Source organism: Chelativorans petroleitrophicus, from assembly GCF_025398195.1.
Classification (GTDB): domain Bacteria; phylum Pseudomonadota; class Alphaproteobacteria; order Rhizobiales; family Rhizobiaceae; genus Chelativorans; species Chelativorans petroleitrophicus.
Window position 1 is genome coordinate 227,946 of the sequence record NZ_JAODNV010000005.1, and the last position, 57,671, is coordinate 285,616.

At 62.2% G+C, this 57,671-nt stretch carries 45 protein-coding genes and 1 tRNA gene (2 of these 46 cut by a window edge); 24 read left to right on the forward strand and 22 right to left on the reverse strand.

The genetic code is table 11. The features are described from left to right. Window positions 1-472, reverse strand: the start of a protein-coding gene (locus tag NYR54_RS04505; RefSeq protein ID WP_261514367.1) for a beta-ketoacyl-ACP synthase. The gene continues 713 nt to the left of window position 1, outside the view; only the first 472 of its 1,185 coding nucleotides appear in the window; the start codon lies at window positions 470-472; its stop codon lies beyond the left edge, outside the window. Window positions 473-498: 26 nt separating this feature from the next. Continuing rightward, window positions 499-783: an acyl carrier protein gene (locus NYR54_RS04510; RefSeq protein ID WP_261514368.1), complete on the reverse strand. Its 285-nt coding sequence runs from the start codon at window positions 781-783 to the stop codon at window positions 499-501. 240 nt (window positions 784-1,023) lie between these two features. Between NYR54_RS04510 and NYR54_RS04515 the strand changes: the two genes are divergently transcribed. Both NYR54_RS04515 and NYR54_RS04520 read left to right on the forward strand, forming a co-directional pair. Continuing rightward, the gene (locus tag NYR54_RS04515; protein WP_261514369.1) at window positions 1,024-1,974 is read left to right on the forward strand and encodes an AEC family transporter; all 951 of its coding nucleotides are present in this window, start codon (window positions 1,024-1,026) and stop codon (window positions 1,972-1,974) included. 165 nt (window positions 1,975-2,139) lie between these two features. After that, entirely contained in the window at window positions 2,140-3,597 is a 1,458-nt protein-coding gene (locus tag NYR54_RS04520) for an NAD-dependent succinate-semialdehyde dehydrogenase (RefSeq protein ID WP_261514370.1), read from the forward strand. On the opposite strand, the gene NYR54_RS04525 is transcribed toward NYR54_RS04520, so the two are convergent. Beyond that, the gene (locus NYR54_RS04525) at window positions 3,598-4,089 is read right to left on the reverse strand and encodes a CinA family protein (RefSeq protein ID WP_261514371.1); all 492 of its coding nucleotides are present in this window, start codon (window positions 4,087-4,089) and stop codon (window positions 3,598-3,600) included. Window positions 4,090-4,092: 3 nt separating this feature from the next. Next, on the reverse strand, window positions 4,093-5,331 hold the full coding sequence (locus tag NYR54_RS04530; RefSeq protein WP_261514372.1) for a bifunctional 2-C-methyl-D-erythritol 4-phosphate cytidylyltransferase/2-C-methyl-D-erythritol 2,4-cyclodiphosphate synthase: 1,239 nt from the start codon (window positions 5,329-5,331) through the stop codon (window positions 4,093-4,095). 107 nt (window positions 5,332-5,438) lie between these two features. Between NYR54_RS04530 and dusB the strand changes: the two genes are divergently transcribed. The 9 genes from dusB (at window position 5,439) to hflX (ending at window position 17,063) form a co-directional block, all read left to right on the forward strand. Continuing rightward, window positions 5,439-6,473, forward strand: a complete 1,035-nt coding sequence (dusB, locus tag NYR54_RS04535; protein WP_261514373.1) for a tRNA dihydrouridine synthase DusB — start codon at window positions 5,439-5,441, stop codon at window positions 6,471-6,473. Continuing rightward, the gene (locus NYR54_RS04540) at window positions 6,470-7,603 is read left to right on the forward strand and encodes a two-component system sensor histidine kinase NtrB (protein ID WP_261514374.1); all 1,134 of its coding nucleotides are present in this window, start codon (window positions 6,470-6,472) and stop codon (window positions 7,601-7,603) included. The genes dusB and NYR54_RS04540 overlap by 4 nt, the downstream gene beginning before the upstream one ends. Before the next feature lie 4 nt (window positions 7,604-7,607). Next, window positions 7,608-9,095, forward strand: coding sequence for a nitrogen regulation protein NR(I) (ntrC, locus tag NYR54_RS04545; protein WP_261514375.1), 1,488 nt, complete (start codon window positions 7,608-7,610; stop codon window positions 9,093-9,095). Window positions 9,096-9,250: 155 nt separating this feature from the next. Further along, window positions 9,251-11,533 carry a sensor histidine kinase NtrY-like gene (locus NYR54_RS04550; protein ID WP_261514376.1) on the forward strand — a complete coding sequence of 761 codons (2,283 nt, stop codon included), beginning with the start codon at window positions 9,251-9,253 and terminating at the stop codon, window positions 11,531-11,533. Next, a complete protein-coding gene (ntrX, locus tag NYR54_RS04555) occupies window positions 11,523-12,884 on the forward strand; it encodes a nitrogen assimilation response regulator NtrX (RefSeq protein WP_261514377.1) in 1,362 nt (453 codons plus the stop codon). Before NYR54_RS04550 ends, ntrX begins: the two co-directional genes overlap by 11 nt. Before the next feature lie 171 nt (window positions 12,885-13,055). Then, window positions 13,056-14,432: a Trk system potassium transporter TrkA gene (trkA, locus tag NYR54_RS04560; RefSeq protein WP_261514378.1), complete on the forward strand. Its 1,377-nt coding sequence runs from the start codon at window positions 13,056-13,058 to the stop codon at window positions 14,430-14,432. Between the two features lie 27 nt (window positions 14,433-14,459). After that, the gene (locus NYR54_RS04565) at window positions 14,460-15,326 is read left to right on the forward strand and encodes a D-amino-acid transaminase (RefSeq protein ID WP_261514379.1); all 867 of its coding nucleotides are present in this window, start codon (window positions 14,460-14,462) and stop codon (window positions 15,324-15,326) included. A gap of 129 nt (window positions 15,327-15,455) precedes the next feature. Then, complete coding sequence (gene hfq / locus NYR54_RS04570; RefSeq protein WP_261514380.1) at window positions 15,456-15,704, forward strand: RNA chaperone Hfq; 249 nt, start codon at window positions 15,456-15,458, stop codon at window positions 15,702-15,704. Beyond that, window positions 15,705-17,063, forward strand: coding sequence for a GTPase HflX (hflX, locus tag NYR54_RS04575; protein WP_261514381.1), 1,359 nt, complete (start codon window positions 15,705-15,707; stop codon window positions 17,061-17,063). Between the two features lie 18 nt (window positions 17,064-17,081). Here the strand turns inward: hflX and mazG are convergent, their stop codons facing one another. From mazG to NYR54_RS04620, 9 genes are all read right to left on the reverse strand, one after another. Beyond that, window positions 17,082-17,894, reverse strand: a complete 813-nt coding sequence (mazG, locus tag NYR54_RS04580) for a nucleoside triphosphate pyrophosphohydrolase (RefSeq protein ID WP_261514383.1) — start codon at window positions 17,892-17,894, stop codon at window positions 17,082-17,084. Between the two features lie 1,624 nt (window positions 17,895-19,518). After that, window positions 19,519-19,989: a YbaK/EbsC family protein gene (locus tag NYR54_RS04585; protein ID WP_261514384.1), complete on the reverse strand. Its 471-nt coding sequence runs from the start codon at window positions 19,987-19,989 to the stop codon at window positions 19,519-19,521. Between the two features lie 24 nt (window positions 19,990-20,013). Further along, window positions 20,014-20,823, reverse strand: a complete 810-nt coding sequence (locus tag NYR54_RS04590) for an MBL fold metallo-hydrolase (RefSeq protein WP_261514385.1) — start codon at window positions 20,821-20,823, stop codon at window positions 20,014-20,016. A gap of 3 nt (window positions 20,824-20,826) precedes the next feature. Next, complete coding sequence (locus NYR54_RS04595; protein WP_261514386.1) at window positions 20,827-21,621, reverse strand: TatD family hydrolase; 795 nt, start codon at window positions 21,619-21,621, stop codon at window positions 20,827-20,829. Beyond that, complete coding sequence (gene metG, locus NYR54_RS04600; protein ID WP_261514387.1) at window positions 21,622-23,178, reverse strand: methionine--tRNA ligase; 1,557 nt, start codon at window positions 23,176-23,178, stop codon at window positions 21,622-21,624. 125 nt (window positions 23,179-23,303) lie between these two features. Beyond that, the gene (locus NYR54_RS04605; protein ID WP_261514388.1) at window positions 23,304-24,359 is read right to left on the reverse strand and encodes a DNA polymerase III subunit delta'; all 1,056 of its coding nucleotides are present in this window, start codon (window positions 24,357-24,359) and stop codon (window positions 23,304-23,306) included. Window positions 24,360-24,362: 3 nt separating this feature from the next. Then, window positions 24,363-25,025: a dTMP kinase gene (tmk, locus tag NYR54_RS04610; RefSeq protein ID WP_261514389.1), complete on the reverse strand. Its 663-nt coding sequence runs from the start codon at window positions 25,023-25,025 to the stop codon at window positions 24,363-24,365. Between the two features lie 112 nt (window positions 25,026-25,137). After that, window positions 25,138-26,295 (reverse strand): D-alanyl-D-alanine carboxypeptidase family protein, encoded by a 1,158-nt coding sequence (locus tag NYR54_RS04615; protein WP_261514390.1) that lies wholly within the window; start codon window positions 26,293-26,295, stop codon window positions 25,138-25,140. A gap of 114 nt (window positions 26,296-26,409) precedes the next feature. Beyond that, window positions 26,410-27,657, reverse strand: a complete 1,248-nt coding sequence (locus tag NYR54_RS04620) for a septal ring lytic transglycosylase RlpA family protein (RefSeq protein ID WP_261514392.1) — start codon at window positions 27,655-27,657, stop codon at window positions 26,410-26,412. Window positions 27,658-27,977: 320 nt separating this feature from the next. Here NYR54_RS04620 and NYR54_RS04625 point away from each other — a divergent pair. Further along, a tRNA-Ser gene (locus NYR54_RS04625) sits at window positions 27,978-28,067 on the forward strand. Between the two features lie 112 nt (window positions 28,068-28,179). On the opposite strand, the gene NYR54_RS04630 is transcribed toward NYR54_RS04625, so the two are convergent. The 8 genes from NYR54_RS04630 to NYR54_RS04665 all read right to left on the reverse strand — a co-directional run bounded on the left by NYR54_RS04630 (window position 28,180) and on the right by NYR54_RS04665 (window position 38,762). Then, the gene (locus NYR54_RS04630; protein ID WP_261514393.1) at window positions 28,180-29,001 is read right to left on the reverse strand and encodes a DUF1194 domain-containing protein; all 822 of its coding nucleotides are present in this window, start codon (window positions 28,999-29,001) and stop codon (window positions 28,180-28,182) included. 121 nt (window positions 29,002-29,122) lie between these two features. Beyond that, on the reverse strand, window positions 29,123-31,639 hold the full coding sequence (locus NYR54_RS04635) for a GcvT family protein (protein ID WP_261514394.1): 2,517 nt from the start codon (window positions 31,637-31,639) through the stop codon (window positions 29,123-29,125). A 117-nt stretch (window positions 31,640-31,756) separates the two neighbouring features. Further along, entirely contained in the window at window positions 31,757-32,944 is a 1,188-nt protein-coding gene (locus tag NYR54_RS04640; RefSeq protein ID WP_261514395.1) for a hypothetical protein, read from the reverse strand. Window positions 32,945-32,965: 21 nt separating this feature from the next. After that, window positions 32,966-34,345: an aspartate aminotransferase family protein gene (locus NYR54_RS04645; RefSeq protein ID WP_261514467.1), complete on the reverse strand. Its 1,380-nt coding sequence runs from the start codon at window positions 34,343-34,345 to the stop codon at window positions 32,966-32,968. Between the two features lie 87 nt (window positions 34,346-34,432). Beyond that, window positions 34,433-35,440, reverse strand: coding sequence for an NAD-dependent epimerase/dehydratase family protein (locus NYR54_RS04650; RefSeq protein ID WP_261514396.1), 1,008 nt, complete (start codon window positions 35,438-35,440; stop codon window positions 34,433-34,435). Further along, window positions 35,437-35,868: a DMT family transporter gene (locus tag NYR54_RS04655; RefSeq protein ID WP_261514397.1), complete on the reverse strand. Its 432-nt coding sequence runs from the start codon at window positions 35,866-35,868 to the stop codon at window positions 35,437-35,439. Before NYR54_RS04655 ends, NYR54_RS04650 begins: the two co-directional genes overlap by 4 nt. 111 nt (window positions 35,869-35,979) lie before the next feature. Continuing rightward, window positions 35,980-37,329 (reverse strand): FAD-binding oxidoreductase, encoded by a 1,350-nt coding sequence (locus NYR54_RS04660; protein WP_261514398.1) that lies wholly within the window; start codon window positions 37,327-37,329, stop codon window positions 35,980-35,982. After that, entirely contained in the window at window positions 37,329-38,762 is a 1,434-nt protein-coding gene (locus NYR54_RS04665) for a UbiA family prenyltransferase (RefSeq protein ID WP_261514468.1), read from the reverse strand. Before NYR54_RS04665 ends, NYR54_RS04660 begins: the two co-directional genes overlap by 1 nt. A gap of 287 nt (window positions 38,763-39,049) precedes the next feature. On the opposite strand from NYR54_RS04665, the gene NYR54_RS04670 reads away from it, so the two are divergent. The 4 genes from NYR54_RS04670 to NYR54_RS04685 are packed head-to-tail and all read left to right on the forward strand — an operon-like array spanning window position 39,050 to window position 44,168. Next, a complete protein-coding gene (locus tag NYR54_RS04670; RefSeq protein WP_261514399.1) occupies window positions 39,050-40,309 on the forward strand; it encodes a sarcosine oxidase subunit beta family protein in 1,260 nt (419 codons plus the stop codon). A 10-nt stretch (window positions 40,310-40,319) separates the two neighbouring features. Next, window positions 40,320-40,601, forward strand: coding sequence for a sarcosine oxidase subunit delta (locus NYR54_RS04675; protein WP_261514400.1), 282 nt, complete (start codon window positions 40,320-40,322; stop codon window positions 40,599-40,601). Then, on the forward strand, window positions 40,598-43,588 hold the full coding sequence (locus NYR54_RS04680; RefSeq protein ID WP_261514401.1) for a sarcosine oxidase subunit alpha family protein: 2,991 nt from the start codon (window positions 40,598-40,600) through the stop codon (window positions 43,586-43,588). The genes NYR54_RS04675 and NYR54_RS04680 overlap by 4 nt, the downstream gene beginning before the upstream one ends. Next, on the forward strand, window positions 43,581-44,168 hold the full coding sequence (locus tag NYR54_RS04685) for a sarcosine oxidase subunit gamma family protein (protein WP_261514402.1): 588 nt from the start codon (window positions 43,581-43,583) through the stop codon (window positions 44,166-44,168). The genes NYR54_RS04680 and NYR54_RS04685 overlap by 8 nt, the downstream gene beginning before the upstream one ends. Before the next feature lie 151 nt (window positions 44,169-44,319). Here the strand turns inward: NYR54_RS04685 and NYR54_RS04690 are convergent, their stop codons facing one another. Then, window positions 44,320-44,877: an EF-hand domain-containing protein gene (locus tag NYR54_RS04690; RefSeq protein ID WP_261514403.1), complete on the reverse strand. Its 558-nt coding sequence runs from the start codon at window positions 44,875-44,877 to the stop codon at window positions 44,320-44,322. Window positions 44,878-45,071: 194 nt separating this feature from the next. Here NYR54_RS04690 and NYR54_RS04695 point away from each other — a divergent pair, with 194 nt between their 5' ends. The 8 genes from NYR54_RS04695 to NYR54_RS04730 all read left to right on the forward strand — a co-directional run. Next, window positions 45,072-46,259 (forward strand): pyridoxal phosphate-dependent aminotransferase, encoded by a 1,188-nt coding sequence (locus NYR54_RS04695; RefSeq protein ID WP_261514404.1) that lies wholly within the window; start codon window positions 45,072-45,074, stop codon window positions 46,257-46,259. 661 nt (window positions 46,260-46,920) lie between these two features. After that, the gene (locus NYR54_RS04700) at window positions 46,921-50,712 is read left to right on the forward strand and encodes a vitamin B12-dependent ribonucleotide reductase (RefSeq protein WP_261514408.1); all 3,792 of its coding nucleotides are present in this window, start codon (window positions 46,921-46,923) and stop codon (window positions 50,710-50,712) included. Between the two features lie 173 nt (window positions 50,713-50,885). Further along, on the forward strand, window positions 50,886-52,109 hold the full coding sequence (locus tag NYR54_RS04705) for a nucleotidyltransferase domain-containing protein (protein ID WP_261514413.1): 1,224 nt from the start codon (window positions 50,886-50,888) through the stop codon (window positions 52,107-52,109). Continuing rightward, a complete protein-coding gene (locus NYR54_RS04710; RefSeq protein ID WP_261514414.1) occupies window positions 52,106-53,869 on the forward strand; it encodes a ThiF family adenylyltransferase in 1,764 nt (587 codons plus the stop codon). The genes NYR54_RS04705 and NYR54_RS04710 overlap by 4 nt, the downstream gene beginning before the upstream one ends. Further along, window positions 53,847-54,302 (forward strand): M67 family metallopeptidase, encoded by a 456-nt coding sequence (locus NYR54_RS04715; protein ID WP_261514416.1) that lies wholly within the window; start codon window positions 53,847-53,849, stop codon window positions 54,300-54,302. The genes NYR54_RS04710 and NYR54_RS04715 overlap by 23 nt, the downstream gene beginning before the upstream one ends. Window positions 54,303-54,323: 21 nt before the next feature. Beyond that, on the forward strand, window positions 54,324-55,433 hold the full coding sequence (locus NYR54_RS04720) for an SAVED domain-containing protein (protein WP_261514418.1): 1,110 nt from the start codon (window positions 54,324-54,326) through the stop codon (window positions 55,431-55,433). Between the two features lie 155 nt (window positions 55,434-55,588). After that, a complete protein-coding gene (locus NYR54_RS04725; protein WP_261514420.1) occupies window positions 55,589-56,368 on the forward strand; it encodes a metallophosphoesterase family protein in 780 nt (259 codons plus the stop codon). Window positions 56,369-56,711: 343 nt separating this feature from the next. Then, window positions 56,712-57,671, forward strand: partial view of a DNA cytosine methyltransferase gene (locus tag NYR54_RS04730; protein WP_261514422.1) — the start only. It continues 1,110 nt past the right edge of the window; only the first 960 of its 2,070 coding nucleotides appear in the window; its start codon is at window positions 56,712-56,714; the stop codon falls past the right edge of the window.

The window sequence follows — 57,671 nt, forward strand, 5'->3', positions numbered from 1 at the left end:
CGATAGAAATGTTGCCGGCCAGCAGGTTGGAAAGCTGCGCTAGGAAGAGCGTAGGCCTCAATTCGGTCGTAAGCTTTTCATTGAGCAGCACGCCGTGGTCGTTGCGCGCAAGCGAGGCGTCGAGAATGGCCTGGTCCACCGCCGTGTCGCGCTCGCCGCCGCCGGCCGCCACGATCATGTCCATGGTGGCGCACAATTCCTCGTCGCCCTTGAGGCCCGCATCGTCCAGCGCAAGGCCTGCGGTATAGGTGCCAAGCCGCTGCCAGGTCTCCATCTGGCGCTGGTCGCCGCGCCTTGGAATCTGCACGCTCCAGTCGATTTCCGGCAGCGGATGGATGACGTAGGGCGCGAAGCGCTCCCGATCGAGTTTCGGGGCAGGGGAGCCCTGCAGCGCCTGCCAGTGCGCGTCCGTTCCAAGCCCCAGCGACGAGACGATGCCGATACCGGTAATGACGACGTCGGTGGAGCTCATATGCACCTCGCGCGCAGTAATGCAGGCTAACCCGCCGACTTGGCGGCAACCAGATCGTCAATCTTGGCGCACAGGTTCTTCATCACGAAATATTCTTCCGTGCTCACCTTGCCTTCGTTGACCTCCTGGGTCCATTTCTCGAGCGGCACCTTGATGCCGAACTCCTTATCGATGGCAAAGACAATGTCGAGGAAATCCAGGCTGTCGATACCCAGATCGTCAATGGTATGGCTGTCGGGAGTGATCTTGTCGCGCTCGATCTCGCTCGTCTCGGCGATGATGTCGGCAACCTTGTCGAAGGTCGTTGTCACTTGGGTCCCCTCAAAGTACGGGCTTTGGTCCGAATGATGCTGTGCGGCTGTCTAATCGCTTTTTAGCGGCAGGAAAAGGGCAGGCCAACCGCTCCGGCATGTAGTCGAAAGCGGCAAACACGGCAATGCCCCCTGGCGCGGGAACGCGCGCCCAAAAATCAAAGCAGTGGAAACGCTGCCTGAAAGGTTTCTCGGGGAGGCGCTTGCCGCAGCGCATCCGGTGCCATACACAGGCCCGCAATGGAATCCCTCGCAGGCACGCTCGCCTTTGTTTTCGCGCTCGTCGCGCTCGGTTACCTCAGCGGCTGGTCCGGTCTTCTGAAAAAGGACACGGGCGCGGCGCTGACGGACTTTGCGGTTTCCGTGGCATTGCCGCTCCTGCTTTTCCGCACCATGGCCCGTGCTGACTTCGCCGGCAGCCTGCCCGCCGCCCTCTGGCTCTGCTATTTCACCGCCGTCGCGTTCACCTGGATCACGGCACATTTCGTCATCGTCCGCTTCTTCGGGCGCGACACCCGCGCTGGCATCGTGGGTGGGCTGTCGGCCGGTTTCTCCAATCTCGTGCTGCTCGGCTTTCCCTTCATGCTGGGTTTATACGGGCAGGAGGGATTCGAAGTCCTCTCGCTCATAGTCTCCGTCCATCTGCCGATCATGATCGGCACTACCGTCCTGCTGTTCGGGCTGTTCGGCCGGTCCGAAAACGGCGGCATGGGCCTTGCGGCGATCGTTCGCGACTTCCTGGTCAAGCTGCTTACGAATTCGCTGATCATCGGGATCCTGGCGGGGCTCATCTGGCGGTTTTCCGGGCTCGGCATGCCGCCGCTCATGGAGCGTCTTGTGGACGCGCTGGCGAATGTCGCAGGAACCATAGCGCTGTTCGCGATGGGGTTGGAGCTCAGGCGTTACGGCATTTCCGGCAATGTGCGGCCTGCGGCGGCCATGACGGGGCTGAAGCTCGTGCTGATGCCGGCGGTGGCGCTCGCCATGGCGAAGCTGGTGGGCCTACCGCCCTTGAGCGGCAAGGTTGTCGTGACAGCCGCTGCACTGCCCTGCGGCGTAAACCCCTATCTTATCGCCGTGCGCTTCGGTACGGGCCAAGCGCTCGCCTCCAATGCCACCACTATCGGCACGCCTCTTGCTGCCCTGAGCACGGCCTTCTGGGTTGCGATGGCCGAGTGGGTGTTCGGCTGACTGACAACTTTCTTGCATTTGCCTCCACCGGCTCTAGCTTTGGAGCCAGAGGCGCTATAACGAGATGCTGCGGGCGCGTGCAGCCGTCCGGAACGTGTCGCATCGAATGCGACCTGATTCTCATCCATAAAGCGGGCGCAGCCTCCCGGCGCCCCAGGAGGAAACATGCTGAAGAAGACCAGCCATTTTATGCGTGAGGCCAATCTCATCGGAGGCTCTTGGGTCCAGGCGGATTCGGGCGAGACGATCGAGGTGGTCAATCCCGCCAACGGGCAGACGATCGGCACGGTGCCGAAATGCGGCCGGGCCGAAACGCGGCGCGCCATCGAGGCGGCCGAGGCGGCATTCCACTCTTGGAAGAAGACCTCGGCCAATGACCGGGCGAAGCTTCTGCGCAGGCTGCACGACGTGATCATGGACAATCAGGATGCGCTCGCGGAGCTTCTCGTCCTCGAGCAGGGCAAGCCGCTTGCCGAGGCGAAGGGCGAGGTGGGTATGTCGGCTGCCTACATCCTGTGGTTCGCGGAAGAGGCCCGGCGCGTCTACGGCGATGTCGTGCCTTCGCCCTGGGCGGACCGGCGCATTCTCGTCACCAAAGAGCCGGTCGGCGTGATCGGCGCGATCACGCCGTGGAATTTCCCTTCCTCAATGCTTGCGCGCAAGCTGGGCCCGGCGCTGGCGGCCGGATGCACGGCCGTGGCGAAGCCGGCTTCGCAAACGCCTTACTCTGGCCTTGCCTGGGGCGTGCTTGCCGAGGAGGCGGGTTTCCCTGCCGGCGTGGTGAACATCGTCACCGGCTCGGCTTCCGCGATTGGCGACGAACTCACTGAAAACCCGCTGGTACGCAAGATCACCTTCACCGGCTCGACCGAGATCGGCAAGCTTCTCATGCAGAAGGCCGCCGGCACCGTGAAGAAAGTGTCGATGGAACTCGGCGGCAACGCGCCCTTCCTGGTTTTCAACGACGCCGACGTGGACCGGGCCGTGCAAGGCGCGATCGTGGCCAAGTATCGCAATTCCGGCCAGACCTGCGTGTGCACCAACCGCTTCTTCGTGCAGGAGGAAATCCACGACCGCTTTGTCGAGAAGCTGGTGGAGGCCACGAGCAAGCTCAAGGTGGGCCCCGGCCTGGAGGAAGGTTCGCAGCAGGGTCCGCTGATCGACGAGAAGGCCGTGGAGAAGGTGGAGGAGCTGCTGGCCGACGCGACCTCCAAGGGCGCCAAGGTGGCCATCGGCGGCAAGCGCCACGCACTCGGCGGCACCTTTTTCGAGCCGACCGTCATCACCGGCGCTTCGCCGGAAATGCGGATCATGGAAGAGGAAATCTTCGGGCCTGTGTCGCCTATCTTCCGCTTCAAGCACGAAGAGGAAGCGGTCGCCATGGCCAACGCCACGTCCTTCGGCCTTGCCTGCTACTTCTACACCAGCGATTTGGGCCGCGCCTTCCGCGTCATGGAAGGGCTGAAATACGGTCTCGTCGGCGTCAATGAAGGCCTGATCACGACCGTGGAGGCTCCGTTTGGCGGCTTCAAGGAATCGGGGCTCGGCAAGGAAGGTGGATATCAGGGCATCGAGGATTATCTCGATACCAAATATGTCTGCATCGGCGGGCTGGGGCTTTAGCTAAGCCTTGCTCGCTGCCTCCAGCACCAGGGACAGCGCGGTCGCCACGCTGTCCCTGCGCACGATGGCGCGCTCCCCGGCAAGGAAGATGCGCTTTTCCGCGCGTGGCTCCTTGCCCTTCACGGCCAGACCGAACCAGACAAGACCCACAGGCTTTTCCGCGCTGCCGCCGCCGGGTCCGGCGATACCGGTGATCGAGACGGCCATATCCGCGCGGGAATGGCGGAGGGCGCCTTCTGCCATCTCGCGCGCGGTTTCTGCAGACACTGCGCCGTGCTGGCTCAGGGTTTCCTCCGAGACGTCGAGGAGCTCCATCTTCGCCTCGTTGGAATAGGTGACGAAGCCGCGCTCGAATACGTTGGAGGCGCCCGCAAGGTCCGTCAGGGCGGCGCTCACCATTCCGCCGGTGCAGGATTCGGCCGTGGCGAGTTTCAGGCCCTTTTTCTCAAGCGTACGCAATACCTTAGCGGCCAACATTGAGGTGTCGCTCATTCCTCACCCTCCGTCAGCCAGGCGGCCGGGATAGACGACTGTTGCGGTCGCGATCGCGGCAATTCCCTCGGCACGTCCGATGAACCCCAGTCCCTCGTTCGTCGTCGCCTTCACAGAAAGGCGCTCGGCGGAAATTCCGAGCATGCGGGAAAGTTCCGCGCGCATCGCGTCGCGATGAGGGCCGATCTTGGGCGCTTCGCAGATCAGCGTGATGTCGGCGTTGGCAATGCGCCCGCCGCGCTCGCGCACCAGCCGCACGGCATGCTCGACGAAGAGATGGGACGGGGCACCCTTCCACTTGGGATCCGAGGGCGGGAAGTGGGTGCCGATGTCGCCTGCCCCGCAGGTGGCAAGCAGCGCGTCTGTCAGCGCATGCAGGCCCACATCGGCGTCGGAATGACCCGACAGCCGTCGCGAATGAGGAATCTTTACCCCACAAAGGGTTACGTTGTCGCCTTCAACAAAAGCATGTACGTCGTAGCCGTTACCCGTGCGCACATCCGGCAAACCGTTCATCATTCCTCCCAGTCTCTGGTCGGCCAGCGCGAGGTCACGCGCCCACGTGATCTTCACATTGTCCGGAGAGCCTTCGACCAGACGGTTTTCCAGCCCTGCCCATTCGGCGATGGACGCATCGTCCGTGAAGCCGTCGAGCCCTGCTTGGGCAGCTTTCTCGTGCGCGGCTAGGATCGCACGGAATGGAAAGCCCTGCGGGGTCTGCGCGGCAAAAAGCCCGTCGCGCGGAACCGTACCCGCCACGCGCATGTCCTTTTCCGCGTGTTTCAGCGTATCGGAAACCGCAACGGCGGGAAGGGCGCCGTTGTGCTCCCCTACGGCGTCGATCACCCGGTCGATCAGAACGGCATCGACAAAGGGCCGTACGGCATCGTGGATGAGCACGATCTCGGGCTCGAGGTCTTCGATGGCCCGAAGGGCAAGCCGTGTCGATTCCTGCCGCGTAGCCCCGCCTGGCACCGCCCGCACATCGGCGTCGAGCCCGGCACTGGCCTGCGCGAAAAGATCGTCGTCGTTGGGATGGATGGCGACCGCTATGGCGTCGATGCGCGGGTGCACTGCGAATGCTTCAAGCGTGTGACGGATCACCGGCTTGCCGCCGATGATGCGGTATTGCTTGGGTCCTTGGTCGGTGTGGCCCGCCCGCGAGCCGCGGCCTGCCGCCACGAGCACGACAGCAACACTGCACTTCAGCGCCTTCTGATCCCTTTCAGATTGCGTAGTCATGGCGAGACGCTTAATTGCGAGCGCAGGCAAATGCCAGCGGATTTCTCCGGTGCAGAAATCATCCGTTGCGCGCGAAAGGATTTCTGTCTAGAAAATAGGCAGCGGACATGGGTGCCCGAATTTTGAGCAGCAATTCTCTACACAAGCTGGCGTTACCTCTTCGCGTGGGGGCAGTGGAACTTCGCAACCGGGTGTTCCTGGCGCCCATGTCAGGCGTTACGGACCTTCCTTTCCGCTTGCTTGCGCATGCGCACGGAGCAGGGCTCGTCGTCTCCGAGATGGTGGCGAGTGGCGAGCTTGCGAAAGGCCGAATGGATACCGAACGGCGCATCCGCCGCCCGAATATCGACGTGCATATGGTGCAGATCGCCGGGCGTGAAGCCCGCTGGATGGCGGAGGCTGCCCGCATCGCGGTGGACGAGGGCGCGGACATCATCGATATCAATATGGGCTGTCCAGCCAAGAAGGTGACCGGCGGCTATTCGGGTTCGGCTCTGATGCGCGAGCCCGACCATGCACTGTCGCTGATCGAGGCGGTCGTGAAGGCGTCATCTGCTCCGGTGACGGTCAAGATGCGGCTCGGCTGGGACGAGAACAGCCTCAACGCGCCCGAAATTGCCCGCCGTGCCGAGGAGGCGGGCGTGGCGATGGTGACGGTGCACGGGCGCACACGCTGCCAGTTCTACAAGGGCAGGGCGGATTGGCGCGCAATCGCGGCGGTCAAACAGGCGGTTTCCATTCCTGTCGTTGCGAATGGAGATGCCGAAGGGCCTGCGGAGGCGATGGAGATGCTTGCGCAGTCCGGCGCCGATGCGGTGATGATCGGCCGCGCCCACTACGGGGCGCCGTGGAAGGCCGGCGCGCTCGCGCATTTCGCCGCCGGAAGCGTAGCGCCCGGCATCCCGGACGAAGAGCAGATGGCCGACTACGTGGCCACCCATTACGAGGCGATGCTGTCGCATTACGGCACAGGGCAGGGGGTGCGTCATGCACGCAAGCACCTGGGCTGGTATCTGGATCGCATGGGCGCCGCCAGCTCCACCCTGCGCCAGTCCATCATGACGGAGACCGATCCTCGGACGGTCTTGCGGCTTCTGCGGGTCGCCTTTGGCGAACCGACTCCATGCAGGGAGGCAGCATGAGCAGTAACACGCCCTATGCTGCCCACGGCGCGGCCCATGTAGCGCAGCTTGCCGTCAACTCCATCGGCCATCCGGTCATCATGGTGGACAAGGACGGCTTCATCACCTTCGCAAATGCCGAGGCGGAGAATTTCTTCCGGTCGAGCGCCGCGATGCTGGCGCGCCATCGCTTGGCCGATTTCGTCCCCTTCGGCAGCCCGATGCTTTCGCTCGTGGAGCAGGTTCGCGAGCGCCGCGCGCCCTTCAACGAGTATCGCGTCGATATCTCCTCGCCCCGGCTCGGGCCGGACAAGGCAGTGGATATCTATGTCGCGCCGGTCTCGGAGCTTCCCGGTTCCGTCGTCGTCATGCTCCAGGAACGCTCGATGGCCGAGAAGATCGACCGCCAGATGACCCATCGCGGGGCGGCGCGCTCGGTAACGGGGCTGGCTGCGATGCTGGCGCACGAAATCAAGAACCCGCTTTCGGGCATCAGGGGCGCCGCCCAACTGCTCGAACAGGTCGTCTCCGACGACGACCGCGCGCTCGCCCGGCTGATCACCGAGGAGACCGACCGGATCGTGGCGCTTGTGGATCGCATGGAGGTCTTTTCGGATGACCGGCCGGTCGACCGCGAACCGGTCAACATCCACATCGTTCTCGACCATGTGAAGGCCATCGCCAAGAGCGGATTTGCGAGCCACATCAAGATCGTCGAGGAATACGACCCATCTTTGCCCCTTATCCTCGCCAATCGCGACCAGCTCGTGCAGGTCTTCCTGAACCTTGTGAAGAACGCCGCCGAAGCCATTGGGGATTCAAGCGGAGGCGAGATCAGGCTGACCACGGCTTTCCGTCCCGGCATCCGCTTTTCCGTGCCCGGTACGCGCGAGCGCGTCTCATTGCCTATGGAGTTCTGCGTGCATGACAACGGGCCGGGCGTGCCGGAAGATATTCAGTCGATTATCTTCGACCCTTTCATCACGACGAAGCAGAATGGCTCCGGGCTGGGCCTGGCCCTGGTAGCGAAGATCGTGGGCGCCCACGGAGGCATTGTCGAATGCGATTCCTCCTCCCGCGGCACTACGTTCCGCATCCTGATGCCGGCCTGGCGCGGGGAGGGGGAGGATACGGAAAGTCAGCGGACGTGAAGGCATGAGCGCACACGGCAACATCCTCGTGGCTGATGACGATGCGGCCATCCGTACGGTCCTCAATCAGGCGCTGTCCCGCGTCGGCCATCAAGTGCGGGTGACCTCGAACGCGGCGACGCTCTGGCGCTGGGTCACGGCGGGCGAGGGGGACCTTGTCATCACCGATGTTGTGATGCCCGACGAAAACGCCTTCGACCTTTTGCCGCGCATCAGGAAGGCCAGGCCCGATCTGCCGGTCATCGTCATGAGCGCCCAGAACACGTTCATGACCGCCATTCGCGCCTCGGAGGCGGGGGCCTACGAATATCTCCCCAAGCCCTTCGATCTGACGGAACTTCTCTCCATCGTGGGGCGCGCGCTGGCGGAGCCCCGTTCGAGGCCCGTGGAGAAAAAGGCGCCCGAGACGCCCGAATCGATGCCGCTCGTCGGCCGCTCGCCGGCCATGCAGGACATCTACCGGATGCTCGCCCGCATGATGCAGACGGATCTCACGGTTATGATCGGCGGCGAATCGGGTACCGGTAAGGAGTTGGTGGCCCGCGCGCTGCACGAGTTCGGCAAGCGCCGCAACGGCCCCTTCGTTGCCATCAACATGGCGGCCATTCCGCGCGATCTGATCGAATCGGAGCTCTTCGGTCACGAAAAGGGCGCCTTCACCGGCGCGCAGCAGCGTTCGTCGGGGCGCTTCGAGCAAGCCGAGGGCGGCACGCTGTTTCTGGACGAGATCGGGGACATGCCGATGGAGGCGCAGACGCGGCTTCTGCGCGTGCTCCAACAGGGCGAATACACCACCGTGGGCGGCCGCACGCCGATTAAGACCGATGTGCGCATCGTGGCCGCTACAAACAAGGACCTGCGCGCGCTCATCAATCAGGGACTTTTCCGCGAAGACCTGTTCTACCGCCTCAATGTGGTGCCGCTGCGCCTGCCGCCGCTGCGCGAGCGCACGGAGGATATTCCTGATCTCGTGCGCCATTTCTTCGCCCAGGCCGAACGTGAGGGGCTGCCCGCCAAGCGCATCTCCAAGGGCGGTTTTGACGCGATGATGCGCTATCCTTGGCCAGGCAATGTGCGGGAGCTGGAAAATCTCGTACGCCGGCTGGCAGCACTCTACCCACAGGAGGAAATCTCCGAGGAGATCATCCTCAATGAGCTATACGGCAGCGCGCCGGCCGCAAAATCGCAAGCCGAGGAGGGCACGGGCTCGGATCTGCCCCTCGGCCAGGCCGTCGAGCGCTACCTGCAGCGCTATTTCCGCGGCTTCGGCGCTGGATTGCCGCCGCCGGGGCTCTATCACCGGGTTCTGGCGGAGGTGGAGTATCCCCTGATCCTCGCCGCGCTCGCGGCCACGCAGGGAAATCAGATACGCGCGGCCGAACTTCTGGGTCTCAACCGCAATACGCTGCGCAAGAAGATTCGCGAGCTTGGCGTGGATATCTACCGCGCAACCCGGCCTTCCGGCAGCATTGGCAGCCTTCAGACGGAATAGCCCTTCTTTCGCTATCCTGTGTCCACACCGCTGGGATTCTCTCCCGAAAGTCCACTGGCCCGTTGCAAAATCGCCACAATGCGTTGCATATCTGCAACGCGATTGCCGGTTGCGTGACGAACCGGCGAGGTTAATGGGGTGAGGGTGAGTTCTTTATGAGCACGCAGGCGCCGGCCATGTCCGCAGAGCCGTACCGGCCCAATCCGACGGAGGGGCGGCGTCTCATGGCATGGCCAGGCATTCTGGCTGCGGCCGGCGCGCTGCTGACGGCTGCCGTCTCGTTCGCCGTTCTCCTGGGGCTCACGCCCCTTGCGCCCGACGCTTCCACCACTCTCGCGCTGATCGGTATCAACGCGGCCTTTGTCCTGATTCTGATCGGGCTGATCGCGCGCGAGGCGCACCGCATCTATACGGCGCGCAAGGGTGGCAAGGCTGCCTCGCGGCTGCATGTGCGCATCGTCGCCATGTTCTCGCTGGTGGCGGCGATTCCGGCCATATTGGTCGCCATTGTCGCTTCCATCACGCTCGATCTGGGTCTCGACCGCTGGTTCGAGATCAGAACCCGCGTCATCGTGCAGTCGTCGCTGTCCATCGCGGATGCCTATGTGCAGCAGAACGCTCAGACGCTGCAGGGCACGACGCTCTCAATGGCGATCGACCTCGATCGCCTTCGCACCCTCTACAATCTCGACCGCACCGGGTTCCGCCAGGTGCTGACGCAGCAGGCGAGGGGGCGGGGGCTTACCTATGCGGTGCTCATTCGTGAAGATGAGTCGGTCATCATGGGCGCCGAAATGCCCCGCTCCGGCGAGATTCCGGCCCCGCCCAACGGTGTTCTGGGGCAGGCTGCACAGGGGCTAACCGTCCTGTTCGACCTACCGCCCGGCAATCTGATCGGCGCCGTCGTAAAACTCAGGGAAATCCCCGACGCTTATCTCTACACGCTGCGCGAGCTCGACCCGCAGGTCATCAAGGCGCAGCGCATCGTTGCCGCCAATGCCGACGAATACCGAGCCCTGGAGGGGAACCGCTTCAATACGCAGGTCGCCTTCGCGCTACTCTATCTCATCGTGACGCTCGCCATCGTTCTGGCCGCCATCTGGACGGGCATTGCGGTCGCGGACCGGCTGGTGCGGCCCATCCGCCAACTCATCGCTGCGGCCGACGCGGTATCGACTGGAAACCTCGACGTTGCCGTCCCGGTACGCCGTTCCGACGGGGACGTGGCCTCTCTCGGCGACACCTTCAACAAGATGACGCTGCAACTCAAGACGCAGCGCGACCAGCTCATCCATGCGCGCGACATGATAGACGAGCGCCGGCGCTTCACCGAAGCGGTGCTGTCGGGCGTGTCAGCGGGCGTCATCGGCGTCGACCGGCAGGGCACCGTCTCCATCGTCAACCGCTCGGCCGAAACCATGCTTTCTATCCACGCCGCCGATACGCTGGGCAAGAATCTTACGGCCGTCCTTCCGCAGGTTGGACGCGTGTTCGAGGTCGGCAAGGCATCGGGGCGCAAGGTCTATCGCGACCAGGTGACCTTCTATCGCAGCGGCTCGGAGCGCACCTTCAACATCCAGATCACCACCGAGGAGACTGTGGGCGGCGCCGAGGAGCGCTCATATGTCGTGACGGTCGACGACATCACTGATCTGGTGCAGGCGCAGCGCTCCACCGCCTGGGCCGACGTGGCCCGGCGCATTGCCCACGAGATCAAGAATCCGCTCACCCCCATCCAGCTCTCCGCGGAGCGCATCCGCCGGCGTTTCGGGAAGGTGATCACCGAGGATCGCGAAATCTTCGACCAGTGCACCGACACGATCATCCGCCAGGTCGGGGACATCGGCCGGATGGTGGACGAGTTCTCCGCTTTTGCGCGCATGCCCAAGCCGGATATGCAGAAGCTCGATCTGCGCGAGCCGTTGCGTGAGGCATCCTTCCTGATCGAGGTGAGCCGTCCCGACATCACGATAGAGAACGATCTGGGCAATCAGCCTCTGATCGGACGCTTCGATACACGGTTGATGAGTCAGGCCTTCGGCAACATCATCAAGAACGCCGCCGAAGCAATCGATGCCGCATCGCGCGAGGCCGACCGCATGGGCGTGATCCGCATCACTGCGCGGCAGGCGGGCGGGGTGATCGAGGTCAGCGTGATGGACAATGGCAAGGGCCTGCCGCGCGAGAACCGGCAAAGGTTGCTCGAGCCTTACATGACGACGCGCGAGAAGGGCACCGGCCTGGGGCTCGCTATCGTCAAGAAGATCATCGAGGACCATGGCGGCCGGCTGGAGTTGCACGACGCTCCAGCCTCCTTCCACGGCGGTGTAGGCGCAATGGTGCGAATGCTGCTGCCGGCAGCACCCGATGAGCGGGGAAGCAGGGCAGGGGTGGGCGAGACTGCAGGTAGAACGGAAAAGATCGACAATGGCGTCTGACATTCTGGTCGTCGACGACGAGGAAGATATCCGGGAACTGGTCGCGGGAATTCTGAGCGACGAGGGCCACGAGGCGCGCACGGCTGGCAACAGCGATGCGGCCCTCGCGGCGATTGCCGAGCGGGTGCCGAGGCTTGTGCTGCTCGACATCTGGCTGCAGGGCTCGACGCTGGACGGAATGGCCCTGCTCGACAAGATCAAGGAAATGCACCCCGACCTGCCGGTGGTCATGATCTCCGGGCATGGCACCATCGAGACGGCCGTGGCGGCCATCAAGCGCGGCGCATATGACTTTATCGAAAAGCCGTTCAAGGCCGACCGGTTAATCCTGATCTGCGAGCGGGCGCTGGAGACGTCCAAGCTCCGCCGCGAGGTCTTGGACCTGAAGAAACGCAGCGGCGAAACCTTCGACCTCATTGGCAATTCGCCCGCCATCAACCAGCTGCGTCAGACCATTGAGCGTGTTGCGCCCACCAACAGCCGCATCATGCTGATCGGCCCTTCCGGTTCCGGCAAGGAACTGGCCGCCCGCGCCATCCACGCCCTCTCCGCGCGTGCCAACGGGCCGTTCGTCTCACTCAACGCCGCCTCGATCACGCCTGAGCGCATGGAGATCGAGCTTTTCGGCACCGAATCGAACGGCGGCGAGCGTAAGGTGGGGGCGCTCGAAGAGGCCCATCGCGGCACGCTCTATCTCGATGAGGTGGCCGACATGCCGCGCGAGACGCAGGGCAAGATCCTGCGCGTGCTGGTCGATCAGCAGTTCGAGCGCGTGGGCGGCACCAAGCGCGTCAAGGTGGACGTGCGCATCATCTCGTCGACGGCCCGGAACCTCGAATCCCTGATCGCGGAGGGGCGCTTCCGGGAAGATCTATATCATCGTCTGGCGGTGGTGCCGATCATGGTTCCGTCATTGGCGGAACGGCGCGAGGACATACCGCTGCTCGTGGAACATTTCATGCACCAGATCACCGCGCAGGCGGGCATCAAGCCTAGGCGGCTGGGCGAGGATGCTATGGCGGTGCTTCAGGCGCACAACTGGCCGGGCAACATCCGCCAGCTCCGCAACAATATTGAACGGCTGATGATCCTAACGCGCGGCGAGGATGAAGATAAGCCGATCACTGCCGATCTCCTGCCGGCGGAGATTGGCGATGTGATGCCGCGTGTGCCCACGCAGTCGGATCAGCATATCATGGCGCTGCCCTTGCGCGAGGCGCGCGAGCTGTTCGAGAAGGAATACCTGCTTGCCCAGATCAACCGCTTCGGCGGCAACATCTCACGCACGGCCGAATTCATCGGCATGGAACGCTCGGCGCTGCATAGGAAGTTGAAGTCGTTGGGAGTTTAAGGCCAGCGAGTAGTGAGTAGCGAATAGCGAGTAGGGACGGAGAATGAAGGTGAGGATTCGCGTGCACACGCAGGCGTCCGGTCAGCAGTTGCAAATCCCTATTCCCTATTCGCTATTCGCTCTTCGCTCTTCGTCATTCGCTGCCGGCGATCCGCATCAAGAGCAGGACGCATGAAAGTCATCATCTGCGGTGCCGGGCAGGTCGGATACGGTATTGCCGAGCGGCTGGCGGCGGAGAAGAACGACGTCTCTGTCATCGACACCTCCGCTGACCTGATTCGCGCCGTGCGCGATTCTCTGGACGTGCGCGGTCTGGTAGGCCATGGCGCGCATCCAGAGGTGCTGGCCAATGCCGGGGCGCAGCAGGCGGACATGATCATCGCCGTGACGCTTTACGACGAGGTCAATATGGTGGCCTGCCAGGTGGCGCATTCGCTTTTCAACGTGCCCACCAAGATCGCGCGCATCCGCTCGCAGTCCTATCTGCAGCCGCACTACATGGACCTGTTCTCGCGCGATCACTTGCCCATCGACGTGATCATCTCACCGGAGATCGAGGTCAGCGAGATGGTGCTGCGGCGCATCGCCCTGCCGGGGGCGACCGATGTGGTCTCCTTTGCCGACGGCCACGTGGTGATGGTCGCCATCGAATGCCTCGAGGAATGCCCCGTCATCAACACGCCGCTTGCGCAGCTCACCGAGCTCTTTCCGGACCTGCCTTCGACCGTAGTCGGGGTTTCACGCAATGGAAACCTGTTCATCCCCCATTCGGCCGACCAGCTCATGGCGGGCGATCTCGCCTATGTGGTCACCACCAAGGATCAGGTGCGGCGCACGCTGGGCCTATTCGGGCATGAGGAGCCGGAAGCCACGCGAATCGTGATCGCCGGCGGGGGCAATATCGGCCTCTATGTGGCGCGGGCCATGGAAAGCAAGGGCGGGCGGACGAAGGTCAAGCTCATAGAGAACAACCGCGATCGCGCCGTAGCCATTGCCGACCAGCTGCGCCGCACGGTCGTCCTTCACGGAAGCGCCCTAGACCAAAAGCTTCTTCTGGAAGCCGACATCGACCATGCCGATCTGATGGTCGCGCTCACGAATGACGATCAGGTTAATATCCTGACCAGCGTGATCGCCAAGAGACTCGGTTGCAAATCCAACCTCGTGCTCATCAACAACCCGACCTATCACGAATTCGCAAAGACGCTGGGGGTCGATGCTCATGTCAACCCGCGTGCGGTCACCATCTCGCGCGTGCTGCAGCATGTGCGCCGCGGCCGCATCCGCGCCGTCCACAACATTCAGTGGGGAGCAGCGGAAGTGATCGAGGCGGAGGCGCTGGAGACGTCGCCGCTCGTCGGCCCGCCGCTCAAGGAACTGGATTTGCCGGATGGCATGCGCATCGGCGCGGTTTATCGCGAGGGCGTTTTCGTCAAGCCCAGCGGCTCGCTGCGCATCAAGCCCAAAGATCGGGTCGTGATATTCGCCCTTGAAAAGGCGGTGCGGCATGTCGAGCAGCTGTTCCGCGTGAGCCTGGAATTTTTCTGATTCTTCGAACCACCCAAGGAGGGAACCTTGCCGCGAATTGCCTATGTGAACGGCCGTTATGTCCGTCACGCTCAAGCCGCCGTACATATCGAGGACCGGGGGTACCAGTTCGCCGATGGCGTCTATGAGGTGTGCGAGGTGGCGCGCGGCTTCATCATCGATATGACGCGGCATCTCGACCGACTCGACAGATCCTTGCGGGAGCTGCGTATCCGCTGGCCGCTGCGCCGCGCGGCTCTGGAGCTGATCATGCGCGAGGTGGTGCGTCGCAACGGCGTGAAGAACGGCCTCGTCTATGTGCAGGTGACGCGTGGCGTGGCGCCGCGCGATCATGTGTTTCCGGCGGAGAGTACCCGCCCCGCGCTCATCGTTACGGCGAAGCGGACCGATCCGCAGGCCAACGCCCGGCGCGCGGAGACCGGCGTGAAGGTGATCACGGTGCCCGAGAACCGGTGGGAGCGGGTGGACATCAAGACGATTGGCCTGCTGCCCAACGTGCTTGCGCGGCAAAAGGCGCGCGAGAGCGGTGCCTCCGAAGCCTGGTTCGTCGATTCCGAAGGACTTGTGAAGGAGGGCGCGGCCACGAACGCCTGGATCGTCACGCAGGACGGCAAGCTGGTGACCCGGCCCGCCGACTACGGCATTCTGCGCGGGATCACGCGCGCGACCGTTATGGATGTTGCTGCCCGGCTGGGCCTGGAGGTCGAGGAGCGGGCCTTCTCGGTGGAAGAAGCTCAATCGGCGCGCGAAGCCTTCATCACCGCCGCCTCCACCGTGGTCATGCCCGTGGTGGAAATCGACGGCCGCCCGGTGGCCAACGGACATCCGGGCACCGTAGCCCTGTCGCTCAGGCGCTCGTTTTTTGACGTTGCGGAAAAATGCCCTGCCTGTTAACCACTTGCCGGAGGCGGCTGGCTCGTAGGTATCGGCATGCCTCCCGCGCGGTGGAAGGGCAGTCATCGCGCTTGACAGGGCGGGGTAATGTTGCGCTACTGCCGGCGACGCAGGGGATGAAAAACAAAAATGGCGGAACGTTCCCAAAATTTGCAGGACCTCTTCCTCAACACTGTTCGTAAGAGCAAGAACCCGCTGACGATATTTCTGATCAACGGCGTGAAGCTGACGGGTGTCGTCACATCGTTTGATAATTTCTGTGTCCTTCTGCGCCGTGACGGCCATTCACAGCTCGTCTACAAGCACGCGATCTCGACCATCATGCCGAGTCAGCCCGTGCAGCTCTTCGACGCGGAGGAAAACAACCGGGAAGGTTGATTGGCCAGGAAAGAAGGCAGAAAGCCACAGGAGGAGGCTCCGACAAACGGTGATCGTACCAAGGCCGTCGTCGTAACGCCGGTTCTGCTTTCCCACGGCCGCGGCCAGCCTGCGGACCGCGATGGGCGGCCGCACATGTCGCTGTCGCCCGAGGCGCGGCTGGCGGAAGCGGTGGGACTGGCGGAAGCCATCGATCTCGACGTCGTCCACCGTGAGGTCTTCACCGTCACCCAGCCAAAGCCGGGCACATTGATCGGCACCGGCAAGGTGGAGCAGCTCGCGGGAATCGTGGCCGAAACCCCGGCAGAGCTTGTCATCGTCGATCATCAGCTTACGCCTGTGCAGCAGCGCAACCTCGAACGCGCGCTCAAGGCGAAGGTGCTCGACCGCACCGGACTGATTCTCGAAATCTTCGGCCGCCGCGCGCGCACCAAGGAAGGGCGCCTGCAGGTCGATCTTGCCCATCTCGAATATCAGCGGGGGCGGCTCGTCAGAAGCTGGACGCATCTTGAGCGCCAGCGCGGCGGCGGGGGCTTCATGGGCGGCCCGGGCGAAACGCAGATCGAGGCGGACCGGAGGCTCCTGCAGGAGCGGATCGTCCGCATCCGGCGGGAGCTGGAGACGGTGAGGCGCACCCGCGATCTGCACCGGGCCAAGCGGCGCAAGGTACCGTTCCCGGTGGTTTCGATCGTGGGTTACACCAACGCCGGCAAATCCACGCTGTTCAACCGGCTGACTGGGGCCGCTGTGCTTGCGGAAGACATGCTCTTCGCCACGCTGGATCCCACATTGCGGCGGGTCCGTTTTCCGCACGGTACCGTAGTCATCCTTTCCGATACGGTCGGCTTCATCTCGGACCTGCCGCCTCATCTCGTCGCCGCCTTCCGCGCCACGCTTGAGGAGGTGATCGAGGCCGATCTCATCCTCCACCTGCGCGATATTTCGGACCCGGATACCACGGCTCACGCGGCGGATGTGGAAGAAGTCCTATCGAGCCTGGGGATCGACCCTGCCGACACCAACCGCGTGCTGGAGGTCTGGAACAAGATCGATCTCCTGAGCGAGGAGGATCGCAGGCGGCTTTTGCGCGACGCGGTGAACAGGACGCCGCCGGTGGCCATATCCGCGGTGACTGGCGAGGGGATCGACGACCTGATGGCCATTATTGAGGAGCGCGTCTCAGGCGGGGTCGTGGAAGCCTCATTCACTTTATCGGCGGAACGGCTGGGATTAATCGACTGGATTTATCGCCACGGAGATGTGATCCGCCGTGAAGATCACGAGGATGGCAGCGTCACGCTGCATCTGCATACAACCCAAACCGCGCGCGATGAAATCGCGCGAAAATTAAGAAATTAAAACAAGGGGTAGGGCGGATCACTTCATCTTCTTTGCGCGCTGCCAGAGTATTTCCATCTCATCAAGCGTGGCTGATCCGAGGTCCTTCTCATTCGCCTTAAGTTCGCGCTCGATCTGATGGAAACGGCGGCGGAATTTCTCGTTAGCCGATCGTAGCGCGCTTTCCGGATCTACATCGAGATGGCGGCCGAGATTGACCAGCGCGAAGAGCAGGTCTCCAAACTCCTCAGCTACCTCGTCGTGGCGGGACTGAACGATGGCCTGCCGTAGCTCCCCGATCTCCTCCTCGATTTTGTCGAGAACGGGTTCGGCAGCCTTCCAGTCGAAGCCGACCCTCGCCGCCTTCTGCTGCAGCTTCAAAGCTCGCATGAGCGCGGGCAGGGCGATGGCCACATCGTCCAGATAGCCATGTTCCTCGCGCTGGTCGGGAGTCCGGCGCGCCAGGCGCTCCTTTTTCTCCTCGGCCTTGATCTTCTCCCACATGACCTTGACGGCATCCGCCTGGCGCGCATCCGTTTCGCCGAAGACATGCGGATGGCGGCGGATCATCTTGGTCGTGATGGCTTCCACAACGTCGCCGAAGTCGAAATGTCCGGCTTCCTCGGCCATACGCGCATGAAAGACGACCTGGAGCAGCAGGTCGCCCAGCTCCTCGCGCAGATCATGCATGTCGCCGCGCTGGATGGCATCCAGCACCTCGTAGGCTTCTTCGATCGTATAGGGCGCGATGCTCGCGAAATCCTGCTTCACGTCCCAGGGGCAGCCGGTCTCGGGATCGCGCAGCGCAGCCATGATCTCGATCAGGCGCGAAATGTCTCTCGAAGGCTTCATTCGGGCTCCTCTGCGGTGCAGGAGCCGTAGCGCGGATCGACCTCCAGGGCAAGAAAGCGCGGCATCCAGCAAGCCCGCGTTCTATATCTATTTCCCTCCTTTGGCTGACTCGTGCAGGGAAGAGACAGCCTTGTTGACGACCGGTATTAGACTTACGCATCGCGGATGCACCAATCCAGCCAGCAGCTCCACCGGCTGCCATACCGACAGGTCCGGCTGGCATGCCAGTTACTGTCCCTAGCCCCAGTCCTGACAGATTACCTTTAAGACGGTTCAAATCCTGCCTTTGTATGGATTTTAGTTCTTCGTAATCCGCTCCTCTTTTGTAGGCCAAGATAGTGCGTGAGAAAGGAACAATATTTAATCCTCCTTTCTTCATATCTGTAATAATGACATTTTCATTCTTCCTATCAATATCCGCACGAAGTACGGTCTTATAAATATTGCGCTCATTTTCAATCTGTTTTCTGTAGGTATCACGCAGGATGGAAACAACGGCATTGGCGGCGATTCTCGTGCCGCGCCCAGGCGTCGGGTTACTGCTCAAGTTGCTGGACAATATCATTGGCGCCCCAAGGGCTTGCGTGTTACTCTCACCCACTTCATCTGGCGAAAGAGTGATTATGTTGCCCTCATACGTGACAACCCACAGGCGCTCCTGATTGTCGGGTTCTTTGAAGAGGCATCCAACGAAAGAACCGCCAGACGACTCGTCTTTATATAAATATTGTAACTCAAACTCCTTGTATCTTAGTATCTTACTCTCCGGATTTAATATAGATTCCTTGAATGTGTCGCCATCAGATAGATTCGTTGCTTCATTCCTTATTATATCTAACCTGATATTTGCTATTGCGTTCCTAAAGTTCATTCCATAATAGTTATTTGCGTCTCCGTACTTTTTATGAATCTTCTTTGGATCAAGTTTCAATTCCCTGGCGATTTCCATGAGGGTTGCTGGGCGCGACCGATCAAGGAAATCGTTCATCGCACGGTTCTGCCTGGCACTTGTGCTCAAGTTCGCATGGGCAGGCTGCAATCGGCCTTCATCAACATCCGTCCTAATCTCCGCGGCCAGGTTTTCCATGACCTCATCACGAAAGGTGTCCATCGCGGGATTTGAAGCGCCGTCGGATTTACGCGGCGCGTAGAAAACGTATTTGGAAAGGCCAGTGTCTTCCTGACGTGCCGGGTCAGAAGGCCGCTGCTTTGTCGGTTTTATTTTTTCACCCAATTCATGGGCAAGCGTACGAAGAGTGTGCTTTATATCTGATGAAACAGTAAGAGGAGACATCGTGCTTACCGCGAAAATTCACTACGAGTACCACTTTTCAATACGGTTTCCGCGTCCAACGACGCGACTGTTCAATAAATAAACCTCGATCCGGAGTACTGACAATTAAAGTCTCTTCACGAAACCGTGCCGGAGAGGAGATCAAGTCATGGATCGCATAAGATAGATTATGGAACCAGCCCGCGTCCGCGTTGTGAGAGCTTGGGATCCAGAGAGACAGTGGCAACGGCGCTACTGGGTGCCCGGATAGCCGCGTGCCCGGATAGCCGCTCGGCGGCTTCCCGGATTACGGGTGGATGCGTCCCGCGGCTCCGAGATTTCCGGAACCGACTACCCGGCAATATCCGCCGTTTCCGCGCCCGCCGCTGCAATCAGCGCCTTCGGGTCGGCCGCGAAGACCGCATCATGCGCGCCAGCAGCCGCCCAGACCTGATCGAATTCGAGCAGAGTCTCGTCCGCGAAGCGGCGGACACCGTCGGGATGGCCAAGCGGCGAAACGCCGCCTATGGCAAATCCTGTCTCCTCGCGCACCTGCCGCGGATCGGCGCGCTCCAGAGCCTCGCCAGCGAGCCTTGAGGCTTTTTGCAGGTCGAGCTTCTTTCCGCCGGAGACCAGGAAAAGATAAAGTCGGCCGGAAGATTTGCCGGCAAACACCAGCGATTTGACGATCTGATTGACCTCACAGCCGCACTGGCGCGCCGCTTCCTCGGCCGTTCTGGTCGATTCCCCCATGCGCTTGACCTCGATGGCGAGCCCCGCCTGCGCAGCTGCCATCTCCACGCGCCTGATGCTCTTGGACATGCGTTCCCCCGAAACACCCCAGGTTCAAAGCTCGGTTTCGATCATCATCCCATCATAGGCCGGTTCGACGTGATCGGGCGTCTGGCGCCGCACGGTTTCATAATCCAGCGGCGTGTGCATATGGGTCAGCACCGCCCGCCGGGGCGTCAGACGCTCAATCCATTCCAGAGCCTCGGAAAGCGAAAAATGGCTTGGGTGCGGCTTGTATTGCAGAGCGTCGATGACAAGCACGTCGAGGCCCTGAAGCAGCGGTACGGTCTCAGGCGGAAAGTCGCTGACGTCCGAGCAGTAGGCAATGTTTCCTATCCGGAAGCCCAGCGAACGGATATCGCCATGGATCTGAGGCAGCGGCGTGAAGGTCAGCGGCCCGCCCTCGCCCGGCACGCTGAAATCGCGATCGTGCACTATCGGGTGCGGCATGACGATCGGAGGATAATTGCTGCCCTCCGGCGTTTCGAAACAGTAGCCGAAGGCCTGTTTCAGCCGGCCAAGTGTGACCTCGTCCGCATAAATATCGATGAGACGGCCCTGCGCCAGCACATAGCCGCGCAGATCGTCGATGCCGTGGATGTGGTCGGCGTGCGGATGGGTGTAGACCACGCCGTCCAAGCGGCTGACGCCGGCCGCGATCATCTGCGCGCGGAAATCCGGGCCGGTATCGATTGCAACGCGCGTGACAAGCCCGTCCGACCTAACGCACTCCACCAAGGCTGCCGCGCGCGTGCGCCGGTTCCGGGGATTGCTTGGATCGCAGGCGCCCCAGTCGCCGATGATGCGCGGCACGCCGGGCGAGGAGCCGCAGCCGAGGATGGTCAGTCGAAGTCGCTCCGGCAAGGCTCACGCGCTCCTCATGGACGGGCGTTGCACCTTCTTGAACAGCCGGAAGAAATTTTCCGACGTGATCGCCGCTGTCTCTTCCGGGGAAAGCCCGATGGTCTCGGCCAGAACGGCGGCCGTATGCGCCACATAGGCCGGCTCGTTGCGCTTGCCGCGGAAGGGAACGGGCGCAAGGTACGGCGCATCCGTCTCCACCAGAAGCCGGTCGTGCGGAATGCCCTTGGCAATCTCCCGCAGCGCGTCCGATTTCTTGAAGGTCAGGATTCCCGAAAAGGAGATGTAGCCGCCCAGTTCCACGCCGGTGCGGGCAAGCGCCGGCCCGGAAGAGAAGCAGTGGAGAATGAAGGGAAAAGCCCCCCTTCCCGCTTCTTCACGCAGGATTGCAGCCACGTCGTCGTCGGCATCCCGCGCGTGGATGACAAGCGGCAGGCCGGTGCGCCGCGCGGCCTCGATATGCGTGCGGAAGCTCCTGGCCTGCAGGTCGCGCGGGGCCCTGTCGTAGAAATAGTCGAGGCCAGCCTCCCCGATGCCGACGACCTTGGGATGTTCGGAAAGGTTCACCAGCTCTTCAGCCGTGACATCAGATTCCTCGGCCGCATTGTGCGGATGCGTGCCGACGGTGCACCAGACATTGTCGTAGCGCTCGGCAATGGCGCACACGACGGGAAACTTCCTCACCCGTGTGGCAATGGTGACGAGCAGGCCCACGCCCGCTTCGCCCGCGCGCGCAACAACCTCGTCACGTTCGTTTTCAAAATCCGGGAAATCCAGGTGACAGTGGCTGTCGACCAGCATTCAGGCCCCCTGCCCTTCTTCCGGTTCCATATAACGCGGAAATACGGGCTGAGGTGTGGGCAGCTCCGTCCCGGGCTGAAGCATGCCGGCAGCGCCGAGATCGGCAAAGCTGCGCCGGTCGGCAGGCACCGAAAGCAGATCCAGAAGCTTTCCGGCAGAGCCGGGAATGTAGGGCTGGCAGAGGATCGCGATGCGTCGCAGCACTTCCGCGGTCGTATAGAGCACCGTCTCCATGCGCGCCGGATCGGATTTGCGAAGTGCCCAAGGCTCCTGAGCGGCAAAATACCGGTTCGCCTCCGACACCACTTCGAAGATGGCTCCCAGCGCGGTATGGATCGCCTGGCGCGCCATCGCCTCACGGGCCGTCGCAAGCGCCGTTTCCGCGCGCTCGAGCAGGGCCGTATCGGCTTCCGCGAACGTCCTGCGCGCTGGCACCTTGCCGCCGCAATGCTTGGCGATCATGGACAGCGAGCGTTGTGCCAGATTGCCCAGATCGTTGGCCAGGTCGGCATTGGTGCGGTTGACGATGGCCTCGTGACTGTAGCTGCCGTCCTGCCCGAAGGGAACTTCTCGCAGGAAGAAGTAGCGTACCTGGTCCAGCCCGTAATGCTCCACCAGCGCGAAGGGATCGACCACATTGCCGACCGACTTCGACATCTTCTCCCCGCGGTTGAACAGAAAGCCGTGCCCGAACACGCGCTTCGGCAGCGGCAGGCCCGCCGACATCAGGAAGGCCGGCCAGTAAATGGCATGAAAGCGCACAATGTCCTTGCCGATGATGTGTGCATCGGCCGGCCAGTAGCGCCAGCGTTCCGCACCCGCATCCGGATAGCCCGCGGCGGTGATGTAGTTGGTGAGCGCGTCCACCCACACATACATGACGTGCCTTTCGTCGCCGGGCACGGGCACGCCCCAGTCGAAGGTGGTGCGTGAGATCGAAAGATCGCGCAGGCCCGCGCGCACGAAGCTTATCACCTCGTTGCGCCGCTCGGCCGGACCGATGAAGTCCGGGTTTTCCTCATAGTGCTTGAGCAGCCGGCTCTGATAGGCCGAGAGGCGGAAGAAGTAGCTTTCCTCCTCGACCCATTCCACCGGCGTGCCCTGCGGGCCGTAGCGCACACCGTCCTCGCCGACGGTAGTTTCCTCCTCGCCGTAATAGGCCTCATCGCGCACCGAGTACCATCCCGAGTAGCTGCCGAGATAGATGTCACCGTTCTCCGCCATGGCCTTCCAGATCGCCTGGCTCGCAATCTTGTGACGCTCCTCCGTGGTGCGGATGAAGTCGTCATTGGAAGCGCCGAGTACCTCCGCCATGCGCTTGAATTCGGGCGCGTTGCGGTCAGCCAGTTCGCGCGCGGAGATGCCTTCCTTGCGCGCCGTCTGCAGCATCTTGATCCCGTGCTCGTCCGTGCCGGTCAAAAACATGACGTCCTTGCCGTCGAGCCGCTGAAAGCGCGCCAAGGCGTCTGTCGCGATCAGCTCGTAAGCATGGCCGATGTGCGGCCTGCCGTTGGGGTAGGAAATGGCCGTGGTGATGTAAAACGTTTCGCGCGTCATGGAGATAATGCTCGGCGGTCAAGAATTGGCTTGAGCCCAGATAGCGCATCGCCGCGAGCGCTTCAATGCAGCGCAGCGAGCGGGAATCCAACCGGAAACGTCACGGCGGCCCCGAAAAGCCGATCTTACGCACTCTGCGCGGCCTGATGAAGCCGGGTCAGAAGCCCCAGGACATGCTGCCGTCGGTCGAGGTTGAAAATCTCGGTCTGCCGAATGGTCTCGGCCACTTCCTCCCACAATGAGGCAAGGCGCGCGGCGTTCGCGGCGGCACCCGAAGCTGCTGCGTTCGAGGCGGCTTCGGCTATGCGATCGAGCACCGTCCGATTGAAAAGCTCGAACTGCACCTGCCGGTCGCGCCCTGCTGCGGCGTCGGCCAGCTTATGGGCCTGTGCCACGTCGAAGCGGGGCGCGGCCGAAATCCGCTCGACCACCTGCGCGATCTCCAGCCCGCCGAACTGCGTCATCAGGATGGCATCACGCACGCTGCCGCCTGCCTGCTCGATCAGCAGCCGTCTTTCGTTGGCGCCCTGCGGCAGCTCGGCCCCGAGCCGCACCAGCAGATCCTGCAGGATCTCCGGTTCGAGCGGCTCCAGCTTGATCGTCTGGCACCGTGAGCGGATGGTCGGAAGCAGCCGGCCAGGCGAATGGGCAATAAGAACGAACAGCGTCCGCGGCGGAGGCTCCTCGAGGCTCTTCAGCAGCGCGTTGGCGGCACTGGTGTTCATGTCATCCGCAGGATCGACGATGACCACCCGATAGCCGCCATCGGCGGGCGTGAGCGAGAGAAACCGGCTGACGCGGCGAATTTCGTCGACCGTGATCACGGTCTTGAACTTCTTGTCACGCTCTACGTAGGGGCGCGTAAGGTGCAGAAGCCCCGGATGCGCGCCCTGCGCGGCAAGCCTGAAATTCTGCGAAAGCGGCTCCGCGGGTGACAGCTCCTCGGGTGCCCGGCTGTGATCCGGATGCGAGAAGAGATGATGCGCCAGGTGAAAGGCAAGCGTGGCCTTGCCGATCCCCTGCCGGCCGGCAAGCAACAGCGCGTGAGGAAGCTTGCCTGCGCGATAGGCTCGGGCCAGCATGGCGCGTGCCGCTTCGTGCCCAAGAAGCAAGGCGTTTTCCGCCGGTTCGGGAATGTCCGGCAGCGTGTCGTGCTGTTCGGGCGCGGTGCGTTCGAACATCGCCTATCCTGCCGCCTGCTTCGCCGCGCGCGGGCCGCCCAGTGCCGCATCGACGGCTTCGGCGATTCGTGCAGCCACCTCGTCCGCCGGGGCGGTGGTATCCACGACGAGGCAGCGATCGGGCTCCCGCCGGGCAATGTCGAGAAAGGCCTCGCGGCGGCGGCGGTGCACCTCCAGCGTCTCCTTCTCGAAGCGGTCCGCTGTGCCCTCCCCTCGCCTTTCGGTCGCCCGGCGCAGGCCTTCTTCCGGATCGACGTCGAGGATCACCGTCAAGTCCGGCATGGAGCCGCCGACTGTCACACGTTCGAGCGCCGTCATGAAATCCGGCTCCAGTCCGCCGGTCACGCCCTGATAGACGCGCGAGGAATCGACAAACCGGTCGCAAAGCACGACAGCGCCGCGCGCAATGGCGGGACGGATCACCTGTTCGAGATGGTCCAGCCTTGCCGCGGCGAAGAGAATGGCCTCCATCGTCGGCCCAAAGGGTTCGGCCGCGCCGGAAAGAAGAACATGGCGCACCGCTTCCGCGCCTGGAGAGCCGCCCGGCTCGCGCGTTTCCACCACCTCATGGCCCTGCGCCCGAAGGTGATCGGCGAGGCGGTAAATCTGCGTGGACTTTCCCGCGCCCTCGCCCCCTTCGAACGTGATGAAAAAACCGCGAGGCACCGCCGTTCCTGCTCTTCTTGCGTTCTGCGCAACAACTTGTGTTCGCATCAATACATAGTCCGCTGCCGGTGCAAGGTCCAAGGGCGGATTTTTGACAGGGACGGCCCCGCGTCTACCGCATCCAGCCCACCAGCAATTCGCGCACCGCTCCTATGGCGCGCTGGCGCAGGGTCCCTTGCGCCATCGACTGGGCGGCGTAAACTGGCTCTTCCTGGCTCAGCGTATCGCCGATCCAGATTTGCAGTGTCCCGATTCGCGCGCCTTGCTCCACCGGAGCGGGTACCGGTCCCTCATAAACGATACGCGCGGAAATACGCTCCGGTTGGCCGCGCGGCACGAGGACAGACAGTGAGCCTTCCGTGCGGACGCCCAGAGAGCGGCGCTCACCACCATAGACGCTTACCTCCCCGACGATATCGCCAGCGGCAGCCACGATCCGGCGCTTCTCAAACGCGTTAAAACCCCAATCGAGCAGCTTGCGCGTCTCCTCCACACGCTCCTCCTCGCTGGCCAGCCCGCTCAGCGTCGCGAAGAGCCGCCTGCCTCCGCGCGCAGCGGAAACCGTGATGGCATAGCCGAAACCCTCGGCATAGCCGATGCCAAGCCCGTCAACACCGGCATTCAGCCGGATGAGCGGGTTGCGGTTGCGCTGGAAGATTCTGTTCCACTCGAAAGCCTCCTGGGAGAAATAGTGGTAATGCTTCGGATAGCTGCGCCACAGGTGAACGGCCAGCTCCGTCATCTCGCGCGCGGTCACCTTCTGCCCGTCGGCCGGAAGCCCAGTGGCGTTGGCGAAGGTGGACTGGCTGAGGCCGAGGCTGCGCGCCCGTTCCGTCATCATCCGCGCGAAGCCTTCCTCGGAACCGGCGATACCTTCCGCAAAAGCAATGCAGGCGTCGTTCGCGTACTGAACGATGATCCCCTGCACGATCGCATCGAGTGGAACCGACGAGTTCACTTCCGCGAACATGGTCGTGGTGCCGGAGGGAGCTCCTCCCGTGCGCCAGGCGTTCTCGCTGACGAAGAATGTATCGCTGAACGACAGGCGCCCCTCTTCTAACGCTTGGAAGATCATCTCCACCGTCATCAGCTTGGCGAGGGAGGCCGGTGGAAAGGGCTCGTCAGCGTTCTTGGAGAAAAGGACGGCGCCGGTCTCCGCATCGATCAAATAGGCCCGTTCGGCCTTGGTCTCGAAATCCTGCGATGCGGCGGGAGCCACGAAGGCCCAAAGCGCGACAAGCCAAACCGCTGCTGCAAACAATCGAGACAAACGGGCCCCGCTACCCTTCGGTCGGCAGACGTCATTCCACTACTATTTAGTCTATAGCCGCCCGCTGCGGCCGATCAAGCGCGCCAGCAAGAGGATGGCCTGCCGGATGGCGGGTCAATCACGCACGGCAAAAGCGTCAAGAGCGCCCGCCGCCCAGGCGGCACGCAGCATCGCGTCGAGGTCTGCCTCTCCATCCGGAAGAAGCGAAGCGACATAGACCTTTCCGCCAGGTCCCACCGTCTCCTTCAGCACGGGCCGCCCCAGTTCGGCAAGCGCGCGTGTCAGACGTTCAGCTTCAGCGCGCGAGGCCCAGGTGCCGAGATTGATGTAGGGGGCTGCGATCTCATCCGGCGTCTGCGCCCCGTTCCGGCGCTCCCACCAGTCGATGACGGCGCGGCTGTCGAGCTGCGAGTCGAGAACGGCGTCAAACGCACTTGCCGCTCTGCTCACACGCCGGTCCGCGTAGGAAAGAAGAGCGAGCTCGACCGCCCCCGCCTGCACCGGCGGCTCCGTGGGCCGGTCCGGCACGAGGGGGCCTACCGCCGGCAGCGCTACCCCGCCGTCGAGCGAGATCGGTGCTGCCTGTTCCGCAAGTGCCGCGACGGCCTGCGAGACCGGCTGGCTCGGCGTGGGGCCGTTCATCGCAACCATCACACCGGTCGGCAGACCATCCGAAGGATCGGGCAAGGCGCCGCCAGGTCGGTAGGACGCAAGCAGAAATTGAGCATCCTGACCGTGCAGCGGTGCCGGCCCGACATATTCCACGCGCACATTGGCGATGCCGGCATTCCGGTAATCCAGGAGTTCGGCCGCCCGCTTCGACAGGTCGATGATTCGGCCGTGCGCGAACGGTCCTCGGTCATTGACTCGCACGATCACAGAGCTGCCGTTATCGAGATTGGTAACCCGGGCATAGCTCGGCAGCGGCAAGGTCGGATGCGCGGCGGTCAGATGCGCCATGTCATAGATTTCGCCGTTGGCGGTCAGCCGTCCGTGAAAGGCCGCGCCATACCAGGAAGCCTTGCCCTCGGCGACATAGTCGGGATCGTCGGCGGGCTTATACCAGCGCCCCTTCACTTGATAGGGCTTGCCCAGCTTGTAGCGGCCGCCGCCGCGCGGGATCTCCGAGGTCGCAACCGAGGCAATCCGCGGGCTCGCCTTCACGCCATATTCGGACTCGGCGAAATATTCGCCGGTCTGACTCAGGGTCGCTTTCGGCGTGGGCGCGCCGCAGCCGGCAAGCAGAATGGACAGTATCGCCGTGCCGGCCAATGCCCAGGCCCAACCGTGCCGCCGCTCATGATTCCCATGGTTTGCCAAGGACTGCGCCCGGCTGTCCCCGATCGCCTGTTCTTTCCCCAACGTGCCTTCCTGTTTCTGCCTTGCCGTCGGCAGAAAGCCCCCTCTCCGCCGCGGTGCGCAATCAATATCGGTGAAACCGTTAGCACGTTGTGAAGGCAATGTGGCGGGAAATGGGCAGCACTTATGATAACGAATGGTATTGCAATTTAACTGAATGTGCGGATTCCCAAACTGGCTTGCGAATGCGTGAACTGCCCTGGCGTTCACTGCAACGCTGTGGTTGACGTTACGCTGGCGGGCACGTAAAGCCGATGCGGGCCATCCGGCAGCAGGATGGGTTACCGGCAAGCCGGGCAAAGGCGTGCCACAGAATCAATGCCGGAGGGGTGGCCGAGCGGTTTAAGGCACCGGTCTTGAAAACCGGCGTGGCAGCGATGTCACCGTGGGTTCGAATCCCACCCCCTCCGCCATTTTATCTTGAAAAACGGCACGATAGCTCGTTTCTTCGAAGGAACACTTAAACTTTGATGTCGGTCCAGTTGCCGGGACAGTTGATGCACCTTCCCGAACAGCACCATCTTCTCACCGCCTCTGCCACATCCAGGAACGGTTTCGCCACATCTTCTCGCCGATCAGGCAGTCATAGGCAGGTTGTGCCTGTACAGGAATCACTTGCGGACGGAATTCGTGCGCTTCGTTTCCGGCGAGCTCGATGATCAGCTTGCGGCGGACCGCTTCGGGAAACTGCGACCAATCGTTGACCGGGATCATGAAGGCGCCCGGCCCGCCGATCACGCATTCGCTGTAGTACCGGTCGAGCTCGGCCACGTCATAGGATGTGCTGAACCCCTCATTGGTCATCAGCGGCAGCCCGTTGATGGTGATGCCCGCAGCGGTGAGTTCATCCCGCGCTTCCGTCACCGGGCGGCCCTGATTGTTGGGGCCGTCTCCCGAAATATCCAGGACGCGGCGTATGCCGCTATAGCCGCTTTCGGCAAACAGGTCGGCGGCGAAGTCGATTGCGCCCGAGATCGAGGTGCGCCGTGCGCTGCGCGGCGGGCTCGCCGTCAGCATCTCCGCCACCCTGATGGCATCCTCGGCGGATGCGATCACCGTCCAGGGCACCAACACGCGCTGGGAGAAGTCGCCCGCCCACTCGAAATAGGCAAGCGCGATGCGGCCGTGCACGCCATCCTCGATGGCCCGGATCACCGTTTCATGCGTAAGCGCTTCCGCATAGCCCCGGCGCTGGATTTCCATCTCGCCGGGCGACATGGAGAGCGAAACGTCCACCGCGAGCGCCAACTCCACATCGACCGCCTCCTGCGCACTTGCCACAGCGGGAACCAGCGCCGCCGCCAGCGCGGCCGCGCGGCACAGGATGGATCGGTGCGGCGTCCACATGCCTCCGAGTTTACGTGTCGCGAGCCATCGGGCAATGGCATTGCGGCCTTGAAAGGAGCCGCAAGCCATCACATTTGCGCGACACCTGCCATTTCCCGTGTAGGATGTGCCCGGCCGGGGCCTACCCGTCGGCTCTCAGAGCTTCGTTCTGCGGGTCGAAGGGACTTTCGGCGATTACTGTCGCCCCGTGGAGCTTCCCCAGGATCTTGATTTCAAGCCCGGTCCCCTCTTCGGCGAATTCTGGCCGCACCATGGCAAGCGCTAGGCTCTTGCCTACACGCCAGCCATAGCCGCCATGGGTGGCGCGGCCGACGAGCCTGCCATCCTTGTAGATCGCCTCGTTGCCGCGCGCGTCGGCATCGGTCACGTCATGCACTTCGAGGGTGACGAATTTCCAGCTCAGCCTCCCGTCGCGCTGGCGCAGGAGCGCCTCGCGGCCGACGAAGTCCCCCTTGTCCAGGCGGACGAAGCGGTCGAGCCCGCTTTCCCAGGCGGTGTATTCGATGGACAGCTCGCGCGGGATGAGCCGGTAGCTCTTCTCGATCGCCATCGACGTCATGGCGCGGATGCCGAAAGGTTTGATGCCGTATTCCTCGCCCGCCTCCATCAGCATGTCGAAAATGGCGTTCTGCATCTCGATGGGATGATGCAGCTCCCAGCCGAGTTCGCCGACGAAGTTGACGCGCAGCGCATGGGCGGTGGCCGGGCCGACATTGATCTTCTGGCCGGAGAGCCACGGGAAGGCGGCATTGGAGAGATCGGTGCGGGTGAGCTTCCTAAGCACGTCGCGGCTCTTCGGCCCCGCAAGGACGAGCACGCCCCATTGCGAGGTGACCGGAACCATCCGAACGCTGCCGTCCTCGGGCAGGAGTTTCCTCAGCACGTCATGGTCATGCGCCTCATAGGCGCCGGCTGACACCAGATAGAAGCCCGTCGGCTGCCGGTAGACGGTGAATTCCGAGCGCACGCCGCCATGCTTCGTCAGAAGATGGCAAAGCGCGATCCGCCCGTTCTTCGTCGGCACGCGATTGGCGAAAATGCGGTTCAGCCACGCTTCCGCGCCCGGGCCGCTCACCCAGCACTTGGCGAACGCCGTCATGTCGAGCAGGCCGACATTCTCGTGGACGTTCTTCACCTCGTTGCCGACATGCTCGAAATAGTTCGACCGGCGGAACGACCATTTTTCCACGATCCGTCCGTCCTCGAGCGGCGCGGCGTGGTTGTGCTTCAGGAGCACGTCGGCGCCGACGCCCAGCTCCTCCTTCGGCACCTCGTAGCCTTGTGGCGCAAACCAGTTGGGCCTCTCCCAGCCATAGACGGAGCCGAAAACCGCGCCGAGCTTCTTCATGCGCTCATAGCAGGGCGAGGTCTTCAGGGGCCGTGCGGCCGCGCGTTCCTCATCGGGATAGTGCACCGTGAAGACGTTGGCGTAGGCCTCCTCGTTCTTCTCCTTGAGATAGCCTTCCGTCGCGTAGGGGCCGAAGCGGCGCGGATCGACACCCATCATGTCGATCGACGGCTCGCCTTCGACGATCCACTCCGCAAGCTGCCAGCCGGCACCGCCCGCTGCCGTGATGCCGAAGGAATGGCCCTCATTGAGCCAGAAGTTCTTCAGGCCCGGCGCAGGTCCGATGATGGGCGAGCCGTCAGGCGTGTAGGGAATGGCACCGTTGTAGATCTTCTTGATGCCCACCTCGCCGAAGGCCGGTACGCGCGCGATCGCCGTTTCCACATGCGGCATCAGCCGGTCGAGATCTTCCTGGAACAGCTCGTACTCGCTCTCGTCCGACGGCCCGTCGATATAGCAGCAGGGCGCGCCCTTCTCGTAGGGCCCGAGAAGCAGGCCGCCATTCTCCTCGCGCATGTACCAAGAGGAGTCGCTCTCGCGCAGCACGCCCATTTCCGGCAAGCCCTGCTTCTTCCGTTCGAGGATCGCTGGATGCGGTTCGGTGACGATGTACTGATGCTCGACGGGAATCACAGGCACGTCGAGGCCCACCATCTTTCCGGTCCTGCGGGCGAAATTGCCCGTGGCGGAAATCACGTGCTCGGCAACGATGTCGCCCTTGTCCGTCTTCACGAGCCAGCGCCCGTCCGGCCGCTGCTCGATCCCCGTCACGGTCGTGTTGCGGTAAATCTCCGCTCCCCTGTCTCGAGCGCCCTTGGCCAGCGCCTGGGTGAGGTCCGCGGGCTGGATATAGCCGTCCTCCGGATGCTGGATTGCACCCAAAAGCCCCTCGGTCTCGCAAAGGGGCCAGATCTCCTTGACCTGCTCGGGCGTGAGTACGTTCACCTTCACGCCGATCGTCTCGGCGATCCCGGCGTAGTACATGTACTCGTCCCAGCGGTCCTTCGTGCGGGCAAGCCGGATGTTGGAGCACTGAGTGAAGCCGACATTCATGCCGGTCTCGCGCTCAAGTTCCTGATAGAACCTCACCGAGTATTTGTGGATCTGGCCCACCGAGTAGCTCATGTTGAAGAGCGGCAGTAGGCCGGCCGCATGCCATGTGGAGCCGGAGGTCAGCTCCTTGCGCTCGACCAGCACCACATCCGACCAGCCCTTCTTCGCCAGATGATAAAGGGTCGAAACACCGACGACCCCTCCCCCAATGACGACGGCGCGCGCTTCTTCCCGCATGCCCGAATTCTCCTTCAAGTGACCGGATGCAGCCGGTTTCGAAGAAAGATTACGCGTCGGCCGCACGCTTTTCCCGGCCTGTTTGCGACATGGCCGAATTTTGACGCGACCTCTGCCTCAGGCGGTGGCCGCCCGGTCGAAACGCGGCTTCCACGAGGCGGTCAGGACGAGCGCGAGGCCTGTGGTGAAGATGAAATAGAAGCGGTCGTCCGGCAACGGGAAACTGGCGAACTTGCCGAGCGCCCCGATCATCAGTGCGAAGGCGAGCGCGTTGGCCCGCGGTGCCGTCATGCGGCCATGTCTGGCAAGCGCGGCCCAACCTGCCACCAGCCCCGCCAGGACCGCCGACCAGTTGTTGGATTGGAGCGATCCCATGAACCCGCGCACATAGCCCTTCATCATGGCGGCAAGCGAGAAATCCGGATCAAAGCCCACCATGGAATTCTGCATTTCCACGCAGGAGAAATAGAAATGCGCCCACCAGCCGGGATGATCGAGCGCCCTGAAGATCATCAGATCGGTGGCTAAGGCGGCCAGGAAGGTGACGATGAAGGTCAGCTTGCGCCAGTTGAACAGGAACGCGGTGATCAGCAACGCGAAAACCAGAACGATGTTGTCCGGCCGGAAAAGCACGGAGGTGAACAGTAGCGCAGAAGCCGCCCAGTCGCGCCCGCGCCACAGCATATAGATCGCCAGCAGGGAAACGAATGAGGCGGCCACATCCGGATAGGCCGCGGCGGTCATGCGCGAATAGTCGGAGACGAGCAGGAGCGGGACCAAAAAGACGCTGCTCTGGAGGGCATCAGCCCGCCACAGCCACCAGAGGCACAGAAGACCGATGCCGAGCGAGGAGAGCGCGCTCAGAACCGTTATGGCCGACAGCGTTCCGACCAAAGGCTCCAGAAGCCGCACGAACGCGATGAAGGCGACCTTTACGCGATACATGGAAAGCTGGGACTGGAAGTCCGCCGGATTCTCCCACTGATGCAGATTGTAAGGGTTGGAATATTTGAGGTGGTGTTCCTGCCACTCGGAGATTTCCGGCTCAATGATCGCCCAGGTTTCTGCGTGCAGCTGCTGAGGATCATCGTAACGGTTCTCAAGCGCAGTGGCCACATAGGCCACCATATCCCAGTTCCTGTAGTCGGGGCGGATCACGCCATAGGCGGTGACAGAAAGGGCCGTCAAAAGGAGGAACAGTGCGCCAAGCCGATCGAGCTGGCTTTGCTGCAACAGCCATCGCTTGAGGGGTTCCGCCGGCGCCGCCTCCAGCACACGGCCGATCAGAGTTCCACCTGCGCTCATTGCCCCGCCCCTGGCGCTTCCTCAATCCATCTGGCTCTTTACGAAATCCCGCACGATGGACACGACGCCGCGCGAAAGCAGTGAATCCAGCGCATCGGCAAAGGTGTCCACATGCTCGCGGCCGACGATCAATGGCGGCTCCAGCCGGATGACGTTGCGGTTGTATTCAGTAAAGGCCACCAGAATGTCGTAATCGCGTAGGAGCAACGCGCCCACGAAACCCGAGAGCGAGCCCTTCAGCTTGTCGTCCAGCATGGCCACCATGGGCCGCAGCACCGCCGGCAGGGTCTGCGAGAAGTCTTGGAACTCCAGGCCCACCATGCAGCCCCTGCCCCGCACGTCCTTGATGATGCGTGGATACTTCTCCTTGAGCGCGTTCAACCGCTCGATGAGATAGGCGCCGATTGTCTCCGCATTCTCCATCAGCGCCTCGTCGTAGAGCACATTCAGGCCTTCAATGGCCGTGATGCAGGCCTCGCCGGTGCCGCCGAAAGTGGCCATGGCATGGATCATCGCCGTTTTCGGCGTGCCATAGGCCCGCATGTAGATGTCGCGTCTAGCGATCATGGCGCCGATCGCCGCCTTGCCCGTGCCGAGCGATTTGGCAAGCGCCGTAATGTCAGGCACAACGCCATAGTGCTCGAAGGCGTAGAAGCGGCCCGTGCGGCCATAGCCGCACTGCACCTCGTCGGCTACCCAGATGACGCCGTACCTGTCGCAGAGGACGCGCAGCGCGGGCCAGAAGGCCGGATCGGCCTCGATGATACCGCCACCGCCTTGTATCGTCTCAAGCACGATAGCGCCGATCTCCGGGTCGGTGCGGAAGGCGTTCTCCACCGCCTCGCTGTCGCCGAAGGGCACGCGCACCGTATTGTCGGTAAGGCGGAATTCACCGCGGTAGAGCTTGCCATCGGTGACCGCCAGAACGCCCTTGGTTTTCCCGTGGAACGAGTTCTCCGCGTAGACGATCTTCGGCCGCTTCGGCCCCGCCGCCCGCTCGGCGAGCTTGACGGCCGCCTCCATGACTTCGGAGCCGGAAGAGCCCAGAAACACCATGTCGAGGTCGCCGGGCGAGCACTGCGCGAGATTGTGCGCGAGCGTCGCCGCGTATTGCGACATGAAGGCAATCGCGATCTCGTGGCGCTTCTCCTCCTGGAAGCGCCGGCGGGCCTCCAGAATGCGCGGGTGATTATGGCCGAAGGCCAACGAGCCGAAGCCGCCGAAGAAATCAAGGATCTTCCGACCGTTCTGGTCGATGTAATACATGCCCTCGGCGCGCTCCACCTTCACCCTGTGGAAGCCGAGCAGCTTCATGAAATGGAGCTGGCCCGGATTGAGATGCGCCTTGAAGAGCTCCGTCATGCGCCCGACATCGAGCGCCTTGGCGTCCTCGACGCTCATAAGCGCCGGCTTGCCGATTTTCGAAGGCTTGCCTGCCCTGGACGTTGCCGTTTCCGTCTTTGCGATCGCGCTCATCGGAATCTGCTCCTATTCGGCCGGCACGCGGCTCGCGGCAGCGGCTTTCCCGGCTTTCTTCGCCCGGTATTCGTCATAGGCCGCGATCAGCATGTCCTCGTCGCGGTATTGCGGTACCCAGCCGAGCTCTCTTTTGCCCTTGGAGACGTCGAGCACGCATATCTCGTCGGCGATGAGGTACTGCTCCGGGTCCATGAGCGGCAGATCGAGAAGATCGAGCAGATCGAGCACGCGCTTCACAGCCCAGGCGGGCGTGGGCAGGAGAAAAGAGCGCGAGCCTGCATGCCTGATCAGGTCGCCGAGCAGCTTCTTAACCGGCGGCGGGTTGAGCGAGCCGAGGTTGTAGGCTTCGTTCGGCACACCTGCCTTCCAGGCCAGCCTTGCCGCCTCCGCGCAGTCGAAGACTGAGATGAACTGGTAAGGATTCTTCCCCGAGCCGATCATCGGTACGGGCAGGTTCATGTCGATGAGCTTGAACAGCTTTTCGAGGATGCCGAGCCTGCCGGGCCCGATGATGAGCCGCGGGCGGAAAAGCGTGATGTTCATGCCGCGCTTTCGCCACTCAGTCGCCAGCACCTCGGTGTCCGCCTTGGAGCGCCCATATTCTCCAAGCGGGGCCACAGGATGGTCTTCGGTCATCGGGAATGTGACCGTGTGCCCGTAGATCATGTCCGTGGTGAAATGGACGAGATTCTTCGCGCCCGCCTTGTCCATTGCTTCGATGATGTGGACGGTGCCGTGATAGTTCACCGGATAGAAGAAGTCGTGCCGCTTAGCGCGCACCTGAATGGGCGACAGCATCTTGGCCGACAGGTTGTAGACCATGTCGTCAGGGCCGATCCCCGCCGCCTCGACGGATGCCCCATCGGTCACGTCGCAATGGACGAAGCGCATCTGCCGGTAGTGCGGCAGATCGCTTTTTACGATGTCGGCCACGACCACCTCCTGGCCGTCAGCCAAAAGCTTGGGTGCAAGATGGCGGCCGACGAAGCCGTCGCCGCCGAAGATGATGTGCTTCATCGGATGATCGACCTTTCGGTTTCAATTGCCTTCGCCGCCATAGAAGTCTCTTCCGCCTTGCGCCCGCTATGGGCGATGAGCACGGTGCCCGCGCAGATGAGTGCGATGCCCGCGATGCGGTAGGCGTTCAGATCCTCGCACCACAGCAGATAGGCCAAGATCGCCACCGCCACATAGGCGAGGCTCAGGAACGGATAGGCGAAGGAAAGCTCCACCTTGGACAGCACGAAAAGGTGCGAGGCCATCGAGATGACGAAGACGCATAGCCCGGCGAATATCCACGGGCTGAAGACGATCTGCAGGATCTTTATGACCGGGTTCACGCCGGCAAAGGTGAGCGGCCCCATCGTCATCATGCCGTATTTCAGCATGAGCTGGGCCGCCGCATTGGTGAACACGGTGAACAGTATGAAGGGTATGTATTTCATGATAGCCCGCCCCCGCTTTCCCCTTTGGAGCGTAAGGCAAAGAAGCTAAGACAGCTTGAACCCCTCCGCTCAATTCGGCGATTTTTCGATAATCTTTCAGAAAGAACCCGCTCATCGCCCTACTCCGCCGCCTGCGCGACCGCGGAAATCCAGGGCTCCAGCCGTGCGGCGCCAGAAATCCGAGATGAACGCGGGATCGCGCAGCCGTTCCAGTGCCCGCCACTGCGGGAAGGAAGCGGCAAGGGTCGCGGCCGCCATCCGCGCATCCTTGTAGGGATTGACGGCACCGCCGACTGAAAGCGTTATTTCATCAAGCCTCTCAAAGAGTTCGAGCGTCTTCCTTCCGCGGTTTGGGAAGTCCAGCGTCAGCGTATAGCCCGGTCGCGGAAAAGAGAGGAGCCCAGGTGAGGACACTGCGCCGAAGCGTTTCAGCACGGTCAGGAACGAGACATGCCCGGCCTCCTGCGCCGCCCGTAACAGTGCTTGAACCGCCTCCCGAGCCGCCTCTTCTGGCACAACGCTTTGATGCTGGAAAAACCCTTTCGGCCCATAGAGCCGGTTCCAGTGCCGCACGCCGTCCAGCGGGAAAAAATATCCTGCGAAATGGCTTCGACGCGAGCCTTTGCTCAGCTCCCTTGCTCTCCGGTAGGCCTCGTTGAAGAAGCGGATGGAAACGCGGTTGAGCAGGTTTACGGGCGACCGGAGGGGAATTGCGAGCCGGGGCTTACCAGCAGGGCGAAAGGCGCCGTCAGGCGCGTGGTTTGCGGTGAGCAGAAGCCCTCTGCCCGCCTTCCGGCCGTAAGCAAGCTGGTCGATCCAGGCCACCACATATTCATTGGCTTCATCGGCCTCGGCTGCGAGTTCGAAATATTCCTCCAGCGAGCCGAAGGGAATGACGCGCTCCTCCACATCCGTCGAGCCCACCTTCATGAGCCGGATGGTGACGTCCAGGATCAGCCCCGTTAGCCCCATGCCGCCGATGGTGGCGCGGAAGAGATCCCCGTAGCGGTCGCGGCGGCATTCGTGCAGCGTTCCGTTGGAACGCAGCAAGGTCAGCCTTTCCACATGGCAGCCGAAGCTGCCGCGCCGGTGGTGGTTCTTGCCGTGGATGTCGTTTGCGACAGCGCCGCCCAGCGTGACGTAGCGTGTGCCCGGCACCACCGCTGGAAACCAGCCATGGGGGCCTGCAACATCGATGATGTCGGCGAGCATTGCTCCGGCCTCTGCCTTGAGCAGCCCCGTATCCGGATCGAATGACAGGATGCGGTTTCTGGAGCGCATGTCCACCAGCACGCCTGCCCTGTTCTGACAGGTGTCGCCGTAGGAACGGCCATTACCATAGGCCAGAAGCGATCCCGGCCCCGCTTTACCGCCTTTAAGCAGGGCAATGGCTTCCTCAGGCCCGATCGCGTGCGGCGTCGGCGCGCTGGCTCCGCCAAAGCTCTCATAGCGCCTGGCCATCACAGCCCCGCCGCAAACAGCAGAACCGCGCCGAATGCCATGAACATCTGGCTGCGCCAGTCGCGGATGATGAAGACGATGGGATCGTCGTGCAGCTCGTCGCGCCGCGCCAGGATCCAGATGCGCATGGTGAGGTAGAGCACGATGGGGCTCAGCGGCCAGATCAGCCAGGGATACTCGTAGAGCTGGATGATCGTGCCGCTCTGCATGTAGAGCGCCAGGACCAGCGCGGACGAAAACGCCGCTGCCATGCCGGCATTGCCGATGATTTCTTGATCCTCGGTGCGATAGCCGCGCCCGGCGATGCGCTCGCCTACTGGCAGTTGGATGGAGCGCAGTTCGACATAACGCTTCACCAGCGCCAGCGAGAGGAAGAAGAAGGTTGAAAAGGCAAGCAGCCAGAAGGAAACGGCAATGTCGGTCGCCGCACAACCGGCCAGTATGCGCAGCGTGTAGAGTCCCGCAAGGGTCAGGACGTCGAGCAGCAGCATGCGCTTCACTGCGATGGAATAGGCCGTGGTGCAGATCAGATATAGGCCGAGCACCCCCGCAAACAGGGGCGGCAGAAAGAAGGCCGTGACCGCGCTGACTGCAAGCAGCACAACCATCACTGCGAGCCCGAAGGGAATGGGGAGTGCCCCGCTCGCGAAAGGACGGTTGCGCTTGGTGGGATGGCGCCGATCGTTGGCCAGGTCGAAGAAATCGTTGAGGATGTAGATCGCCGAGGCCGCGGCGCTGAAGGCCATGAAAGCAAGCAGGCAGTCCAGGAGAAGAGGAAGATTGAAATATTGATGCGCAAGCACCACCGGCACGAAGATGAGTGCGTTCTTCACCCACTGGTGCACGCGCACCATCCTGGCGAGGGTCTTCAGCGTCAGTTCGGGGGCGACGATCAGCTCGCCCCCATGCCGCGCGTGCCAGCCGGCTGCATGCCGGTCAGGCGCCACCACGATGGCGCGCCGCGCCGAATCGAATACCGGAATGTCGGCACGTCCGTTGCCCGCATAGTCGTACCCGCCATCACCGAAGAGCTCGGTAAGCGCCTGCCGCTTCGTGTCAGAAGCCATGTTGCAGGCGCGATTTGTGCAGATGACGAGATCGAACAGCCCGAGATGCTCCGCGATCCTTTCCGCGAACTTGCGCGGCGCGGCCGTTGCGAGGATGATCCGCCTGCCCGCCTCCCGTTCCTCGCGCAGGCGTGCCAGCAACGCCTCGCGGTACGGAAGCGCGGCCGGATCGAGATTCACGCGTTCGGCAATCTCGCATTTGAACACCGCCCGCCCCTGCCACAGCCAATAAGGCAGGAGGAACAGGTAGAGCGGCTTTTCACGGATGAGAAGAAAAAGGCTTTCCCACAGAAGATCGGTCGCGATCAGCGTCCCATCGAGATCGACGGCAAGCGGTACGGCGATGCGTTCGGACCGCGCATCCATGACGGTGCCCCCAAACAACCCACTCTCCCCGAAAGGCAAGGCCTTTGCGGGCCACTCCTAGTCTCCAAGAGCTTCGGAAATCTAAAATTCTTCGAGTTTAGGCGCCGGCGGCGCGGCTTTTCGGCGTCAGCGTTAGCCGCGGGTAAAGGCAACCGCAAAAATTGGGATGAAAGCGGGCTATGGCGCCGGCACGTCGCCCTTGTGAAAACGGATGGCGAATTATTTGCCTTCCCAGAAGATGCTGCCTTATAGCTTCCACCATCCGTTGAAATTTGGCGGCTTCAGGCATGGCGGAATATTCGGCCCTTTCACTTCTCAAAAACGCACTCTCCGGCAATAAGGACTGGAAGCCGGCCTGGCGCAAACCCGAACCGAAACCCTCCTACGACGTCATCATCGTCGGCGGCGGCGGGCATGGGCTGGCTACCGCCTATTATCTCGCCAAGGAGCATGGCATCACCAATGTGGCGGTGCTGGAAAAGGGATGGCTGGGGTCCGGCAATATCGGCCGCAACACCACCATCGTGCGCTCGAACTATCTCCTGCCCGAGTCCATCCGCTTCTACGATTTCTCGGTGCGGCTGTGGGAAAACCTCTCCCACGAGCTGAACTACAACGTCATGTTCTCCCAGCGCGGCATCCTTAACCTTGCGCATTCGCCGGCGCAGGCCGACGAATATATCCGCCGGGGCAACGCCATGTGCCATGGCGGGGGCGACGGCGTGTGGCTCACGCCTGAGGAGATCGCCCGCAAGGTCCCAGGCGTGGACCTTTCCGCCTCCGCACGCTTTCCCGTGGTCGGCGGGCTCCTGCAGCCGCGCGCCGGCACCGCCCGCCACGATGCGGTTGCTTGGGGCTATGCGCGGGCGGCCGACCGGCTTGGCGTGGACATCATCGAGAATTGCGAGGTGACAGGCTTTCTGCGCGAGGGGGACACGATAATCGGCGTCACCAGCATGCGCGGCGAGATTCGCGCTAGAAAGGTCGCCATAGCGGTCGCCGGAAGCACGAGCCGCGTCCTTAGGCTCGCCGGCATCGAACGCTTCCCCATCGAAAGCCACGTTCTGCAGGCCTTCGTCTCTGAATCGATCAAGCCCTATCTCGATTGCGTCGTCACTTTCGGCGGCGGCCATCTCTACATGTCCCAGTCGGACAAGGGTGGCCTCGTCTTCGGCGGCGATCTCGACGGCTACAACAGCTACGCCCAGCGCGGAAACCTGCCGCTCGTGGAGGAGGTCATGGGCGAGATGGTGGCGATGTTCCCGGCCGTGGCGCGGCTGAGGCTGCTGCGCAGCTGGGGCGGCGTCATGGACATGTCCATGGACGGCTCGCCCATCATCACCAAAGGCCCGCTGCCCGGCATGTATCTGAATTGCGGCTGGTGCTACGGCGGCTTCAAGGCAACGCCGGCCTCGGGCTTCTCCTTCGCCTGGACGATCGCCAAGGACGAGCCGCACGCCATCAACGCACCCTTCACGCTGTCCCGCTTCGAGCGCGGCGCCGTCATCGACGAGAAGGGCGTCGGACCGACGCCCAAGCTGCACTGAGAGAACAAGAATGCTGATCCCCTGCCCTCACTGTGGCCCGCGTGACCTTGCCGAATTCTCCTATCAGGGAGACGCGACGCGCGTGCGGCCCGATCCGGCATCCACCGACATGAAAGCCTGGTACGATTACGTCTACAACCGGCCCAACCCCTCCGGGCCCCATCGGGAGTATTGGCAGCATTCAGGTGGATGCCGGGCGCATCTGGTCGTAGTACGCGATACGCTTAGCCACGAGATCATCAGCGTCGCCTTCGCTCACGCGGGGCTCAACACCGCCGAGGGCCGGCAATGAGTGCCCGCCGCGCCACGGGTGGCGGTCTCATCGACCGCAGCCAGCCCATCCGTTTCACCTTCGACGGCAAGACCTACACGGGTTACGCTGGCGACACGCTGGCCTCAGCGCTCCTCGCCAATGGCGTCACGCTTGTCGGCCGCTCCTTCAAATACCACCGTCCGCGCGGCATTTTCACCGCCGGGATCGACGAGCCGAACGCTCTGGTGACGGTGCTGAAGGATGGCGTGCGCGAGCCCAACATCCCGGCCACAGGGATCGAAATCTATGACGGGCTGACGGCCGAAAGCCAGAACCGCTTCCCCTCGCTCGAATTCGACCTTGCCGCCGTCAACCAGCTTGCCGGTCCGCTTTTCAGCGCGGGCTTCTATTACAAGACCTTCATGGGCCCCGTGATCGGCCCGTTGAAAGGCACACGGTTCTGGATGTTCTGCGAGCATTTCATCCGCCGCGCGGCTGGCCTCGGGCGGGCCGGCTACGAGAAGGACCCGGTCCGCTACGAGAAGATGAACGCCTTCTGCGACGTGCTCGTCGTGGGTGCCGGTCCAGCCGGCCTGATGGCCGCCACGGAAGCCGCAAAGGCGGGAAAGCGCGTGATCCTGGCCGAGCAGGACCCGCGCCTTGGCGGCAGCGCCAACTGGTCGGGCGAGGAGATCGGTGGAAAGAAGGCGACTGAATGGGCGGAGGTGAAAGCCGCCGAGCTTACCGCCCTCGACAATGTGCAAATTCTCACGCGCACAACCGTGTGGGGCTATTACGACGGCAACAATCTCGCCGCCATCGAGCGCGTCACTGACCATCTGCCGGCCGCCCCCATAGGGGTGCCGCGCCACCGCCACTGGTCGATCCGGGCAGGCACCGTGGTTCTGGCTACGGGCGCTCTGGAAAGGCCCCTCGTCTTTCCCGGCAACGACCGCCCAGGCGTGATGCTCGCCGGAGCGGCCGAACGCTATGCCCGCGAATTCGGCGTGCTGCCCGGGGAAAAGATCGCCGTCTTCACAAATAATGACAGCGCCTATCGCGCCGCCGCGGCGCTGAAGGAGGCTGGGGCCGCCATCGTCGCTATCATCGACGTGCGCCCCGAGATTTCGCCGGCGGCCCGCGCGCTCGCCGAACAGGCGGGAATCGCTCCGCTAACGGGCCATGCCGTAACGGACACAGTCGGCAAGCGGCTGACCAAAGTGATGGTGCAGCATTTCGATGCCGCCACCGGCCGGCTTTCCGGCGATCCGCGGCCGATCGAAGCCGATTGTCTCGTGGTCTCGGGCGGCTGGTCACCGGCCATTCACCTGGCAAGCCAGGCTGGCGGCGCTCCTGTTTGGGATGGCAAGCTCCAGGCCTTCCTGCCGCCCGAGCCGAACCAGAAATGGGTGGGTGCCGGCGCGTTCACCGGAGCGCTCACAACCGCCGAGGCCCTGAGCACCGGCCGCGACGCCGGGTTGAAGGCAACCGGCAAGAAGGCCTCGCGCGTCAAGCTTCCCGAAGTGGCGGCACCGGCGCTTGACCCCTTCCCCGCTGCCGTTTTCGAGATCAAGGCCAAGGGCAAGGCCTTTGTCGACCTGCAGCATGACGTGACCGCTGATGACGTGCGGCTCGCCCATCGCGAAGGCTTTGTCTCGGTGGAGCATCTCAAGCGCTACACGACTCTGGGCATGGCGACCGACCAGGGCAAGACCTCCAATGTACCCGGCCTTGCCATCATGGCCGATGCCCGGGGTCTGCCCATCGAGAAGGTCGGCACTACCCGCTTCCGCCCGCCCTTCTCGCCGATCTCCATCGGCTCGCTCGCGGCGGAGCGGCACTGGCGTTTCAAGCCCGACAGGCTGACGCCCATGCATGACTGGCACGTGAAACGGCGCGCGCGCATGATGGAGGCGGGGCTTTGGCACCGCCCCATGATCTATGGCGAGCCGGGTGAAACGGTTGAGCAGGCCTATGCCCGGGAAGCCGCCGCGGTCCGCCGCTCGGTGGGCATCTGCGATGTCTCCACCCTCGGCAAGATTGCCGTCAAGGGGCCGGATGCGGCCGGTTTCCTCGATCACGTCTATACCAACGTCTTCTCCACCCTGCCCGTCGGCAAGGCCCGCTACGGTCTCATGCTGCGGGAGGACGGCATCGCGTTCGACGACGGCACGACATGGCGCCTTGGCGAGCATGAATTCCTGATGACCACCACCACGGCCAATGCCGGTAAGGTGATGCAGCATCTGGAATATTACCTCGATGTGGTCTGGCCGCAGCTCAAGGTGCACGTGACCTCGGTTACGGACCAGTGGGCGGGAGCGGCCGTGGCCGGCCCCAACGCGCGCAAGGTGCTGCAGGCCTGCGTCACCGGCACGGCAGTCGACAACGAAACCCTGCCTCACATGGGGATTGTGCATGGCGAGATCGCCGGTGCGCCGGTCATGATCTGCCGCTTATCCTTCTCAGGCGAGCTTGCCTACGAGGTCTATTGCGGCGCGGGCCACGGCCGCCATGTCTGGGAGGCGCTGATGGCGGCAGGCGAGCCCTTCGGCATCACGCCCTACGGTCTGGAAGCGCTCGGCGCCTTGCGCATCGAGAAGGGCCATGTGACGGGCGCCGAAATCGACGGTCGCACCACCGCGCGCGACCTTTATCTCGACTGGATGCTTTCCAAGAAAAAGCCCTTCATCGGCTCCGCCCTCATGGACCGCGAGGGGCAGATCGACTGGAGCCGCCTGCGCCTCGTCGGCGTGATCTCGCTCGACGGCCGGCCGCTTGGCGGCGGGGCGCACATTGTGGAGAAGGCCGACGGTAACGGACTCGGAACGAGCATCGGCCATGTCACCGCCTCGTGCTATTCGCCCGCCCTGCAAAAATATATCGGCCTGGCGCTGGTGCGTGGCGGCAAGGCGCGGCACGGCACGCGCGCCTTCCTGTCCGACCCGCTTCGCAAGCGCTTCGGACAGGTCGAGATCGTAAGCCACCATTTCTTCGATCCGGAAGGAAAGCGGTTGCATGGTTGAGCGCGAATCTCCCCTCGGCGCGGCTTTTCGGCCCGGCAGGCACGGCAATCTGTCCGCCGGCCCCGGCCTGCGCATCAGCGAGGTCACACCCTCCGGCATCGCGGAGGCTGCCGCATGGCCCGGCATGAAGGCGGCGCTGGCCGAAGTGATCTCCAGCGTGACCGCCCTTTCCCTGTCCGCCGAACCCAATACCGGCGACGTGGGGCCGGAAAGCTCGGCCTTCTCCATCGGTCCCCAGCGCTTTCTGGTGACGGGCGGGGCGGATTTGCCCGCCCGGCTTGCCGCAGCCCTGCCGCTCGAAATCGGCACCGTGACCGATCTTTCACACGGGCGGACGGCGATTCGCATTGAAGGTGCGCGCGCAGGCTGGGTGCTTTCCAAGCTGTTCGCCATCGACTTTCATGCCGAGGCCTTTCCCCTCACCGAGGGACGGGCGACCGTGCATCACGATATTTTCGCACAGATCCAGCGCATCAGCCCCAACGGGTTCGACATCTATGTCTTCCGCTCCTTTGCCCGGGCCTTCTGGCTGGAGCTATGCGAAGCGGCCGAGGAAGTCGGCTACGAGGTCGCCGGCTAAGCAGAAAAAGTGGAAACCGGTTTCCGTCCGGTATTGCGCAAAGACAATAGGTTGGATCCTGTCTGTGCGTCCGTGAAACACAGAAACGATCCATGAAAATCGGCCCGGCAGGCAGCCGGGCCGGGTTAATTTTGTACCTGCAAACAGCAGCCTATTCCTCGGCCGGCGCCTCACCCGCTGGAGCCGCATCCCTCACGTGATGCCTGCCGTTCCTATGATGAGCGCGAAAGGCGGCACGTGGCCCCTCCCCGCGAGCGCCATGAAAATGCATCATCCGCCGCGCAAATCCGCTGCGCTGCAATTCCTCCCGGCTCACCTCGCCGTCATTGTTGCGGTCGAACAGGGCGAAACGCTTGTTCTGATGATCTTCGATCTCGGCGAGCGTGACGGTGCCGTCGCCGTCAATGTCGAGATAGCGCGCCGCGCGTTCTGCCCGGCGCTTGAAAGCGCGCTCCATCACATAGGTGAGCAGTTCGTCCTCGCTCAGCGTGCCGTCACCGTCGGCATCTGCCGCCCGCAGCATCTCCAGGCGCTCACCGCCGAACTCGTCCGCCGCAATGGAGCCGTTGCCATCTACATCCAGCCGGTCGAACATCCCCATAGGACGGCGTTCGGTAGATTCAGGCGTGCCCCCCTCGCTCTGCGCGAACGCGGCAGTGCCGGCTGCCAGCGAAAGCGCGATCGCGGATATGAAAATCTTGCGAAGCATAGCGTACTCCTCGTGTTGTGCCGATGCCGAACGGCGAACGGCCAACTTTGTGCCACGAGCCACATTACGGCGCGCTTTCCGGGGAATTACATTTTCGTAACCCGCTCCAGCACGGACACTGCTTGCCGAGGGGTTGACATTCGGCATCCGGCGGAGGATCGCCTCATTGTAAGAGCAACAAGAAGCAGGTTCCCATGCCCACACTCTCCAAGCGCATCACCGGCATCATGCCCTCCGGCAAGGATGGCTGGGAGGTCCACTTTGCCGCCCTCACCCGCAAGCAGGCGGGCGAGGACATTCTGATGCTCTCCGTGGGCGACCATGATTTCGACACGCCGGCAGGCACGGTGGCGGCCTGTGTCCAGGCCCTGGAGCGCGGCCATCATCATTATATCCAGCTTGCCGGCCTTCCCCGGTTGCGGGCGGCGCTGGCCAAGCTTTCAACCGACTGCACCCGGCTTGAAACGACGCCTGAAGAGCTGATCGTCACCCAGGGCGGACAGGGCGCGCTATTCGCCGCCTGTCAGGGCGCGCTCGATCCGGGCGACCACGCCATCCTCATTGCGCCCTACTACGCCACCTATCCGGGAACCGTCCGCGCAGCAGGTGCCAGCTTCACCGAAATCGAAGCCAGCGCCGAGCGCGGCTTCGAGCCGGACCCGGAGATGATTGCGGCGGCGGTTCAGCCCGAAACGCGGATGATCCTGATCAATTCGCCCAACAATCCCACCGGAGCGGTCTATTCCCGCGAAACGGTGGAGGCCATCGCCGACATCTGCCGTCGGCATGACCTGTGGCTCCTGTCCGACGAGGTCTACTGGACGTTGCGCGGGTCGCGCGAGCACATCTCCCCGCGCGCCCTGCCCGGGATGAAAGACCGCAGCCTCGTCGTCAACTCGCTTTCCAAGAGCCATGCCATGACCGGCTGGCGCATCGGCTGGCTGACGGGGCCCGCCGACTTTATCCGCCATCTGGTGTCGCTCAATATTGTCTCCAGTTACGGCATGGCGGACTTCGTCTCGCACGCTGCCGCCGAGGCCGTGGAAAAAGCCTATGGCGTGGCCGAAATCGCGGCCCGCTACCGCGACCGCCGCCGGGCGTTCCTAGACGCGATTCGCCATATCAATGGTGTGGCGGCGCGCGGATCGGAAGGCGGCATGTATGTCATGCTCGACATCTCGGCCGTGGAGCCGGACTGCGAAGCCTTTGCCTGGGAGCTGCTCGAGGCGGAAAAGGTCGCGGTTCTGCCCGGCACCAGCTTCGGCGCGGCCGGCGGTCACGTGCGCATCTCGCTGTGCCAGGAAGAACCCGTCCTACGCGAGGCGGCAGCCAGAATCGGCCGCTTCATCGCCGGGCGTACGTCTAGGAAAGCAGCAGAATAGCCGCCTCGGCGAACCGCTTCTATAAGGCGCGGGCACGTCTCGAAGCATTGTCTTCCGGCGATGAAACCGGGGCCCGTCCGATCATTCCGAGCGCGCCTCCTTTGCCTCATCCCCGATATCCACATATGCGACGCACAAGATATAGCGGTCACCATCTTGTCACAAACGATGGCTTGACGCCCCGAGCCGAGTCGCCTCTTATACGTTCTTAAGCGCCCGCTCATGGGCGCGGGTCGCAAGTTCGCAAGTCGGCCGGTCTTTCACTCTGTACCGCGTTCGCGCTCCCGCCCGTTGCCGCCACGGGCGGCGGCCTTGTGTTGTCTGTTTGGATTGGCGGCGGGGGCGCTTTGGTTCGGTATGGTAGGTGTGGCATAAGCATCTGGTTAATGCTATATTTAGTATTTGCCGCCACGCTCGCCACCAAATGATGTGACTCTCCATCGGAGAAATCGCAAGAAGCGTCGCGTCATTGTGGTTCAGCCGGCTCTCCCGGCCCTTGCCGCAACTCAGGGCAGGGCCGCGTGGCGTGGGAGAGGAACCGGATGAGCAGAGCCTCTGCGCCGGCATGGCGCGTGGTTGTGGGCAGAGCGGGGCCATCGTTCGATTGTGACGAGCATTGCCGCGCGATGGACGCTATATTTGGGATCGAAGAGGAACGAAGATGCGCATCGAACGCCGGTTCACGAAGGAAGGCCAGTCCCCTTACGCGGAGATCCCGTTCCGCAAGGCCGTAAGCGAGATCAGGAACCCGGATGGCTCTGTGGTCTTCCGGCTCGAAAATATTGACGTGCCGGCGCAGTTCTCCCAGGTCGCAAGCGACATCCTGGCGCAGAAATATTTCCGCAAGGCCGGTGTGCCCGCGCGCCTGAAGAAGGTCGAGGAGAACGGCGTTCCCTCCTTCCTCTGGCGCTCGGTCGCCGACGAGGAGGCGCTGGCCGAACTGCCCGAGGATCAGCGCTACGGTTCTGAGACCGACGCGCGTCAGGTCTTCAACCGGCTTGCCGGCACCTGGACCTATTGGGGCTGGAAGGGCGGCTATTTCGACACGGAGGCTGACGCGCAGGCCTTCATGGACGAGCTTTGCTACATGCTCGCCACCCAGCGCGCCGCGCCCAATTCGCCACAATGGTTCAACACCGGCCTCCACTGGGCCTACGGTATCGATGGCCCGGGTCAGGGCCACTATTACGTGGATCCCTTCACCGGTAAGCTCACCAAGTCCAAGTCGGCCTACGAGCATCCGCAGCCGCACGCCTGCTTCATCCAGTCTGTCGCCGACGACCTCGTCAACGAGGGCGGCATCATGGACCTGTGGGTGCGCGAAGCGCGCCTCTTCAAGTACGGCTCGGGCACCGGCTCCAACTTCTCCGCGCTGCGCGGAGAGGGCGAGAAGCTTTCAGGCGGCGGCAAGTCGTCCGGCCTCATGAGCTTCCTCAAGATCGGCGACCGCGCGGCCGGCGCCATCAAGTCGGGCGGCACCACCCGGCGCGCCGCCAAGATGGTAATCGTCGATGTGGACCATCCCGACATCGAGGAATTCATCGACTGGAAGGTGACCGAGGAGCAGAAGGTCGCCTCCCTCGTCACCGGCTCCAAGATCGTGAAGAAGCACCTCGACGCGATCATGAAGGCCTGCATCAACTGCGAGGGCAACGGCGACGACTGCTTCGACCCGGCCAAGAACCCGGCGCTGAAGCGCGAGATCAAGGCCGCGAAGAAGAACGCGGTTCCAGAAAACTACATCAAGCGTGTCATCCAGTTTGCGCGCCAGGGCTACACGTCGATCGACTTCAGGACCTACGATACGGACTGGGATTCGGAGGCCTATCTCACCGTCTCCGGCCAGAACTCCAATAATTCCGTGTCCGTGAAGGACGATTTCTTGCGCGCCGTCGAGAATGACGGCGACTGGACGCTCATCCGCCGCACGGACGGCAAGCCGGCCAAGACGCTGAAAGCCCGGGATCTCTGGGAGAAGATCGGCTACGCCGCCTGGGCGTCGGCCGATCCGGGCCTGCACTTCAACACCACGATGAACGACTGGCACACCTGCCCGGCCGCAGGCCCGATCCGCGCCTCCAATCCATGCTCGGAATACATGTTCTTGGACGACACGGCCTGCAATCTCGCTTCGCTCAACCTGCTTGCCTATCGCGGCAGGGACGGCAGATTCGACATCGAGGCCTATGAGCACTCCGTCCGCCTCTGGACCATCGTGCTCGAAATCTCGGTCATGATGGCGCAGTTCCCCTCGAAGGAGATCGCGAAGCTCTCCTACGAGTACCGCACGCTCGGTCTGGGCTACGCCAATATCGGCGGCCTGCTCATGACCTCCGGCATTCCTTACGATTCGGACGAGGGCCGGGCGATCTGCGCGGCCCTGACCGCCATCATGACGGGTGTGGCCTACGCCACCTCGGCCGAGATGGCTGCCGAGCTCGGCGCCTTCGCGGACTATGAGCGGAATGCGGAGCATATGCTGCGCGTCATCCGCAACCACCGCCGCGCGGCCTATGGCGAGACGGAGGGCTACGAGAAGCTTTCAATCAACCCGGTGCCGCTCAAGGCCGAAGACTGCCCGGACCCGGCGCTCGTCGAGCACGCGCGCGCTGCCTGGGATCGCGCGCTGGAGCTCGGGCAGAAGCACGGCTACCGCAACGCGCAGGCCACCGTGATCGCGCCCACCGGCACGATCGGCCTCGTCATGGATTGCGATACGACCGGCATCGAGCCCGACTTCGCCCTGGTGAAGTTCAAGAAGCTCGCCGGCGGCGGCTATTTCAAGATCATCAACCGCGCCGTGCCCGAGGCGCTGCGCACGCTCGGCTACACGGAAGCCCAGATCGCCGAGATCGAGGCCTATGCCGTTGGCCATGGCAATCTCGACCAGGCGCCTGGCATCAACCCGGTCACCCTTAAGGCCAAGGGCTTCACGGATGAGAAGATCGCCGCGCTTAACGCCGCGCTGAAGACGGCCTTCGACATCAAGTTCGCCTTCAACCAGTGGACGCTGGGTGCGGACTGGCTCAAGGAAACCTTCGGCTTCACCGATGAGCAGCTTTCCGACTTCTCCTTCGAGCTGCTTCCCGCGCTCGGCTTCTCGAAGAAGGACATCGAAGCCGCCAACATCCACATCTGCGGTGCCATGACGCTTGAGGGCGCGCCGCACCTGAAGGAAGAGCACCTGCCCGTTTTCGACTGCGCCAATCCCTGCGGCAAGATCGGCAAGCGCTATCTTTCGGTGGAATCCCATATCCGCATGATGGCCGCCGCCCAGCCCTTCATTTCGGGTGCCATCTCCAAGACCATCAACATGCCGAACGAGGCGACAGTCGAGGACTGCAAGAACGCCTACATGCTCTCCTGGAAGCTGGGGCTCAAGGCCAACGCGCTCTACCGCGACGGCTCCAAGCTCTCCCAGCCGCTCAACGCCTCGCTCATCGCCGATGACGGTGAGGACGAGGAGGAGGCAACCGAGGCCCTCCTCGCCCAGCCCGCGGCGGCGCGCGCCACGGAGGTCACCGAGAAGATCGTCGAGCGGGTGGTGGAGCGCGTCGTGCGCGAGCGCGAGAGGCTGCCCAACCGCCGCAAGGGATATACGCAAAAGGCGGTGGTCGGCGGGCACAAGGTTTACTTGCGCACCGGCGAGTTCGACGACGGGCGCCTCGGCGAGATTTTCATCGACATGCACAAGGAAGGTGCTGCCTTCCGCGCCATGATGAACAATTTCGCCATCGCCATCTCGATCGGCTTGCAATATGGCGTGCCGCTTGAGGAATTTGTCGATGCCTTCACCTTCGTGAAGTTCGAGCCGGCCGGCATCGTGCAGGGCAACGACGCGATCAAGAACGCCACCTCGATCCTCGACTATGTCTTCCGCGAACTTGCGGTCTCCTATCTCGGCCGCACGGACCTCGCTCATGTGGACATGTCGGACTTCGACAAGACGGCGCTCGGCCGCGGCATCAACGAGGGCAAGGCCATTCCCTTCTCCAAGGGGCTGACGCGCGGCGCCACGCCCCCCTTCAAGATCGTGAGCGGCAACGAGCCCAGGGGCGAGGCTGCTTCGCCCTCCCCTGCCCGCGCCCAGCCGGCGGCCGCCGTGGGCGGCTCCAATGTGCGCGCCATCTCCTCGGGCGCGACCGTGACGGCGCTGAAGCCCGCCTACCAGGGCCTTCAGGAGGAAGCCACGGCCTTCCGCCGCGACTATGAGGAGCGCGCGCGGGAACTCGCCCAGGAAGCCGCCGAGGAGGAAGGCCTCAACGCCCTCTTCACCGAGGAGGCAGCCAGCGAGGCGGCGGAAGCCAAGAAGGTCGAAACCCACCGCCGCCAGCAGGCGATCATGCAGGGTTATACGGGCAACATGTGCTCAGAATGCCAGAACTTCACCATGGTCCGCAACGGCACCTGCGAGAAGTGCGACACCTGCGGAAGTACCAGTGGGTGCAGCTAATACTAATGTTACTCCTGCCCTGACGCGTCACTGAATCTCGCTCAACGTCAAGTTAGACTGCTCATTCGACACGCGAAGTCCGCTCACCTGATCACACAACTTTCCGGGCTGCTCACTGCCCGGAAAGTACTCTGCAGAACGAAACGTGAATTTCGCGGAGAGGACGAGAAGAGATGAACGTGGTGACAGACATCACGATTACCCAACAGGCTGAGGAATACCTTTCTGCCTTGGCGGAGGAACTCGAGATTCCCGAAAGCCGTTACGACCAAGCCGTGGAGAGCTACAAATCGCTCGGAGCTTGGTTCCATCGTCCGGCATCAACGGTCCGCAACTTCGGGCCTGATGTCTTTGTTCAAGGCTCATTTCGCCTCGGCACGGCCATTCGACCGCTGAACGACGCAGAGCAGTATGACGTGGACTCGGTCTGCGAGCTGAAGAAGCTTTCCAAGTCCGACGTGACCCAATCTCAGCTAAAGGATCTCCTTGGCGATGAGATCAAGGCCTATAGGGCTGCGAAGAACATGTCGAAGCCAGTCCGGCCTGGACGTAGATGCTGGACATTGGAGTACGCAGACGGGGCACAGTTCCACATGGATATCGTGCCGGCGCTTTCCAATGCCAAGGGGCAGAGGCTCCTTCTCGAAGCTCGCGGATTGGATACCCAATGGGCAGGAACCGCGATCGCCATCACCGACAATGAGACGTGGAACTACTCCATTCTCTCCGAGGACTGGCCACGCTCAAATCCACGGGGGTACGCCGAGTGGTTCAAAGGCCGAATGGCAGGGGCGTTCGAGAAGAGACGCCGCGTCCTAGCGGAGAGTCGTCGTGCATCGGTCGAAAGTATTCCTGATTACAAAGTTAGAACACCCCTCCAATCCGCCATCATGATCCTCAAGCGGCATAGGGACATCATGTTTAACGGCAGGAGTGATCTCCGGCCGATTTCAATCATCATCACGACGTTGGCCGCGCACGCATACAGTGGCGAGGAAACAATCGGACGCGCCCTAGTTTCAATCCTCGCTCGGATGGACCAGTTCATCCAACATGACGGCAATAAGTTCATCATCTGGAACCCCACCGATCCGCTTGAGAATTTTGCCGACAAATGGGAGAAGTATCCCGAACGGGCGGAAGCGTTCCAACAGTGGCTGACAAGGGCTCGGAGCGATTTCTGGCAGGCGGCTCGTCTCGCGGCGCACAGTTCCGTGGCAAGTACCCTCGCTCCAAGGATAGGTCACTTGCTGGCCGAACGAGCAGAGGCACGAATGGGCCATGGGCGTGGCATCGGCCGGCCAACCCTGCTTCGCTCGGCATCACCTGTTCCTGCAGCGCCGTTGGCATTCCCTTCCAAGCCCCGGGTGCCTAGTAAGCCGCAAGGGTTTGCATGATCTGGTGGGTGACGCAGAGCGGAAGAGCCGCGAACGAACGATTATGGCTTGCTGATCTTGAGCGACGAGCGGCGTGGCTCGCGAACGTTCGTTGGCGCTTGGATGACGAGCTCAACCTGACGGCGGACTTCGAGATCATCATATCGGACTCCGAGGTCTTCCCCCTGACCATCCAATACCCGAGCTTCTTTCCGGATGCGCCCCCTCTTGTGATCCCACGTGACCGTAACCGCATCTCGGGACACCAGTATGGTGAGGGCGGCGAATTATGCCTCGAATGGAGGCCTGACAACTGGGAAGCTTCGGTCACGGGCGCGATGATGGTCGAGAGCGCATATCGCCTTATCGCGGGTGAGCGTGGTGCATCTACAGCCGAAGGAGATGAACGCCCCGAGGTCATCTCCGCACACGAAACGACGTTCGCCCAGGAAATCCGAACTTCAAGCTGCCGACTCATATTGACACCTCCTGCCAAGGCGGCGTTGGCCGCTATTCCAGAGCTTGAGGTCGTTCCCGCCCAGCTTTCAGAAAAACGCTACGCGGAGACGTGGACAGCATATGTGACAAGGGTTGGCGCTCCCGATGGTCAGGGATGGTCGGAAATGCCGCCGATAAACGACGGTGCCAAGTACGAAGCGGTAGCCATCCGCTTGCCCGCTGGAACCACGATTCCTTATCCCCTTTCCTTGGATGCCGTCGCCGAACTGTTCCAGAGGTTAGGTATGCCAGAGTGTCTGGCCATATTGCAGAAAGACGACGAGGCCTCCAATTGGCTAATTGTCGACGACCATTCCTGTCGCTTGTTGATGGTGTTCGCGCGCGACAAGGACAAGCGGCTGGCTATCCCGTACTGCACGGTTCCGATTTCGACTGATCCTGCCCCCCGGCTACCAGCTGCGAACGAAGCCCTCGCCGGAAAGCGCGTTGGCATCGTAGGTTGCGGTTCGATCGGATCAAAGGTGGCGGTTTCTCTATGTCGATCAGGCATCACGACATTTACGCTGGTAGACGGAGATCTGTTGCTCCCTGAAAACTTGGTCCGCAATGAACTCGATTGGAGAGCAGTTGGCGTGCACAAGGTCAACGCTGTCCGTGAACGCATCTTAGAAGTGGCTCCGGGGGCGAGTGTTACTGCCTTTGATATCGAACTTGGCGGCCAAGAGAGCGCGAAGATGACATCGCTGGTGATGTCGGCGCTTTCCTGTTGCGATCTCATAGTCGAAGCAACGGCCGATCCAGGCGCCTTCAACCTTTGTGCCGCAGTCGCCAGAAGCCGCGAGAAGCCAATGGTATGGGCGGAGGTCTTTGGGGGCGGGATCGGAGGCATAGTCGCACGCTCCCGTCCGGGTATCGAACCTCCACCGCAAGTAGCTCGTCGACAAATCAACGACTGGTGCAGCAGCCATGGTATTCTAACGGACTTTGCTGTCACCGAACGGCCGTACACCGCTCTCGGCCCCGAGCAGGCACCGATGATCGCGGACGACGGTGATGTTTCCGTGGTGGCGGCAAGCCTTGCTCGCCTTGCAATCGATACCATCGCGCGGCCGGAGTCTTCGTTGTTCCCGCAATCAGCGTACGCGGTTGGGCTTTCCACTGGATGGATTTTCGCGGCACCTTTCGACACATGGCCAATTGAATTGGCCTATGAGGATGGATGGGGCGGGGGCAGTGCGGAATTCGACGAAGAAGGTTTGAAATCATTGCTGGCTGATCTGTTTCCGCGGACTGTGGGCGATGCAGGTCAGTCTTCCGTTTGAAGTGAGGAACCGGATTAAGGCTCTGCTCCGCACGGCCGGACGTAGAGAGATCGGGGGGATTCTCATGGGGGAGCAGCTGGAGCCCGGCAGATTCCGTATTGTCGATTTTTCCGTCGATACCATCAGCGGGACTGCCGCACATTTCGTGCGAAGTCCGGAACATCACGGTGAGGCACTGCAGGCATTTTTCGAGCGCACCGGATATGCATTTGGACGGTTCAACTATCTCGGCGAGTGGCATTCCCATCCCTGCTTCCCTGCTCGCCCGAGCCAGGAGGATGTCCAGTCGATGGAAGAGTTGGTCCATGGGGAACGAGACATCCATTTTGCACTGTTGCTGATTGTGCGGCTACGATGGATGGTCTGCCTCGACTATTCAGCGACGGTATTCATTCGTCATGGGAATCCGCAGCCTGTCGCTGTCTCAAGCTAAATCAAAACCCAAGGCAATGACGTGGCGCAGGTATTTCAGCATTTCGCGAGAAGCTTAATCGATTGGCTGTTCAGACCGAAATCATCCGGTTTGATGGCAATGCGGACCGGAATTACCTTGGTGGTAATTGCCTTCGGAATCGGCTGGGCTTTTGATTTTTCACTTCCAGTTGAAGGAGGTCGCCTCAATCTCTCTTTCGACAGCGGAAAGGGAGTCCCGGAACGGATCGTATATTTAGCTGCGATTGTCGGTCTTGTGCTCATTTTAGGAGGCTTCGTGTTAGAATGCGTCCGCTATGCCCATGACCGTCGCATCCAAATGAAGAAGCGCGTCCTTGTGATCGAGGGACGTGGACTGCGTGACGGCCCAGGTCGACCTCTAGTGGATGCCGTGCCCGCAACGATCAAGGGACATCGGCAGCCGCTCTTGCTGGATCTCCGGCAGAAGGTAGAAGACGGAAAGATTGTAGCACCGACACAGATACTCACTCGGATCATAGGACTTGCAACTCAGATTGACCAGTTGACGGCCGGTGTGGAGCGTAGCGACGTGACCTTGGTCTATGGGGGCTTAACCGCGGTTCCGTTCACATTCCTGACTGGAGTGATGGTGGACGACGAGGATAATGTCCTCGTCCTCGACTGGGACCGGAGACAAGAGAACTGGCGTCTGCTCAATGAGGAGGATGACGGACGTAGGTTCATCACGACTGGCTTAGATGATGTCGCCAACTCACCTGAAGTCGTTCTGGCTGTTTCCGTGTCCCAACCTATCTTACAGACCGACCTGGAGGAGGGATTCCCTGGACTGCCTATCGTCCGCATGACCTTGGATGGTGGCGGCCTTCACAGCCATTGGTCAGACCGAAAACAAGGACATCTGGCTGATCAATTCCTACAGACCGCATTCGAGCTGGACCGGAGGGGCGTAACACGAATTCATCTCGTCTTGGCCGCTCCGAACAGCGTTGTATTCCGCTTCGGCCGCTCGTACGACAAACGCAATCTGCCAGCGATTTCCGTTTACCAGTTCGAGAAGGGGTCACATCCCCCATATCCGTGGGCCGTTGCGATGCCCGTAAGGGGAATTTCAAGCGCTACCATCTCGGACCCGCCCGTATCTGCTGCCTGACGCAATCTTCGCCCGCTGGCGTAGTGGTCATATTGCGCCAACCTCGAATGCATTATCCCGCCGGATGACGGGTAAATCGAGTTAGGACGCGGCAATCTGCTTAACGAAAGCCCAACTGTCGAGCGCCTACGCACGAATCTGAAAGGATTCCTGGCTTGACGTACACCACCTACGCAATAGGCGACGTCCACGGTCGCGCTGACTTGCTTGTACCTCTTCTTAAGGCGATCGGCCGGAAGGCAGAGGCATCCGGCAGAGAGCCTCGGGTTCTCTTTCTCGGGGACATCGTCGACCGGGGACCATTTAGCCGGCAGGCGTTTGATCTTGTCTGCGACACTCTGGATCGATGGCCGCTTTCACGGCTGATCCGCGGCAATCATGATGCCTATTTCCTCGAGTTCATGACTGCGTCCGAAGTCGACGAGGATAGATTTTATCGGTGGCTTCTCCGCCTCGGCGGCTACGCAACGATTGAATCCTATGGCCTCGTCTCCGAGAACAGCATCGCTGATGTTGCGGCCGTCTTTCGGGCAAACTTTACCCGACACCTATCGGCGCTCCGCGAAGCTGCGTCGATCATTGTAGACGAACGCTTCGCATATGTGCACGCCGGCATCTCGCCCTCAAGGCCGATCAGCGACCAGGACCCAAAGGAGATAATGACGATCCGCTCGGGGTTCTTGGACTATGAGGGCGACCTTTCGCACGTCATCGTCCACGGCCACACTGTGACAGCCAGCCGTCGTGCCGAACTAAAGAGTAACAGGATCGCGCTCGATACCGGCGCCTATGCCACTGGCAGGCTGACGTGCCTGGCGGTTTCGTCGGACGAGAAGAATCTTGAGTTCCTGACGGCAGCCCAGAATGCCTCGGGCATCATTAGCGGAGGAGTGTTCAGCTCAACTGCTGTTGTCGAACGTCATACTGCTGGCTAACACTCTCAGGAACGCCGCAGATCGGCGGCACGACCTGTGCAAATCAAATACTGTTCACGCTCCTTGGCTTCGACGGGGTATAGTATGGGGTGATGTCGCCGCTTTCCTCCGGACCGGGCGGTTCCTCCTTAAGCAAGCCCGACGATAGCGCCCGCAGCGTTTGCTCATGTGCTTTAGTCAGAAAGGTCCAGGGAGGTCAGCTCCAAGCTTCAAATAGTGCACGGAGAGTAACACTCCAGCTCTGAAAAATGGCGGTCCGATAAAATTTTAGCATACGCCTTTATTCAGGACTCATTGGTCGACGTCCATGAGCTCCCCAAACAAAATGAAAGGGGGCAGTCCAGTGGACTACACTTACGGTGGGGATCAAACGCACGAAACGGAAGCAATTGCTAGCGCTGCCGAGCGAAGATCGGCTCCGCACGAGAGTGAGCTGAACGATCAACTGAACAATCTCAAGAAGTGCGTACAGGATCAGAAGAAGCGCATGGCGCATGCCTTCCTTCGGATCGAGGCTGCAATTCAGGAGGCCCGTCAGACCATTCCAGCATCGAAACTCAAGACATTTCTAGTGGCGGAGTGCGGACTGAACAGCAGCGACCTCAACACCTATCTTAGGTTCGACAACGCTGCCATTGACCGCCGGCTGGTGGAGAAGCACGGCCTCCCGTTCGCAGTGATCAAGGCGCTTGTCTCCGCGCCGGATGTTGTCCGCGACGAAGCGATCGAAAGGATTCAGCTCGGCAGCTTCGTCCATTCGAGCGACATTATTGCAATCAAGAGGCGGCTTGCCGACCAAGCGAAGGACCCGGCAGTCGAGCGGGAACGCCGTCGCCTCAAGTCGCTCCACGCCGCGGCGGAGCGCAGGGCAGAAAGGAGGCTGGAATCCTTCTGCGAGGATTTTATCGGATTCGCCCAGTTCCTCATCGACTTCTACAATGACGGCTATGAGGATCGGCACCGGATGGATGAGTTCCGTGCCAATCGCGACCGTCTGATCACGACAGCGGGGGAATGCCTTGTCCGCTTCGAAAGCACATTCGACGTAGAATCCCTTCCTCCACCCGAGGAGTACGGTTATCATGAGCATACGGAGGAGGCGGTTCGTCTATCACGGGCGTATCACAGCCTGAAACGGTTCGCCGCAGGCAACCTCTTGGAGACTGACTCCGAAGGCTGTCCCTATGAACAATATCACCCCTACCTCGACACAAGCGATGTCGAAGACATCATCTGGCTCTTCAACAGCAACGGGATTTCCAAGGAAGACCTGAAACCCCGCCGCGTTCCCGCAAGGCCGGTG

Coding starts and splice junctions, on each gene's coding strand:
- NYR54_RS04655 (WP_261514397.1), bottom strand. CDS start 35,868: ATGAAATACATACCCTTCATACTGTTCACCGTGTTCACCAATGCGGCG.
- NYR54_RS04520 (WP_261514370.1), top strand. CDS start 2,140: ATGCTGAAGAAGACCAGCCATTTTATGCGTGAGGCCAATCTCATCGGA.
- NYR54_RS04660 (WP_261514398.1), bottom strand. CDS start 37,329: ATGGCCAGGCGCTATGAGAGCTTTGGCGGAGCCAGCGCGCCGACGCCG.
- NYR54_RS04700 (WP_261514408.1), top strand. CDS start 46,921: ATGCGCATCGAACGCCGGTTCACGAAGGAAGGCCAGTCCCCTTACGCG.
- NYR54_RS04605 (WP_261514388.1), bottom strand. CDS start 24,359: ATGTTCGAACGCACCGCGCCCGAACAGCACGACACGCTGCCGGACATT.
- NYR54_RS04630 (WP_261514393.1), bottom strand. CDS start 29,001: ATGTGGACGCCGCACCGATCCATCCTGTGCCGCGCGGCCGCGCTGGCG.
- NYR54_RS04670 (WP_261514399.1), top strand. CDS start 39,050: ATGGCGGAATATTCGGCCCTTTCACTTCTCAAAAACGCACTCTCCGGC.
- trkA (WP_261514378.1), top strand. CDS start 13,056: ATGAAAGTCATCATCTGCGGTGCCGGGCAGGTCGGATACGGTATTGCC.
- NYR54_RS04675 (WP_261514400.1), top strand. CDS start 40,320: ATGCTGATCCCCTGCCCTCACTGTGGCCCGCGTGACCTTGCCGAATTC.
- NYR54_RS04640 (WP_261514395.1), bottom strand. CDS start 32,944: ATGAGCGCAGGTGGAACTCTGATCGGCCGTGTGCTGGAGGCGGCGCCG.
- NYR54_RS04705 (WP_261514413.1), top strand. CDS start 50,886: ATGAACGTGGTGACAGACATCACGATTACCCAACAGGCTGAGGAATAC.
- ntrX (WP_261514377.1), top strand. CDS start 11,523: ATGGCGTCTGACATTCTGGTCGTCGACGACGAGGAAGATATCCGGGAA.
- NYR54_RS04550 (WP_261514376.1), top strand. CDS start 9,251: ATGAGCACGCAGGCGCCGGCCATGTCCGCAGAGCCGTACCGGCCCAAT.
- NYR54_RS04595 (WP_261514386.1), bottom strand. CDS start 21,621: ATGCTGGTCGACAGCCACTGTCACCTGGATTTCCCGGATTTTGAAAAC.
- NYR54_RS04685 (WP_261514402.1), top strand. CDS start 43,581: ATGGTTGAGCGCGAATCTCCCCTCGGCGCGGCTTTTCGGCCCGGCAGG.
- NYR54_RS04635 (WP_261514394.1), bottom strand. CDS start 31,639: ATGCGGGAAGAAGCGCGCGCCGTCGTCATTGGGGGAGGGGTCGTCGGT.
- NYR54_RS04665 (WP_261514468.1), bottom strand. CDS start 38,762: ATGGATGCGCGGTCCGAACGCATCGCCGTACCGCTTGCCGTCGATCTC.
- NYR54_RS04530 (WP_261514372.1), bottom strand. CDS start 5,331: ATGACTACGCAATCTGAAAGGGATCAGAAGGCGCTGAAGTGCAGTGTT.
- NYR54_RS04585 (WP_261514384.1), bottom strand. CDS start 19,989: ATGTCCAAGAGCATCAGGCGCGTGGAGATGGCAGCTGCGCAGGCGGGG.
- NYR54_RS04690 (WP_261514403.1), bottom strand. CDS start 44,877: ATGCTTCGCAAGATTTTCATATCCGCGATCGCGCTTTCGCTGGCAGCC.
- NYR54_RS04650 (WP_261514396.1), bottom strand. CDS start 35,440: ATGAAGCACATCATCTTCGGCGGCGACGGCTTCGTCGGCCGCCATCTT.
- dusB (WP_261514373.1), top strand. CDS start 5,439: ATGGGTGCCCGAATTTTGAGCAGCAATTCTCTACACAAGCTGGCGTTA.
- NYR54_RS04680 (WP_261514401.1), top strand. CDS start 40,598: ATGAGTGCCCGCCGCGCCACGGGTGGCGGTCTCATCGACCGCAGCCAG.
- hfq (WP_261514380.1), top strand. CDS start 15,456: ATGGCGGAACGTTCCCAAAATTTGCAGGACCTCTTCCTCAACACTGTT.
- mazG (WP_261514383.1), bottom strand. CDS start 17,894: ATGAAGCCTTCGAGAGACATTTCGCGCCTGATCGAGATCATGGCTGCG.
- ntrC (WP_261514375.1), top strand. CDS start 7,608: ATGAGCGCACACGGCAACATCCTCGTGGCTGATGACGATGCGGCCATC.
- NYR54_RS04695 (WP_261514404.1), top strand. CDS start 45,072: ATGCCCACACTCTCCAAGCGCATCACCGGCATCATGCCCTCCGGCAAG.
- NYR54_RS04515 (WP_261514369.1), top strand. CDS start 1,024: ATGGAATCCCTCGCAGGCACGCTCGCCTTTGTTTTCGCGCTCGTCGCG.
- NYR54_RS04715 (WP_261514416.1), top strand. CDS start 53,847: ATGCAGGTCAGTCTTCCGTTTGAAGTGAGGAACCGGATTAAGGCTCTG.
- metG (WP_261514387.1), bottom strand. CDS start 23,178: ATGACGCGCGAAACGTTTTACATCACCACGGCCATTTCCTACCCCAAC.
- NYR54_RS04540 (WP_261514374.1), top strand. CDS start 6,470: ATGAGCAGTAACACGCCCTATGCTGCCCACGGCGCGGCCCATGTAGCG.
- NYR54_RS04525 (WP_261514371.1), bottom strand. CDS start 4,089: ATGAGCGACACCTCAATGTTGGCCGCTAAGGTATTGCGTACGCTTGAG.
- NYR54_RS04710 (WP_261514414.1), top strand. CDS start 52,106: ATGATCTGGTGGGTGACGCAGAGCGGAAGAGCCGCGAACGAACGATTA.
- NYR54_RS04645 (WP_261514467.1), bottom strand. CDS start 34,345: ATGAGCGTCGAGGACGCCAAGGCGCTCGATGTCGGGCGCATGACGGAG.